The sequence below is a fragment of the Arcticibacter sp. genome (genome assembly GCF_045629565.1).
Lineage (GTDB): Bacteria > Bacteroidota > Bacteroidia > Sphingobacteriales > Sphingobacteriaceae > Arcticibacter.
The window spans coordinates 1-57,671 of the sequence record NZ_JAZQRL010000104.1; the positions used below are offsets into that span (position 1 = coordinate 1).

The following is a 57,671-nucleotide window of genomic DNA, read 5'->3' on the forward strand; positions in this document are numbered from 1 at the left end:
TTTTGAAAGCGATGGCTCATCCTGCCCGTATCGCTATTCTGCAAAGAATACTGATCTCTGATACGTGCATATGTGGCGATTTGGTGGATGAACTGGGACTAGCCCAGGCGACCATATCGCAGCATCTTAAGGAACTAAAGAACGCGGGAATTATTCAAGGCAACATTGAGGGGGTAAATGTATGTTACTGCATCAACCCGCAAACCTGGGCGCTTTTACAAGAGCGAATCGGCGGCTTTCTTAGTGCATACCAGGCGCCAAAGAGCTGCTGCTAAAATTTTTTTGCTTAAAGAGATCGCATCATTGCAATATTACAATAATAGAATGAGTGTGGCGTTTTGACGCGTCGGATAATAATAACAGGATATCATAAAGCACGTTACAATGAAAAAAATATTAGTACTATGTACCGGAAACAGCTGCCGGAGCCAGATTGCCGAAGGATACCTCAGGTATTTTGCAGGAGCAAAAGCGGAAGTTTATAGCGCGGGAATAGAAACCCATGGCGTAAATCCCAAAGCAATTGCTATCATGAAAGAAGACGGGATCGATATTGCCGGTCATACGTCCAATCATGTTAATGAATACCTGGGTGTCGATTTTGATTTTGTGATAACCGTTTGTGATAATGCCAAAGAGAGCTGCCCTTATTTCCCAACGAAGGCAATAAAACTCCATTACAATTTCCCGGACCCGGCGAAAGCATCGGGCACTGAAGATGAAGTCAGGCAGCAGTTCAGAACGGTAAGGGATATGATCAAAAAATATTCTGAGGAATTCATCAGGGAAAATATTTAGACCATGTCTGCGAACCATTGTGCACCTGCTGCCGAAAGGAAAAAATTAAGCTTTTTAGACCGCTACCTCACGCTCTGGATATAATCCATAGAAAAGATTCACAGAGATAACCGATTAACATCAAATATTATGAAGACCGAAGAACAACTTAAAGAATTAGTAAAGCAGAAATACAGTGAAATAGCGCTACAGAATAAGGAGACTAACGAATCGTCCTGTTGTGGTGCCTCGGCTTGCTCTACCGAAGTCTATAACATCATGAATGAGGATTACTCCAGCCTTGAGGGATATACTTCAGATGCAGATCTGGGTTTGGGTTGCGGCCTGCCGACGCAGTTTGCCAGGATTAAAAAGGGTGATGTGGTGATTGACCTGGGGAGCGGCGCGGGTAATGATGCGTTTATCGCTCGTTCGGAAGCAGGCGAAACGGGCAAGGTCATTGGGATTGATTTTACTCCGGCAATGATTGAAAAGGCCAGATTGAATGCAGAGAAGCTGGCGTACCATAATGTAGAATTCCGTCAGGGTGATATTGAAAACATGCCGGTTTCAGCGAATGTAGCGGATGTAATCGTTAGCAATTGTGTGCTGAACCTGGTGCCCGACAAAGCTGGTGTATTTGCAGACATCTACCGGGTGCTGAAGCCAGGCGGGCATTTTAGTATCTCCGACGTGGTACTGGTTGGTGATTTGCCTGAAGCCCTGCGCTCTGCCGCAGAAATGTATGCGGGTTGTGTATCGGGTGCTATACAGAAAGACGCCTATCTGGAGTTGATACACAATAGCGGCTTTAAGAACATCATGGTGCAGAAGGAAAAAGCGATCGTTATACCGGATGATATTTTGAAAGATTATCTCAACGAAAAACAAATTGCTGACTTTAGGTCGGGCGAGACAGGGATTTTCAGCGTTACCGTTTATGCGGAGAAACCTGCTGAAGCCTGCTGCCCTCCGGGATGTTGCAGCTAAGGTTTGACCTCTTAAGGGTCTCTGCGATGAGGTTCAGGCTCAATTGATTCTCATCTGTACCGTATCCAGGGAGTACTCCGTTCTCCTGCCGGATACGGCACTGTCATGCTGCGGTGCTGTAGTGCTTTCTTTAAAATACAAGGATATCGGTTAAACAATTCTTAATAATATGTATTCTTGTATATACATATATCTAACCTTCTACAGTACTATGAAAGATTTGAGCAGTCAGGTTTTGCCACCAATTGCTTTACGCGTTTTTGAGACATTACCAGCATACTGCGTGGTCCTTTCACCGCGACTTACCATACTCACGGTCAGTGACAACCTCGTGAAGCTGACCGGTAAGCCGAGAAACGAAATCAGGGGTCATCACTTCTTTGATTTCTTTCCCGGCTTACCTGCATCTGGTGAAAAAGACACCAGCATTTCTGCCTCTTTGCGCGAGGTTTTACGAACCAAACAGCCGCATCAGATACCGCTGACCCGCATCGACCTGCCTGATCCGTTAAACTTTGGTAACCTGAAGGAAACCTACTGGCAGGTTATACACCAGCCGGTGCTTGCGGAAACTGGTGACATTGCCTATATCATTCACGAAATACGGAATGAGTTTAGCGATGCCATAGCGGCCCGCAAGTTGCTTGAAGTAAATGAGTGGAATATGAGGCTGCTGAACGGCGACTTGCAGCAGGCTTATGAGGAGCTGCAGGCCAGCAATGAAGAGTTGATGTCGGGTAACGAGGAACTTTCTGCTATCAACGAAGAACTGCAGCAGATGCAGGACGAACTAGCCCGGCTCAACGAAAACCTGGAGAGCAGGATCAGGGAACGTACAGCAGAGCTGGCCATCAGCGAGCAAAAGATCAGAAGCCTGGTGGAAAGTGCTCCCTTCCCTATCGGGGTATATACCGGACCGGAAATGCGCATTGAACTGTTGAACCAGGCCATTATTGATACGTGGAACAGGGGCACCGATCTTATCGGTAAGACCTATGCCGAAGTACTGCCAGAGCTTGCAGACAAGGGCGTATACGAGCACCTGGACCGGGTATACAGAACCGGCACCGCCTACCATGCCGAGAATGAGCGGGTGGACCTGGTTGTTGATGGCACACTCCAGTCGTTCTACTTCAACTACGACTTTACACCCCTTTTTGACAGTGATGGTCATGTTTATGGCATCATGAATACGGCTGCTGACGTGACGGAGCTGGTCAATGCCAAACTACAGGCAGAGCAAAGCGGAAAAACGCTATACAACATTATGATGCGCTCGCCGGTTTCGAAGTGCATTCTGCTGGGCCCGGATCACACGGTGACCGTTGCTAACGACAGAATGATTGCGCTTTGGGGCAAACCACGTGAAGCAATGATGAACAAGCCTCTTTTTGAAGGGCTGCCTGATGCAAAAAACCAGGGACTGGAGCACTTGCTGAAGGAGGTATTTACTTTGGGCAAAACGATCGAGGCCAGGGAACGCGCCGTAACACTGCTCCGAGATAATAAACAGGAAACGCTGTACGTTGATTTCGTCTATCAGCCTTACAGGGATGCACAGGAGAACATTATCGGCGTTATGGCGACCGCAATTGATGTGACATCGCAGGTAACGGCCCGCGATAAGGTGCAGCATCTAAACGAAGAACTGGCCGCTACCAATGAGGAGCTACAGGCCGCGAATGAGGAACAGTCTGTCGCTAACGAGGAACTGGCCTCCCTGAACGATGCGTTGAAGATCAGCCAGGACGAGCTGGAGCTCGCCATTGACGCTGCTGGCCTGGGCACCTGGGATTTCAACCCTGTAACGGGGAAGTTTTCGGGGAATGACCTGATGAGATCATGGTTCGGCTTGCAGCCGGAAGAACAGATAGACCTGTCTGCTGCAACCAGTGTCATCGCTGAGACTGACCGGAAAAGGGTAATGGATGCGATTGCGCGGGCGCTGATTTATGAATCGGGCGGCTCTTATCAGATCGATTATACCATTATTAATCCTCTTACGAATGCTCCGCGCGAGGTGAGGGCCAGTGGCAAGGCACTGTTCGACGACGAGCGGCGGGCTACCCGGCTGAGTGGTGTACTGCAGGACGTTACCGAGCAGAAAAAAGACGAGCAGCGCAAGAACGACTTTATTGGCATCGTCAGCCATGAGCTGAAAACGCCGCTTACTTCTATCAAAGCGTTATTGCAGGTGGCGGCGATGAAACTGGCGAAAACTGATGATACCTTCCTCAAGGGAGCTATAGAAAAGTCGAATATCCAGGTAAAAAAGATGGAAACGATGATCAGCGGGTTCCTGAATGTTTCGCGCCTTGAGTCGGGAAAGATGCAGATTGAAAAGACGGGGTTCAACTTACAGGAACTCCTTACCGAGATCATCAAGGAAACGGAAATATCGCTGAGCACACACCAGATCCAATTTTTACCATGCGACCCGATTGAAGTCCAGGCCGACCATGACAAGATCAGCCTGGTTGTTTCCAACCTGTTGAGTAACGCGGTCAAATATTCACCGAAAGGGAAACGCATTGAAGTTGGCTGCGTAATAACCGGCCCAACCGTCCAGGTGAGTGTTAAGGACGAAGGCTTCGGCATTAAAGAAGAGCATAAGGAAAGCCTGTTTGAACGCTACTTCAGGGTTGAAACCAGCTATACCCGGCATATTTCAGGATTCGGCATCGGTCTTTATCTGTGTGCGGAGATCATTGCACGCCATCATGGCCGTATCTGGGTGGAAAGTACCGAAGGAGAAGGATCTACGTTTTTCTTCACCTTGCCTCTTTGAGATGATCAAATCCACTGTTTTGCAACTCATTAACTTTGCAGGGCGAAGGTTATTAAATACGGATAGATTAGGTTATTTTTGTAACGCAATGCCAACACCACCATGCCAGAAGAGAGTACCCGAAATAAGCTGCTGCTCGACGAAATAGCCGTATTAAAGAAGCAGATTGAGCTAACCGCTAGTTTACAGGAACAAAAAGACCGGCTGGAAGAAGCGTATCAACTTAGCCAGCAGCGTTTCAGGAAGATTTTTGAACAATCGCTTGTCGGCAACAAAATTATCGATGACCAACTCCATATCGTTAAAGTTAATGCTGCGTTTCTCCGGATAATCGGTTACTCGGAAAACGAGATGCTGGGAAGGCGGATCACGGACTTTTCGCACCCTGATTTTGTAGCGCATTGGAAAGCATTGCAGGACGAAATCTGGACGACAGACATGCCCTCTTTCCACTTTGAAGCCTGCCTCATCAGAAAGAATGGCGAGGAAGCCTGGGTTTCCATTGCAACTATCCTGATAGAAGACAATAACAGTAAGCTGGGCTATACGATTTTAGAAGATATTACGAAACAAAAACGGGAGCAACTCAAGTCTCTCGCCCTGGAGCAGGAACATCGCCAGCAGATCGCTGAAACCATTTTAAACACGCAGGAGGAGGAACGCAGACGTGTTGCTGAGCGATTGCACAACGGCCTGGGACAAGTACTTTTCGCAGCTAAACTGAGTTTAGGCCATGTCGCGGTTACGATGCCGGGTAACGACAAAACGCTGCTTTATACGAAAAAACTACTATCGGACTGTATACAGGAGTGCAGACGAATTTCACATGACTTGACGCCGGTCTTGCTTGAAGAGTTCGGCCTGAAGAAAACAGTGGAAGATGTTTGTGGCCAGTTGAGTGGAGATGTCTCTTTTGAATGCAAATTCAAGGGGTTTACCAACCGGGCCGAGCGATTTCTGGAAATTTCGGTATACCGTATCGTTCAGGAGTTAATGATGAATGTTGTTAAACATGCGAAAGCAAGTCAGGCCAGTGTACATATTTCGGAGGAACGAACGGGTATTCAAATTCGTGTGACCGATAACGGAAAGGGCTTTGACGAGTTAACTTTAAACGGAAAAGGATTCGGTTTACACACGATACGTTCTACAGTAAACTTATTGACAGGCACAATAAAAATCATCTCAGCAGCGGGCAAAGGAACGACGATTTATATCACGATACCGAAACGTTTTGATGGAAAAGTTGCATAGCGTCAGGACCAGCTGACATACTGTTGTCATTTGCCTGTTTCATCTTTGTATAAAACGGCCAACGTATTTATTGCGGCAGCGAATTAAATCAAACGGTATTGATATGATTTCAATCTTTAAAACAAGTGTTGCTTCAAGTGATGACTTGAACAAACTACGACCTTATCTGAACAGCTTAATGGAGGATCTAAGATGGACGATTGATTTATTTGATTCTGACAGGATTTTGCGGGTGAAATCAAGCGTCAATAAAAACGCTGAGATTATCGCTGTAGTGAATGAGTTAGGATTCGAATGTGAGAACCTGGAGACGTTTTATTCAGAGCCTTAGCTTTGAGCCAGGGAGGCCTCCGGGCTAAGGCTCTGAATAGTGGAGCATATAAACAGCTAGTCTTGTAAGAACTTTCCTGCTAATGCGGCCTCGTCTTTTTCGAGCATTTCCTGGTGAGTCCTGGCTCCGAAGTGCATGGCATCCATTTGCAGGATGGTGTTGAATGAGCCAAGTGCTTCTTTTTTCTCACCCAGGCCGAGGTGCCCCAACCCTTGCAGGTACAGGCAATGAATCCGGTTGCGTACGGCGAGATTGTCTTCAAAGACCAGGAGGTCAGGTAGCGACACGGCGAAATAGTCTATGCGGACTTCGTCTTCTTTGTGCTGCTTTCCATAACGGATCAGGTTGCTGAAGATTTGCTCGGCCCCTCGTTTATCGCCCAGCTTGTATCGCGCCAGCCCCTGGTAGAAGATCTTGTCGGGCTGTTGGTCGTTGTAGAATATGGCTGCACTGGGCTCCGACAGCCCGGCTGCTGCCTGCTGATACCAATCGGCCGCCTCAATCGTCTGTCCCAGGCTCTCGCAAGCTCGTCCGAGCCAATAATGGATATCGTTTTCACGGGCACCGAAAAGCTTCCCTTCTCCCAGATTTTCCGGATAGGCTTGTGCTGCCATCAGGCAGGTGATAGCGGATTCGGCGTTACCATTCCACATATGCTCTTTGGCCATTTCGGTCAGGCTGTAGAGATATTGCCCGGATACCTTTCCCTCACCTCCTTCCCAGGGATGAAACTTGCGGGATGAGATGAGTGCATGTGCCTTGTCATACTGGCCATGGAAATTATACAGGGCTGCGATCTCCAGGAACAGATCGTCTCGCTGCATGGCCACTCCGAGGTTTTCGTTCAGGAAGGCAAGGCGTTTTGCTGGTAAATGATTCAGGCGTTTGTATAGTTGATCCAATTCCATCAATACGCGGTGATCATTTTTGTTCAGCTTATGGGCCCGTTCCAGGCACTGTAAGGCGTTCTTGTGGTTATGGAGATGGTTGAACTGCGCGATACCAAGATTTCGCCACACCGTGGGAAAGCAGGGTTCTGAAGCTGCGGAGTGCTCCCAGGCTCTTATGGCTTCCTGGTATTGGCGTTTGTCATACCATAAATTGCCGAGGTAATAAGCGGCCTTCGCATCACGGGAATTTAAACGTAACGCCATTTGCAGCACCTGGATATCTTCGAGTTTGTTGGGGAAGCAATAAGCCGGGTCTGCCAGCGCGCCTTTCTCGAAGAATTGCTGTGCCAGGTCATGGCTGCCTGACAGCTCATGGTAATAGCCGAGGTAATACAACAGCATCGGAGAATGCTGCTCCTCAGGCCGCACATGCGATAAGAGCTGAACGGCTTCCGCATATGCTCCGCACCAGCCGAGGTCTGCGGCGTATTCGATCAGGGTATTTGCCGAACCGCGACTCCGTAACTGAAGTACTTTGAGGACTTCTGCTGCCTGGTCATCGTGGCCTAAAACGGACAGGCAGCCGGCTTTCTGAAAGAGCAGACCGATATTGAAGGGGTCTCTTTTCAAGCCTGTTTCGGCAACCGCAAGAGCATCGTTTAAACGGCCTGTGCTTTTTAGAGCAAGGGCCTTGAGGACGTAAGCTTTCCCGTTACGGGCATTCCGGTCCATGGCCCCGTTGATATGCCCGAGAGCGGAATGGTATTCTTTTCGGAGGAGTGCAATCTGCGCCAGGGAGAAAAAAGCTGCGTCCTGCCAGGCGCTGTTCCAGCTGGCCTTGTAGAAGGCTTCGTATGCCTCGTCCATGCGCCCCTGGTATTTGAGGCATAAACCCAGGTTATAGTACGCCTCTCCATCGTAAGGGTTTGGATTACGTTGGGTGATGGTTTCTATGGCTTTATGAAAATATCCTTCTGATTGCTTGAACTGCCCTCTGCGCAAATACCATGCTCCCAGGGCATTATTGTTCCGGATATCGCCGGCGTCGCGTCTCAGGGCTTCCATGTAGTAGGGAACGGGACTGAACGTGGCGTGGCGGTACTGCTCCAGATGCTGGCCTGTCAGGAAAAGTTGCTCACAGCTTTCTGTTTCCTGGGGTGTCTTGGCCGCTTTGGCTGCCTCGGGGACAGGGCTTTCCTCATCTGCTGCGGGGTCGTATTTTAATAGTTCTTGTTCATTTGAGTCGAGCAGGCGGATGAGAAGATCTTGCTCGTCGGCATCCACAGGGAGTTCAAAGGTATTTCCGTATGGCTGCTCGGGGCTGAGCGTGATATCCTGCCGGATGAATGCGGCTCCTCTGACCAGCACGATGGCCTGGATGGTCATTGCACTGGTGGCGAAGATCCGGATCGTCAGCTGCCGCTGATCCAGGTCCAGGCCCAGAAGGAGATCCTGGCTCGCGTTCCTGATAATCCCCAGCTCCCGGTAGGGTAAAAAGTACTGGGTAAAGGATTTTTCTTCGTAGGGCATCAGCCAGCTGAAGTCGGGTTGATTGTCGGTAAACACACCGGTCATGAGTTCGATATACGGCCCGTCTTCGTCAGTGAGATTGCGGTCCCAGGCCTTACCAAAGTCGCCGCAACCCCAGGTCCATTGCTTCTTTCCGGGAGATACATGGTGATCGGCAACGTGTAATACTCCGGATCGGGTATCATGCTCATAGCCGCCGACGAAGTTATACCGCGAGTTTACGGCCATATAGGAAGTCGGCACGGGGATATTCTTGTACCTCGATATGTCGGTGCCGGGTGCATAATCTACTTTGTAATAGGTGCCGGTGGCTATTGGGAAGGTGGAAACGTCGCGCTTCCCGTGGTCGAACACGGCATTTACATCAGGAGGGAATACCGACTGGTAATGATCGTTCACGGCGACTGCAGGGTTGGCCCACCACAAGAAGGTCTGCGGCAGGTCGGTCCGGTTGTATAATTTCGCTTTGATCTCCAGGTAGGCTTTATCAGGGTGCAAGGTAAACCCCGCCATGCCCTTGGTGCGGAACATCTTCTCCAATTCGTTTACCCATACGGTTTTACTGCCATCCGGATTTTCTTCTATACTAAAGTCTACAGGCTCAAACGTACTGGGGCGGTGGTGCTGTGGCCAGTTAAACTCGATACCTCCTGAGATCCAGGGTCCGCACAGGCCCACAAGTGCCGGCTTGATTACCTGGTTGTAGTAGATGAAGTGCCTTTCTTTGATTTTATCCCAGGCCATTTGCACCCTCCCTCCCAGCTCGGGGAGGATCATGATCTTGATATACTGGTTTTCAAGGTAGACAGCCTGATAGTCGCGGTTGATTTTGTCGTCGTATATCTTTTCGATAATGGGGTTCGGATATACGGCCCCGCTGCTTCCCTGATAGACTCTTTTTTCAAAAAACATCGGGTTCTTATCGGGTGTGCCCACTTCATATGTCGGGATAGTAACCGTTTGGGTCCATGCTTTTACAATCGGAAGATTCATAAGAATTAGTATTAATGTGCGACGAAATTATTCTCCAGTTCTTCAAGGGTCTGTCCCTTGGTTTCTTTGACCCTGAGTTTGATGAAAAGAAACCCGGCCAGGCAAATTACCGCGTACAGATAAAAGGGGCCGTATGTCCCCAATACCTCGGCCAGGATCGGGAAGGTGAAGACGAGTATGAAATACGCTCCCCAGAGGCATACTATGGCGACCGATGAGGCGAGGCCCCGGATATGGTTCGGAAATATCTCGCTGATGAGCACCCAGGTGACGGGAGCAAGGGATGTAGCGTACAGGGCGATGGCGATCAAGACAACGAGGCTGATCCATAGCGGCGCGGCCTGGCTTTGTAGCAGCGCTGCCAGAACCAGGTATGCGACGGCCAGGCCGAGTGAACCTGCCAGCATCAGCGGCCTTCTGCCCAGTTTGTCGACCTGCCACATGGCCAGCAGGGTGAACAGGGTGTTGACGATTCCGATGGCTACCGTTTCAGACAGCTGCCTGTCGAGGTCTGCACCTACGGATTCGAAGATAGTAGAGGTGAAATTAAAGACGACGTTAATGCCGCATAGCTGCTGAAATACAGCCAGGATAATGCCGATGGTGATAGCCGGGCGTACAGCTCTGGAAAATACGGCTGAGAAGGTTTGCGACTGCCTGCTGTTGTAACTTTGTTTGAAGTCGGACACTGCCTTTGCTGCATAATCGCGGTTGCCTATCTTTTGCAGAATGACTGCTGCCTGTTCTTCGCGCGCATGCGCCATCAGCCATCGGGGACTTTCTGGCAGGAACGCAACGCCGATCAGAAACAGCACGGAAGGTATCACGCCGAAGCCGAACATCAGGCGCCAGGCCTGATCCCCATAGCCTGCCAGCTTATAATTGACCAGGTTGGTAATGAGTATCCCGAAAACAATCGTCAGCTGGTTGATGGCCACGTTACGGCCTCTTACCGACGCGGGGGAAATCTCGGCTATGTACAGCGGACTCAGGATGGACGCCATGCCCACGCCTATTCCGGCGATGAATCGCATCAAGATGAAGACATTCATCCCGGAGGATAAAGCCATTCCCAGAGATGACAGGGCAAAGATGAGTGCCGCTACCGACAAGCCGGGTTTCCGGCCGTATTTCTCTGCCAGCTTCCCGGCGATGAGGCAGCCGACCATACATCCGAGTCCCAGCGAGCCGGCCAGGAAGCCCTCCCAGTAGGCATTGAGATTAAACTGATCCCGCAGGAAAGGGAGTGCGCCTGAAATCACTGCGAAATCAAAGCCGAAGAGATATCCTCCAAGTGCGGAGATGAACGAAATGCCAAGGATATAACGACTATTATAAGTTTCTTTCATATGATGCTTTGGACTGTATGGCTTTATTTTACTTTGTTCGTTTTGGAATCAGGTTTCAACTCATCCGGACTGTCCTTGGTGTAGGTATCAAACTGCTGCCTGGATGGTGTAAGGAACACATCTTCGATGACCTTGATATCGATTTCCTGAGCGGGATTAAACTTGTCTGACGCCATATATTGCTGCAGCGAATGGAATAACTGTTTAGCTGCAGGACGATCGTCTGCGTCTTTGCGTAAATCGGCGCTGCTCACTATGATTTTTCCTCTGCCTACCCGGGCTTCGTACACCAATCCCAATCGCCGGTTCAGAAACCAGGTATCGATCGGCTGAATCAGCGGCTTAAAGCCTGCAGGAAAATCTTCGAGGATCATCGTCTGCGAACCGTGCTGGATGTCCCACCATTGCAGATCGCTGTGATAGCTGGTGGGAAACTCCGCGAATGCGGCGCTCTTTTCCCGGATCAGCATTCCGGTTACGTGAGGAGGTCGCATCTTAAACCAGGAGGTGTTCCAGAAGACGGGCAGAAAATACATCTGCACTTCTTTGCCTTTCACCACCTTACCCGCGGCGTTCAGGAATACCTTTCCTCCGCGGTTTAGTACGTCTTTTGCTTTCTGATCCAACGCGGTGGTGTAATAGACCGCAGAGGATGGCTCGGGGTTCTTGATCGGATATACCCAGAAATTCCAGTCGTTAACGAAGGAGGTGTTGTCGACCGACACTTCGAGGTTCAGTTTGGAGGGCTGAATGACCTCCCCCAAGGGGAAGTCAATATTCCCGACCGGGATGCCGTTGCCGTTACCGTAGGATTTCGGACTAAAGCTCCCGCTTTTGAACACCTTGCCCGCAGCATCTCTTATCCTCCAGCGAATGACGCCGTTCTGGAGATCGGTCTTCTCGGAGCGGAAAAGGTCTATTTGTGCCTGAAAGTTCTCATTGTTATAGAAGACGAACCTGGGAAGTCGCGCCAAGGGCACTGTGGAATTACAGAAGCGTGAGAACTCTTCAGCGGAGATGTAGTCTTTACCTTCCCAGAAGGCGTCAATCACGCCGACCAGTGCGGTTCCTTGTCCGGGAAAGTCCTGCAGTCCCAATAGCTGAAACCCTCCGTAACCCGGTGTACGTAATGATTTCTCCATTTCGTACTTATACGAAAGAGCCTGCAATTTGCCCGAGGCCATGAAGAAGTCGCGCGCCTGGTCGCCCATGCCCTGATCCTGCAGGTCCTGCTGAAACATTTCCATGTTTTTGGCACGGTAAACGCCCTTGTATTTTTTGATCTCACCGAAGTTGGGGAAGACGCACCACTGACCCATCTCATGTGCGATAAAAGGGACTTTAAAGGGCGCGATGCCTTCACTAAAGTCGGAGATACTCTCTGGTCTTTTGTTCCAGGCAAGACCTCTTACTCCTCCCCGGACCTGAAATTCAGCGTGAGGAACGATGGGCCAGCTACCGCCGACAGACATGCCTGTATAAACCCTGCGCGTATCTTGTTTCTTCCAGAAGTCTACAAAGTCATTCAGGTACTTCACCTGATTACCAGCAGGCTCATTACCGGCAGAGTGCATGGTATAGGAGGCATAGTTTCCATAGAACCGGCTCATGCGGCCGGTCTCGTCGTACAGGTACTTATCTATAGGCTGACCAAGGCCGATCTTCGGTCCGTGGTTGGGCCAGCTTGGCGCTTCCGGCTGCAGGAAGATACCCACTCTGTCGGCAGCAATAAATGCGGCTTCTGGCGGGCACCAGGAGTGAAACCTGATATGGTTCAGGCCATATTGCTTAGCTGTCCTGAAGAGCTTTTCCCAGCCTTCAGCTTTCATTTCGGGGTAGCCGGTAAGGGGAAATTCGGCATTATGTAAGGTACCCCGCAGGAACACCGGTCTTCCGTTCAGAAGGAACTGCTTTCCGCTGATTTTGAAATCGCGCATACCGAACTGCACCTGCCTTTCTACAGTTAGCGCCTTTGTCCGGAGTGTTGCGTTGAGCTTATACAAGGCCGGCTCGAACTCGTCCCAGGTAAGCATACCCTCTCCGAAGGGAAGTTCCACATCGACTTCCGTACTGTCTGATTTTGCTGCTGTAAAACGGATAGTAAGCGGACTGGTCTGATGGTCCTTTGCCACGTTGAAGCTTTTTGCGCTCAGTCTGATCTCGCCGCTCACACTTGCGTTGGAGCCGTTGGCAATGACCATCTTTATTCTGGCCTTCTTATTGGCAACGTCCGGAAAGATGCGGATGTCCTTAAAATAGACTTGTGGCGCACTTTCTAAAAACAGGCTTCCTACGATCCCGTTCCAGTTTCCCTGGGTATGGTCACTGATACTGTGTGAATCAGGCCCGACGTTCACCTCCTTGATCCGGTTATCAACGCGGATGGTAATACGGTGCTTACCGGGTTTAAGCAGGGAACTGAGGTCATAGATATGCGGTGCGGCAAGGGAGTTCTGCGTTCCTGCTTCCTGGTTATTTACCCAGACCTGCGTTTCTGTATGTGCCCTTTCGAGGTTGAGAATAATGTGCTTATTCTTCCAGTTATCCGGAATGATCACCTCTTTCTGGTACCAGGCTGCGCCTACATAATGCTTTGCGGGAGTAAGCCAGAACGGGATATGGATATTCCCCGGCTGACGATATTTCTCGAGCCGCGGGTTGAAATAGAATGAGCTGTCGTAAATGCTGCCTGTCCACTTCGTTTCAAGCGTAATCGGATCGCCTTTCAGGTTTTCGGCCATTGAACCAGGTAGCCTGATCTCATCGATGAGGTTCCGGCTGAACCATTTCCCGGCGATGCCTTGGTCTTCCCGGTCGATCTCGAACTTCCATGTTCCTTGCAATGGGATAACATCCGCCTTAAGGCTACCCATCGCCACCAGGGCGATGAGTAGCATGCAGATGGTTCGCAGTTGTATGCTCATAAGTGATTTTCTTTCGTTATGACCAGTCAGGTCATTCGTTGTACTAATAATCAGGATTCTGAACCCAGTTATTCCTTGTGTTTAGCTCGTTTTGAGGGATGGGCAGCAGCAAGTCTTTCACGGATGGCAACTGTCCGTTTGTTTGTGAGTGATAATGCTGTGCAAAGCTGGACAGCGTGGTGACGGCTTCTGCCTGTCCCCATCTGACCAAATCAAAGAAACGTCGTCCTTCTCCGATGAACTCATATTTCCGTTCTTCTTTGATATTCGCCAGAGTAGGCGCTGCAGCCAGCGGGGCGAGTCCCGCACGTGCCCTCAGCTTATCCACATACTGCTTGGCCATGGCTGCTTTGCCATTTGCAATAAGTGCTTCGGCGTAGTACAGATAAACATCTGCCGGACGGATGATCGTAAAGTTGCGCGGAAAGTCATTCCAGGCCTTGATCCGTGTGTTAGTATTATCCTTTTCGAGGAACTTTGTCACGATATTTCGTGTTACCCAGCTACGTGTAGCCGGATTGGTACTGTTCCAATACCCGGTATCGATGCTAGCCATCAGGCGCTTGTCGCCACTCGCCTTCATGCGATTGACTAGCATGGTGTCTACCCGTACGTCCTGCCCCTGCAAACTGTAAGTGGCATAAGTCCATTCGGGGAAAGGCGAACCGGAGGACGGAGAACTGGTAATAAACCCGGGAAGGCTGGAGCCTACGTTTTGGCCTGAAGCAAACTGAATGGAGAAAATATCGTTTTTATTCTCATTGGCGAGGATAAAGAGCTTCGTATAATCAGGATTGAAGCGGGTATCCACGTCGGCGATAATACCGGCATACACCGTTTCCGCTTTGGTGTATCCTGATGCGTCATTCAGAGGATAGCCGGCCATCGTCATGTATACCTGACCTAAAAGCGCATTGGCAGCCACGCTACCGATCCTTCCGGCATCGGCTCCGGTGTAAAACTTATCCAGGTTCGCAGCAGCAAACTCCAGGTCGGAGATGATCTGCGCGTAGATGGCCTGGGGCTCTTCTCTGGGCAAGGTCACCGCATCCCGGTTCTCGATCGGCTCTGTAATGAGGGCGACAGGGCCGAATGACCTGAGCAATTCAAAATAAGCGAATGCTCTCAAAAAACGGGCTTCGGCTCTATAACGGGTGTACTCCCCTTCTTTGGTTCTGTACAGTAAACTGTTGGCATCTTTGATCAGGCTGTACAACCTTCCGAAGATACCTGAAACCGTTCCTGAGTTTGGAGAGATGAGGTATTTCCTGAGCTCGAGCTGATCGTTTTGCGCGGAAGTTCCGTCCACCAGGTATAGTAGGTCTGAACGGTTCTCGGAAGCGAGCCAATAGTAGTCGGTGGCAAAATCGGTATTGGTTCCGTTCCTGCCCAAACGGGCGTAAATACCGGTTATGGCTTGTTTGGCCTCTATCTCATTCTGGTAGAAGGCATTTGCTGTATTATTCTCGATAGGATCGATCGCTATAATGTCCTTATCGCAGCTTATTAGAAGAGCCGACATCATGGCCATTACAGTGACTATATGATTTCTTAGTGGTTTCATGTCCTGATAAATTGATGATTAAAATGTTGCGGTAAGACCTAATGATAATGTGCGTGCCTGCGGATAAGATCCCCAGTCGGAAGAGGCATTATCCTGGGAAGCACCCTCAGGAGAGAATCCCGGATAATAGTTATCCCACATATAAACATTGTCACAGGATACATAAACGCGGGCCCTGTTAATGAACTTGGCTTTCAGGGGCAGATTGTATCCCAGGTTGATGTTCTTGATCCTCAGGTAGCCTGCGTCATACATCCAGTTGGTATCGTATTCACTGGTAACAGCCGAGAAAAATGCGGGTACCTTACCGTTGCCCGGCTCCTCTTCTGACCAGTAGGCTTTGGTGAGCCATTGCTCCATGTACAGCCATCTGGTATCGTTCGTTGGCCTGTTCCAGCCTCTTGAGCCGATAGAAAGGAGATCTCCGCCTACTCTTCCCTGTAATAGGATAGACAGGTCAAAGTTCTTGTATGTAAAGTTGTTTGAGAATCCCCATTCAAAGTCAGGCTGATAATTTCCGGCAACGATATAGTCGGAGGCATTGATCCGGCCATCACCGTTTGCGTCACGATACTTGGTATCACCTGGTCTCTGACCCGACCAAACCGGCACTTTCGGAAGCCAGGTTCCACTGGCATCGCGGTCAAAGTCCGACTCTCTCAAGACGCCCACCGCATCGAGGAGGTAGTAGGAGTTGATCGCATGGCCTACCCGCTGGATGATTGTATTTCCCTGTCCGATGCGGATGTCAGCATCGCCTGAACCCAGCTTGGTAATCTTATTCCGGTTGATGGTCACATTCACGTTGCTGTTCCATTTGAAGGCACCAACGGTATTAAATGTTCTTAGTTCCAGTTCGAAGCCCTTATTCTCCACGTTACCAATGTTGTCCATCATATTGGAAAACCCTGTTGTGAGTGAGACAGGCGCACTGAGCAGCAGGTCGCTGGTCTTCTTATAATAATATGCCGCGGATAAGGTAAAGCGGTCGCGCAGGAAGCCCAGGTCAAGGCCAAGGTTGTAGCTGTCTGTTTTTTCCCATCTGAGCAGGGAGTTGGAAATATTTCCTACCACGTATCCATTGCTGATGGCCTGGTTATCGCCGAATACATAGTTAAGAGCAGCCATATTGGAAACAAAAGTTGAGTTTCCGATCCTGTCGTTTCCTGTTTGTCCCCAGCTGGCACTGAGCTTGGTAGTACTCAGCCAGTCCATCCGGTTCATGAAATCTTCCTGGTCAATTCGCCAGCCTGCAGAAACGGCCGGGAATAAACCCCAGCGGTTGTTCTCTCCGAACTTGGAGGACCCATCGCTACGTAACGATGCGGAGAAAAGATACTTGCTCTTGTAATTGTACTGAACGCGGCTAAAATAAGAAAGCAGGGCATTCTCCGAGGCGCCGACCGTATTGAAATTGGTAGTTGTCGCACGGTCCCTGTCGAAAACCCAGGTTTTGTCATTTGGAAATCCGGTCAGTCCCTGATCTGTATTTTCCTGTTTGTAAGTCTCCTGTGAGATTCCGAGCAAACCGTTGAAGTTATGGTCGCCGAAACTCTTGTCATAATTAAGCGTTGCCTGGGTCAGGAGTGAGTGACCTTGCAAGGTAGTATATCGGGAAGAAGACCTTTCACCCGGTACCGATGTATCCCAGGTTCCCTGGATCCATGTAGGGCTGTAGGAGCGCTCTCTGTTGCCCCTGTAGTTCCAGCCGACCAAAGCGTTTACGTTCAAACCATTTGCGATATCAATGGTGGCGTTGAACGAGCTGTTCATTCGCACGTCGCGGTTCAGCCGCTCATTATAGACTGCCTGAACATAAGGGCTCACGTTGTTCGCCCCGGCACCCCATTCGCCATAAAACTTGTATGGGTCTGCGCCGGCCATTCTGCCCGAACCCGCTAATGTCCATCCCGGAAAGCTCAGCGACCGGGAGACCGCGTTATCCTTACCGTCTACATTCGCTCCTTCCCTGAGGCCCAGAGAGGGTGCGAGTACCAGACCCACCCGGATAAATTTGTTGATTCTGGCGTCGAGGTTAGCCCGAAGCGAATACCTGTCAAATGAAGAAGCGTGAACGACCCCATCCTGCTGGAACACGCCTGCAGAAATAGCGTATGAAAGAGCGTCCGTTGCCGCGGAGGCATTCAGCTGAATATCCCTGCTGGGAGCGGAACGGAAGAGCTCATCCTGCCAGTCTATCGGCTCAAGCGCATCGGTTCCCCAGTAAGGATCGTAAATACCGTAGCTGGCGCGTATGGGCAAAAGTGATTGTCTGGTGCCGTAAACTGTTCCGGCGGGCGCCAGGCTTTGTGCGTAAGCGATACGCTGCTCCTGGGTGGCGTTAGGATTCTGGGTAGGATGATTGACCCGCCACTGCCTGTCGAGCCATTTCTGATTGAAAGCGATCCATTGATCTGAATCCAATACATCGACTTTCCTTTCAATGTTCGATACGGCGGTATAAGCCGTTGCGGAAATGACAGGTGTACCTGTCTTTCCTCGTTTGGTGGTTACCAGCACGACCCCGTTGGATCCCCTGGAGCCGTAGATGGCGGCAGAGGCGGCATCTTTTAAAACGTCGATAGACTCGATGTCTGCGGGGTTAATACCCGATAAGTTATCGAGCGGAACACCGTCGACCACATAAAGGGGGGTAGCATCTCCGGAAATCGACGAAGCACCACGAACGCGTATGGAGATATCGCTGCCGGGGGCACCTGAGGTATTCCTGACGGCCACCCCTGCCATTTGTCCCTGCAAGGCTTGTTCAATTCTGGCGATCGGGCGTTCTTCAATGTTCTCGGAAGTGATCTTGGCGACTGAACCGGTTAGATTACCCTTCGACTGGGTTCCGTAACCGATGACCACCACTTCGGTCAGTGCAGTGGAAGACTCTTTCAACACCACGTTCAGGCTGGCCCTTCCCCCTACCGGTACTTCGAGGGAAGTATAGCCTACGTACGTGAATACCAGGGTGCTGTTGGCATCTGGGACGGAGATGCTGAATCTTCCGTTCATGTCGGTGCTGGCACCACCGGGAGCTCCCTTGATCTTTACGCTTACTCCGGGCAGCGACTCGCCCTTCTCGTCTCTGACGGTACCGTTGACCACAACCTGCCGGGCAAGGACACCGGAATGCTGCTCAGCACGCTCATGATTGCTGCCTTTGTGTGCCGCTCCGTACATGTTGTTGTTCGAAAAGCCGTAAAGCGGACACATGGCCGGAATGGTCATGAGTATAATGAAAGACCTAAATGTTAGTTTTCTCTTCATGGGATTTTACGTTTATGAAAGGATGTAGTAATTGATTGGTTTCTGGTTTCAGTTAGTCTATCAAAAATAGTCAGACAGCGTATCATTTTGCATGGAATTTTCATTTCAAGAGATGGATTATTATACCATTTTGCAGGTACGGAAAAAGAAATCTACTTTTATATGGCTTACAGACGAAGACTGATCTTACATGAACATAGCACAGAAGAAAATTAAAGACGGCTTCGTGGGACAAAAGATGATTGTTTTGCCCCCTAACATCAGGCGTAACATTTTAAATAATGATCTGATCAGCCGTTTCCATGTAGTATCGAGCGGCTTCTTCCCCCATGCAGCCTATCATGACAGGGAAAGGAAAACTGGATGCAGTGAATACATTCTCCTTTACTGTACTGCCGGTACGGGAACCATTTCCATAGCCGACAGAACGATACAGCTGACACCCAATCATTTCGTGATTTTGCCAAAAGATACCCCTCACCATTATAAAAGCTCTCTGATAGATCCATGGACGATCTACTGGCTGCACTTTACCGGGGTGTATGCTGACTACTTGCACCAGAAGTATGCAGAACTTAAGCAGGAACCCGTTTTCCTGGCTTATGATACGAAAAGAATTGAAGACTTCGAGCGGATTTTCAGCATGATAGAGAACAGCTTCGAAGAGCGGAACCTGGAAATCGTCAATATTAAATACCTGAATTTCGTATCCAGTTTGCTGTATGCCCGCGAGATGGATCCTCTAACGCCGGGAGAGGATAAGATCAGCCGTTCTGTTCTGTTTATGAAAAAGAATCCGGGTGCCCTGTATTCGGTTCAGGAGCTGGCCGCTCAGCAAAATCTCTCGGTCACCCATTACTCCAGGCTTTTCAGGGCAAAGACGGGGAGCTCCCCTAACCAGTACTTCATGGAGATAAAGGTGCAATCAGCCTGTCAGTATCTGTATTTTACAGACAAAAGCATTAAAGAGATCTGTCGCGAACTCGGCTTTGGAGACCCCTTTTATTTCTCGAGGGCTTTTAAGAAATTGATGGGTGTTTCTCCAGTTCATTACAGGAATCAACATAAAATGGATTGAAGGGATGCTTTTTTTAAAGCCTTCTTTAACATCCTTTTTCTTAAACCGGTTGACCCTGTTAATGACCAGATAGTTCCGGTTCTGAAAGCCCGCCGGATATTCTGCTTCCATTTATTTAGGAGACGACTGATGTCTGAATCTTCTTCTTACGTTATAATAACGGAGCAGCAGCCTATCATACCATAACCCGAAAAACAACAAGATCACCGGGATGAAAAGCGCGGTTTGTCCGATGATCAGGAACGTGAAACCTCCTATTAATCCTCCTGAGAAAAAGCAGCTGATAATAGCTCCTTTTAAGAAAATGGCTTTATGTAGCTTTTTGCGTTCGGCCACTCCTTTATAAAATAACAACTGGGATAATTCGATACCCAAATCGGTAAATAACCCGGTCAGATGGGTTGTTCTTACTACTGACTTGGATACGGTCGTTACCAGGGCGTTTTGAAGCCCCATGGCAAAAAGCAGGGCGCATGAAAGAAATATCCGACTCATAGACCAATGAGTGAGTCCCAGCAGATCCGAACACGCTACCAGGAGAAGCACCCCTATTTCGACAGCGATAGGAAACATATAGGAAGTGTCGTGTTTAAATTTTAGTGCCAGTTCCATCAGGGTGCTCGAAACAAACGCGCCAAATAAAAAAAACAAGGTATAGACCAGATAAATGCAGGCCATCCTGTAATCTTTGAGGAAAAACTCTTCTGAGAAAAAAGCAAAATGACCTGTTACATTTGTGGTTAATACACCTAGTGAAAGTACGCCGGTGATGTTGACTATACCAGCTACACAGGAAAGAAGGGAAGCCAGTTTTAGATTGTGCAGATAGGTGCGACCTTTACCATTATGCCTGAACATATTGTATTGACTATTTGATCAATCCCACAAACCCTTTCCGAGGGGGATCTGGAACCTTACGCGTACTTGCTGTGCTGAAGTACTTGTCAAGTATAATATTTTATATTCTAATTTCTTAAGGGAAATGACAATAATCCTGCTAACGGGTCCATTACACGAGGCTTCCTAACACTTACACTTCTGTGGATACCGAAACCGGAACGCTGCCTAACGAAAGAGTTTACCTATAATCTGTCCAATTTCCGCAAAATCATCGTGGTTACTGATCGAGCGTCTTTCCGTTTTTTCCGCACTAAGCTCCGAGAAGGGATAGATCAGCAAGTAGTTGTGATCACGTAACTTCCGGTTAAGCAGATAAGGCAATCGGCTCATCTGATGATTGTAAGAAACCATACCTCTCTTAGCCATCAGTGCAATAAATCCATTATCGCTACCAAGTTCCGCTGCCATATCCGAAATATCATTCCAATTGTCTATGGGAGTAAAGGTTGCTTCAATGTTGGCCTTTTTCCGGATTCGTTTTAATATCGTGATAATGTGTTCGGTAGTCCTGAACTCCATGGAGGCACCAGAGCGTTTGGCAATATTCCAGATCCGCAGCAACGCATAGAAAAATCCAGGCTCCTGATCGGCATTCGCTGGAATAAGTACAAGATACTTCTTCACTGTAGCTATAGGTTGGGCAGCATGATATACCAGCGCATTGACGTGAACGTTGGTGAGGTAGCCGTTATAAAGGTTATCAATAAAGGAGCTTGAAAAACCCTTTTCATCCTGGAGGCCGATTACCATATCGGTGATTTTTTGCTCTTTAAGCACATTGGTGATACCTGCTATGACGTCATTATCATACCTGATCAGCGGCATTACTTTCGTGTCGGCCGCCGCGCCTGTATTCACCGCCTTAGATAATATTTTGTCGGCATTCTTAACAGAAGATTCATTTTTATTTTCGTTGATCACATTGAGGGCAAACAATCCGGCTTTATTTGACTCTGACTTCATGAGTAAGCTTAAGTTGATCATGCTTTCTACCGTTTCTTCGTGGTTCAGGGCCAGCAGAATATTCTCATCATCGGGATTGTTATCCGATACGGTTTGCTCATTTTCAGCCTGCGCGATCCTTTGCGCACTGGACATGGAAACGAATGACGAAATGGTGCAGGATACCAGAATCAGCAAAATACTTCCGTTCAGGACGTGTTCATTGAGTAACCGCACCGGTTCACCGGTAGTTGTTTCGGAAATGATGATGTTGTAACCTACCATCACGGATGCCAGTGTAGCTGCGGCAGATGCGGCACTCATACCGAAGATCAGTCGTCCTTCATCGTCGGTAAACCGAAACGTTTTTTGAGTAGCAATGGCAGCCAGGTATTTCCCGCCTATGGAGCAGATCAGCATCACCACCGCGACACTTATCGTTTCCCAACCGATGAAAAATACCTTGAAATCAATTAACATGCCTACGCTGATCAGGAAGAACGGTATAAAAATGGCGTTTCCTACAAACTCAATCCTGTTCATGAGGGACGAAGAATGAGGAATAAGCCGGTTAAGCGCCAGGCCGGCGAAAAAGGCCCCGATTATCGCTTCTACCCCGGCAAGTTCTGCAGCCAGGGCGGCTAGATAGATTACCACCAGCACGAATATGTATTGGGAGATTTTGTCTTCTACATTTTTAAAGAACCATCTGGCCATAATAGGGAACAACACCAGTACAAGCACGCTGAACACGAGCATAGAAACTGAAAGCTGCACCCAGAAACTGGTATCGACTGTACCTTGAGTCATCCCCACGACCACTGCCAGGACCAGTAAGGACAGCACATCCGTAACCATAGTACCTCCTACTGTTACGTTTACAGCGAGATTTTTGGCGATGCCCAGCTTGCTCACCAGGGGATAGGCAATCAGCGTATGAGAAGAAAATAAGCTCGCAAAGAGCACTGAGGTGAGTAGATTAAACTTCAGGATATAAAGGCCTGCAAGCAGTCCCAATATAAAAGGCATCGCAAAGGTATATGCGGAGAAACCCAGGCTTTTCCACTTATTTTTTTTGAAATCTCCCATGTCGATCTCTAGACCGGCCAAAAACATGATGTAAAGTAAACCGGTAGTTCCGGTCACGACGACGCTGCTGTCACGAGATAATAAGTTATAGCCGTTGGGCCCCACTATCGCTCCGGCAATGATTAAGCCAAGCAAATGAGGTACTTTGATTTTGTTCAATAATAAAGGGGCACCAAGTATGATGATGAGCTCCAATAGAAATTTCAGAATCGGATCTTCAATCGGCAGTGTCAGGTGCTGAATGCTGAGTAAAAACATGGCTTAGAGATTAGCGCTTCTCACGAGTTCAACTGAAAACCTGGCTGTGCAATTGTTATTGACAGAGATCGTCTGAGTTCCCTTAATCAAGTCCTTCCCTGAAGGAATGAGCACCACATTGATCTCCACTTTCCGGGTTGCTGCCGAGTCCGATTGGTAGTACATCCTGATTTCTGTACTATCTAGCTGCGCAGAATAGACCCGCAAAAATTTTCCTTTGTTTATGATATTGGTAAAGATATGGGTAGAATCGCTCGCGAATTCCCAGATATCCGATCGCTGATCGCCTACAACGTAGTCGCTGCAATTGGATTCCCTGCATACGGTTTTTCCGTTCCAGTTGCCGGAAATGCTTTCCGGCCATTGCTGTACAAAGACCGTATCGCTCTTTTTTGACATGAGGCTGTCCCTAAGTCGAAGTAATGACTGGTATTCGGCAGCCTTTGCGGCAAATTGCATTTCCCTCTTGATAATAGCCTGCTCCCGGCTTTCCAGCTGTTGCTCCCGTTCCTTATCACCGCATGCGGCGAAACAGGCTGTAATAAGCAATACCAAAAGACTGAGGTTAGTCCTGGCTTTTTTTCTAAAAGAGGTTCGGTACGTCAGCATACAGAGAAATACCTTCAAGCTCCGCAATAAGTTTTAAATTAATTTCCTGCTACATCCATATGACCGCTCTGCAGGCCGTTCCGAATCCTATCCCTTTCCTTTACAATTAGCGTATTCAGCTCTGAAAGGTTGGATTCGATCGGACTGAGATACTCTTGCTTACCATCGTCCGGAATGGCCTTCGGATCACATACTTCCCGGCAACCAGTTTTACTCAAGGAACCGGAATGCCCCCTACCACTTTTGGAAGTACCCAACAAGTTATTACAGCAGACTTTCCATTAAGACAGCGAAATCTTCCGTAAATAGCAATATCGAAAATCTGCCTGACTTCACCCTACTGGGCAGATAGCCAAAATATTTCTTAAAGGCTACGCTAAAGTGTGTGGCATATTTGTAATTCAATTTAGACGCAACCTCGGCAATGCTAATGTCCTCTTCCTCGAGCATCATCCTGGCCTGTTCCATCTTATGCCGGTTAAGGTAATTATATACTGTGCTGCCAAATGCAATTTTGAAATCACGTTTCAAATTGAATTCATTGGTGCCTACTAAATGGGCGAGTGACCTTAATGATAGCTGCCCACCGGCAGAGTTGATCAATATATCTCGCGCAGCGATCATTTTGTCCATTTCCTCCTTTTTCAGGCCGAACGCGCGGGACGTATTCTCAAGCTGCTCTAACTGTGAGATCTGTAAAGCCAGAAGCTCTATTACTTTTGATTCCAGCAGAAGCTGGTCAAAAGTCACATTATCAGATTTCTGGTCGAGCCGATGCAGAATAGCGCTGATCTCTGGCGTTACATGCATATTGGGATTGGCAAGCATGAGCGGTGCCTTACCATCTGATGCTGCATTGAATTTTTGCCAGGCGGGATGATTGTACAGATACCTGTTCAGGAATGCACTGCTTAAAGTAACACAGATGATTTCATCCTGGGCACAACTCATCATCATACGCCAATATCCTGGCGTGAAGCGGCAAAGGTTGTGCTGCTGATCACCGATATTAAGAAGTTTCTCTTTTGAACCCTTCTTCAAAAAGAAGCATTCTCCTTTTAATACAAAGATCATCTGGTAGAGATATTCAGCTGCCGTCTCTGATGGCGATATCTGCATTTCCAACTGTTCCCTCGCTACGATATTTCCTGAATAGCTGATCTCTATTGACTTATGAAAAGCGTATACGTTTTCCGGGGCTGACGTAAATTCTCCCTTTTGCGTTGATTCTTCTCCCGATTGCGTCATATGAGTCTTCTATATTTGCATGAAATTATTCTTATTAAGATCATTTCTAAAGAACACGAATATAGACATACTTATCATATGCACAAAAATCTACTGATCGTTCTTCTATTACTTTTCTATCATGCTGCAAACGGTCAAACAGGATCTGTTTCGGGTAGAGTAACCGATGATCAGGGAAATCCTGTTGACGGTGCCACCGTAACTTTGAAAGAATTAAGCAGATCGACGATCACTGATAACAGCGGGAGATATGAAATAAAGTATGTAAAGCCGGGAGATTACACGCTAATCCTCACTTCTATATTAATTGAAAAGAAAAGCATCAGCCTCCGAATCAGGGATTCTCACACGGTACTGAATGTGAAAGTGAAGGGTAAGGCAGAAAACATGCTGAATCAGGTATCGGTAGAGGTGAAATCGGATAAGAGAATAATCGAGACCTCAGGCTTTGCCGTAAATGTGGTGGAAACCAAGGAGGCGTCGCTACGGAACGTACAGACAAATGAACTGCTGGATCGTACTGTTGGTGTACGCATCCGCCAGAACGGTGGTTTAGGCTCAGCTGTGGAATATAATCTGAACGGTATGTCGGGCAGATCAGTCGGTATTTTTATCGACGGCATTGAGATCTCTACTTATGGTTCTTCGTTTAACCTGAACAACATTCCTCCTTCTATGATTGAGCGGATTGAAGTTTATAAAGGCGTGCTGCCCTCTCACCTTTCGGGTGATTACATGGGAGGCGCCATTAACGTAATATTGAAGAAGGATATCGCTCAAAATAATATTACTGCCTCGGTTTCTTACGGTTCGTTTAACACCTATCAGGCTGATGGTAGCGGCATGTACCGGAATCCGAAAAATGGTTTCACGGCGAAGGCCTCTGGCTTTTACACCTATACCGATAACAGTTATGAGACCTGGGGGAAGTTCTCCAAGTTTATTAGTCCGGATGGGCAGGTGGAACGCTACTACAGGGCGAAACGTTTCAATGATTCTTACAGATCTGCGGGCGGGCGCTTTGAGGCCGGGTTTACGAACGTAAAATGGGCGGATGCTATGCTGCTGGGATATAATGGTTCGGCGACAGAGAATGAAATTCCGCACGGTCAGGTTATGTCAAAACCTTACGTAGGAAGGACCAGTGAGTCTGAGGCACATGTATTCAACCTAACGTATAACAAACGGAATCTCCTTATCGACCGGCTGGACTTGAGTTTTAATGGCGTTTACAGCAACCGCAGCACGTATCTGCAGGATACAGTAGGATATGTATACAACTGGGACGGAAATTACCGTCTGGATTTTTACAATAGGCCGATGTACCGTGAAGGACGTGGCCAGCAGGGTCTTGATGTTATCACGGACATCAGGCGAAAAATTACCACGTTACGTTCAAACCTCAGTTACGAGATTTTTTCCGGGCACAAGCTTTCTGTTAACCATGTATATTATTCGGTTGACCGTGATGATGCAGATCTCCTGAGACCTCAGCAGAACGGCTCGGTAAAGACGGTGAGTGACCTTGCCAAGCATGTTACTGCTTTCAATTATGAAACGCAGGTACTGCAAAACAGACTAAAAACGAACGCCTTTGTAAAGTATTACCAACAGCATTTAGCCCGTATGACGCCCGTTATAACCGTGGTAGGGGGCAACAACGTCGTGAGTACGGAGCGCGCAGATGCGAGGGTCGATGCTACCGGCTATGGGCTCGCTGCATCTTTTACGGCCATCCCACGGCTTGTTTTAATTGGTTCTGCTGAACAGGCGGTGAGAATGCCCGGCGACACCGAGATCATGGGAGATCCTAATGAGAATATACTGTCCAACTTCTCCATCCGTCCGGAGGTGAGCAAGAATTATAATCTGGGGTTCAGGGCCGGAACTTTCGAGTTAAGGAAACACCGGGTATCCATTTCCGGAAACGTCTTCTCCAGGAATGTAAGGGACAGGATTGTACGTCAGGTTAATACTACCCTATCTGATCAGGAGGTGGAGACCTCTCCTTATATGAATTTAGGACTTGCCAAGTCGATCGGATTTGAGGGTGAATTTAGCTACTCTTACAACAACCGGTTACACACCATGTTCTCGCTCTCAAAATTCAATTCCGTATTCAAACAGGGCGATGCTTCGGCAACCGGTCAGCGACTGTCGCAGTATGAAAATAAGCAGCTCCCTAATGAGCCATTCTTTACCATGAACGGAAATGCACAATACAGGCTCGACAACCTGATACAGAAAAAATCCATTCTTCACCTCTTTTACAACTTCGGCTATGTTGCTCCCTTCAGAACAGTATGGCCGGAATCTGAATGGTTTACCACACCTACTCAATTTGCACATGATCTGGGCGTAAACTACAGGTTTCCCGACAGGAAGATCGTGCTTAGTCTGGATGCTAAAAATATCTTTAACGCAGAGATCTATGACAATTTTGGAGTTCAGAAGCCTGGAAGAGCATTCTACGTCAAGTTAAATTATACCATCAACAGCTTTTAAGTTTTAATACATATATCATAATAATCAACTCATGAAAACAGATCTATTCAAGACGATGGTGTTAGGCGCAGTGGTAACGGCCTTTTCATTATCAAGTTGCCAGAAAGACGATAGTAGCGGAGAAAAGATAGAGGATACTGACCGCTGGATCACCCTATCGGGAGCGATGGACGATCCATCCAATCCAACTGTTGCTGATGGTAATGCCGGAACGATGGTGTATAGCCTTTCTGTCGCCGACGCAAAAAATCCTGGTGTAACAGTAAACGTTTTTGACCAGGGTCTGCATGTTAAATCGCAGCGCACGGCCCGTCTGCAAGCTTCCGCTGATGGAAAGTTCCTGTACAACATCCAGTATGTTGGAGAAGACGGAGGAATTTTCAATAAGTTCAGCGTACATGGCGGAAAGGATTTCCGACAAGATCCTGTGGAAGTTGACACGGAGCCTTATGTCAGCGCATCTCCGCGTTGGCTGAAAGCTACTGAAGGTGTTGGCGTAGCGGTGAAAGCAGAAGCAAATCTGGTATACGAAGGCATAAGCCCTAATTTCGTTTTCAAGGAAAGAATAGCAGACGTGGATGTGATCACATTAGATCTGAACAATCCCAAGATTACCAAAATTACCGACTTCAGGTTACCCCTATCGGCCGAAGAAATAGCAGCCGGATACCATGTAAGCCGCATAGATGTTCCGGTGGTTAATAAAGCGGGCAGCAAAGTATTCATTGGCGTTCAGGTATCCAAAACGAACACATCTTCGTTCGAGATAGGTGAAGATGGGATTCCCGTATTTGCAGCAGACAATAAAAGTCCCAAAAGCTGGGCAAGAACCTTAGTGCTCGATTATCCGTCTCTTGCCAACCCTAAACTGCTTACTTCTACCCAAACCAGGGGCAATACTAACGGATATAGAAGTACCATGCAGTATATCGGTTCAGACGGTAACGTGTATCAGGCAACTTCGGGTGAAGGACACGGTAACGGAGGATCTAAGATCCTGAGATTAAGTGCGGCCACAAATGACTATGATAACAACTATGTTTTCAGTCTGGATCAGGCTTTAGGCCAAAGCGATACCTATATTGAAACATGGAAATATGCCAGTGATGGTGTCGGCTTTGTTGTTTACAGCAAATATACCGGAAAAGGCACCGAACGCGCAGGAGGCTATATCGCCCGCATCGACCTGAATGCTAAAACAGCAACCAAATATACTATACCTAATGAGGCTACTCTGGACTTCGGTCAGATCCAGGCTATAGCAACTCATGGCGATGATGTTTTCGTTGCTGTAACGCCTGTCGGACAGGATGGCAACCTCTATATATTTAACAGAAAAACCGGTGAAATGACCGTTGGGGCTAAGTTGGCTAACAAGCCTGGCAACCGTTATATAGGCGTTTATTAATAGCCTCATCAGAAAGATTAGTTCCAAACAGATGTCGGTCGCCGGCATCTGTTTTTTTTTACCCCTACTCAGGGAAATAGATCAGGACTTAAACAGACTCTCTACTAAACGCCTGGAACCAGATTGCAGTCAGTACGCATCTGCAAGATGGAGGGTCATCTCTCGCTGGTATCGATGTCTTCCAATGATGTATGATCAGCTCCGGGGGCGGCCTTTTTCACTACGGTAATTTCGCCATTCAGCTCCATCACTACTGCCTTAACATCCTCTATGCGCTCTATGCGAAACTTTCTGATCTCCGCATAGATCTCTTCGCGGGTAATAACCTCTTTCTTCATCGGTTCTTCAAGAAACTTCCCGTCATAAAACAACAGTGTCGGCGAAGAGTTTATGGCTTTTTCCATAATCGGCGACTCCCTTGCCAGCCATGCCAGGAGATACTGCAAAACAATGATCACAATTAACGCGACAGCGCCTTCAGCGATTGTCACCTTAGCCAAAATCATCGAAGACAAGGTCGAGCCCAGTGTTACCGTCACCACGAAATCGAAGGCGTTTAGCTTGGCGAGCGTTCTTTTCCCCGATATGCGGATAAAAAGGAAAAGAGCGAGGTACGATATGACAGCACAGAATAAAATATGCCATAAACTCTCCCAATCTTTAAACAGTAATTCTTCCATACAGACTTTTAATAATCTACAAAAAGTTCGCTGAAAAGTTTACAGTTTAATTCTTAGAGGTCTTCCCACCATTTTCCAGTGGGAGTTACTCCTGGTACCGTCTTCTGCCCCATCACCGGCGTCAGGATCCTGGTGTTTGTTTTTTCTGCAAGATCAGATACCATTTGGATCGACTCCTTCCAGGGATGCAATGCCAGATCAAATGTTGCCAGGTGAATAGGAAACAAATATTCGGCCTTCACATCTGACATGACTTTTATAACTTCATCAGGAAAGAGGTGTGTATTAGGCCAACCTTTATTCCAGGCATCAATCTCAACAAATGCCACATCAAAAGGACCATACATCGCTCCGATCTCCTTAAAATGCTTACTGTAGCCGGTATCACCGCTCCAGAAAATAGTTTTCTGTTTACCCCTGATCACGTAAGCGGCCCAAAGCGTCTTGTTTCTGTCCTTATTGCTTCTGCCTGAGTAATGAACGCCTGGTGCTGCTGTTATATCTATACTTTCGAACTGATAGGCCTCATGCCACGCCAGTTCGGCTATCTTATCTTCCGGAACTCCCCATCCCTTTAACCTGGCCCCTACTCCTAAGGGAACCACGAATTCCACATCCTTATCTGCGAAATATTTGATGGTGTTTGTTTCCAGATGATCATAATGGTCATGTGTGATCATGAGCACATCGATCTCCGGCAAATCTTCCTTTTTCACGGGCGATTTGCCAAACCGCTCCGTTATTCCGGGTAATGGACCGGCGTTTTCGAATACCGGATCAATCAGAAGGCGCTTGCCATCTAATTCGATCAGAGCGGTAGAATGCCCGAACCAATAAAATGCAAAATCTGCCGGAACCTCCGAAAAATCGGATCTGCTGAGTTGTATTTTAGGAAGCCCGGTTTGAGGAGCATTCGGTGACTTCTTAAAAAACCTCATAAATCCGGGGTCGCCACCTGTTGTCTTCTCTTTTGAATAAACTAGCTTTTCAGGACTCACGAACTCATCAAGGCCGGAATCGTAATAAGAGATCTTTGCATATTTCGCCCTGCTTTCCTCTTGAGAATATCTATCACCTATCTGGTCGTAAACGTACCATGCAGTGGCCACCAGTAAAACTAATACGATCAGGGAAACCATCCCCAACACCCTTTTCCATCTCCAATTCATCGTAATCTTGTATCATTTCAAGGTTATCTGCTTAACCGATAGCCGGGTAGCGCTGCAACCCGGTTCATAGATGCTGGTATTTGCCATTTTACCTTACTGATCTTTAAAACGCTGTCATCCGTTTTAAACAGGAAATAAATATAAAATAAAGCCATAGAAAGCATACGTAACATTTATGCTTGACAGGCTCCCCATGAAAATTGTTGGAAATAAACGCTAAAAGCACCTAACAGCCTGGAAAACGTTCTAAATGCTGGCAGAAACAAAACCATGCGCTTGCACTTCTCAATTCGCCGTTATTTTATTCAAATACTTTCGTTTATAATCAAACGGCGTCATCCCCGTGACCCGCTTGAAATGACGGTAGAAATTAGACACGTTGTTAAACCCGCAATCAGAACAAATCTGTTCAGTTGGCGCCTTATCTTCAACCAGCGCACGACAGGCATGGCTGATCCGTATCTCTATCAAGAAATGGTAGTAGGTCTTTCGCGTCATGAGCTTGAAATACCTGCAGAAAGAGGTAACGCTCAGATTACTTACCGAAGCGATCTCACTCAGTGTGAGATCTTTTCGATAATTAGCCAGGGTGTAGTTATAAATTTTGTTCAGCTTGATATTATCTGCTTCGCTCGACCGATAAAAGACTCCCGAGCCAGACGAGATGCTGACAAACTCTTCACTTTCTGCCATTGTATGTAAAATCGATAAAAAGGTAATGATCCTTTCAAGTCCCGAGACATCCAATATCTGGTGCATCAGCCTGGCAAGTTTTTCGCCTGTAGCCCCCGTGAAACTCAGACCGCTTCTAGCCTTTTCGAAGAGCTTGCTCAGCTGGTGGGCATCCGGAAGACCCAGAAACTGCGAACCCAGGCAGTCTGGCAAGAAGTGCATCACAATAACCTCTATCTCGAGATCGGGATTATTCTGATGGTACTCTTCCTTGCAGCGAAACGTATGAGGAAGATTCTCGCCCAGCAACACGATCTCTCCGGGAGAAAAATTTCGAATGGTATTACCGATAAAACTTAGCCCTTCTCCCTTAATGACATAATGAAGTTCGAGTTCAGGATGATAATGCCAGATACCAACAAAATGAGGCTTCTTGTCGTGACGAATGTTGTACGAGCTCTCTAACTGTAAGGAAACTTTGTGGAATAAGGGTTTCATAGGCTGTAAACATCCGGCAGCAGACTATTTACGTAGTTTTCGATATGAGTATAGCCATTTTCGGCGTTCTTTCCGGCGTCCGTCGGATCACCAGGGTTCAAGCCCTTCTTCTTTTCCCAGGCATCCGGTATCCCGTCTTTGTCAGAATCTTTCGGAAGCTTCCCGGTCTCCAGCTCCGGCCAGCCGCCCGCCTGCTCCACACGGTCTATCAGGCCGTTCTTCCCGGTTGTATATTTCCCTGTCCGTATCTGATCAATGATCCGCCTTTCCTGGCTGTCGCGGCCAGGATAGTACCCCGCATATTTGAGTACCAGATCATAGGCTTCCCGCGCTCCTTGAGTGGTAACCGCAGCTACTTCAAAGGGTTCTTTACGACGGTTCTTTTCCGCATTCGTCCCTTCTTCGAAGTCGACACCACCGGCCCAGTTATTTTCTGATATCTCAGGATACCCTTCCACGAAGTTTCCATCAACATGCCACATACCCGAAAATCCTTGCTTTTCAGCATTATCGATGCGGGCGATCCGCCTTTTTACGTCTTCCTGGGTTGCCGGACCGGGTTTAAAATAATTATTAACCAGGTTAATGGACAAAGGCTTACCGTCACAAGAACGGTGTTCCCAGTTCGAGATAACACAATTGCGAAAATCCAGCAGCACGGTGGGAGCCTGGTTATTGCCTGCAATACTCGGGTTCCTCGCAGCACCATTAGCGATGAGATTATGGTGAAATGAAGATTTATACCCTCCGATAGACGCAGAATAACCATGAGCCCCTTTCTCATGAATGGAACGATTTAAAGGCTCACTCATCATACACCATTGAAAGGTGATCATTCTGGCGCCATGCCAGGTGTTCATCCCCTCGTCTGTTGACCAGCTAAACACACAGTGGTCGACTATCACGTTTTCAGAATTGTCAATGTTAATGGCATCTATCTCACTTCCTATTAATCCTGACTCGGTACCTGGTCTTACCCTGATGCCGCGAATAATGATATCATGCGTATTAAGGACCTTTAGCGGGAATCGCTTTAAACAAATACCCCCGCCAGGTGCGGTTTGTCCTGCAATAGTCAGGTAAGGCGAGCTGATTTCAACTTTAGACTTCAGATCTATCGTTCCTGAAACTTCAAAAACCACGATCCTCGGCTTCTGATTCATAACTGCTTCCCTGAAGCTCCCCGGTCCGCTATCATTCAGATTGGTAACGCGCAGAACCGCTCCGCCTCTTCCACCTTTGGAATGTCTGCCCCATCCTTCTGCTCCCGGAAAGGCAGGCAATTGCGCCTTGACGTGGCATATCATGCCAGCCAGGGCAATCGTGAATAAAATGAACTTTCTCATGACTAATGTATATGCGTTACGCAGATAGCGGGGACGACCTCACTGGTCCGCCCCCGCTAAACTAAAAGCAATCAGAATAATTATTTTCTAGTACCCATTATTTCCGAATTCATCCGCATTATTAATTTGATTCAGGAAGTTAAACGGAATAGGACGATTATAGTGCTTGGCTGGCGTGAAATTCGCAGCAGCAGTTCGGTTATGAGCCGACAGTCGGGTTTCAAAAGCTTTGTTACGCTTCAATAGCGCCCACCGGTTAAACTCACCGCACAGCTCCCGTGCGTACTCATCGAAAACATCATTCATGGTAGCCGATGTCAGCATCATTCCTGTTGCTGCATTGAAATCCGAAGGATTTCTGCAGGCACGTTTACGCAACTCATTCAGATAACCAGCTGCCGCTGCTCCATTGCCATTAGCGTGTAGCGTAGCCTCAGCAGCGATCAGATAAATTTCCGCCATACGTATGATCATGATATTACCGAGCTTTTGCTGAAAATTTGAACCTAACCACGCACCATCAAAGTTGTGGTTAAACTTCATCATCGCCGGAAACAGGTTGGCAAGGCTCGACGGCGTGAACCCGTTATTCGAGGTTACCGCTTTGTAAGTGCTTCCTGAAGGGTCTGAAGAGTCAAACAAATCATCGATGTTCACCGTAACATACCTGCGGGCTTTCTTGTCTTCTGAGCTAAGCCTGTCTTTGCTCAGGTACGCGAAAAACCGGTCTTCGTCTGCTGCCAGTGGATAAGGGTGTACATTGGCATTGGCTACTGTCTGCAGGTCGGAGGTCTCACCGTTATAAGCACCTTTTTGCCATATCATCGGAATGTACTGCCAGGTCGCATTCTGAGACGCGTTACGTGCATTGACGTCGGCGTACGGATAGATCTTCTCTCCTATATGGATAGGATCAATACCGTATTTGGCACATATGGCTGCTGTAAGCGTAACTGTAGCCGCACTATAAGCCACGTTTGCAGGAGCCGGTACAGAGGTTCCCAAACTAGCCCTTGCCTGCTCGCCCGAATAATTCGCGAATGCAGTGGCAAATGTATTTTCCCAGCGTTTATCATATCTGGCGTCAAAGCAATCAATCAGATATTTTGTAGGCGCGAAAAACTGTTGATTTAAACGTCCGTAATAAGCGTTGGAAGTATTCGAGTTTACGCCTCTTTTGAAAATATCAGCGGTACTGAAAGCATCATCAAATTTGGGATAAAAGTGAAGGTAAAGGTTAGGTCTTGTGTTACCCGTAAACACATCATATGACGGGTTGTAAGGATCAACTCCATAAGCGGAGAACAATGCTTCAGCATTATTCCGGTTGTTGGCTGAAGCAAAAACCTGGGAAAAATCCGGATACATGGTAGCATTATACTGACCCTGGTTATTGATCAGATCATCTGCAACTTCTTTAGCGCGTTGCCAGTAAGTTTTTCCGTTCTCACTCAGGCCTTCTCCTCCACCCTGCGCATAAACACGGGCAAGAAGTCCGAGCGCAGCTTTCTTAGTCGCACGCTGCGCATTATTTTCAAAAGGCTGTACAGGCAGGTCCTGAGCGGCAGCTGTTAAATCAGTTACAATCTGCGTATAGATCTCAGGAACGGTGCTACGCTGGGGCGTCAGGCTTTTTTCCGGATCATCTGTCAATACCAATGGAACGTTACCGAATTGGGTCACCAGCACTGAATAGTAATAAGCTCTCAGGAACCGGGCTTCTGCTACCAGTACTTTGATATCATTGGCGTCTCCGTCTGTTAGCTGGCCCGCTAGTTCGATTGTTTTATTGCAATCATTGATAGAGCCATAAGCAAAATCCCATACATTCCTGACCACTCCGGAGCTGTTGGTGAATTCTTCGTAAGCCAGGATATCTTTAAACTGGTTGTGATTATTATACGGGAAGGTCCACAGATCGGTCCCCGCTTCTGAAACCAGTCCGTACGGCATCCCGATAAGGGAACCCCAGAGCCCGGTATAGCAGTTTGATTGATATGCTTTCCAACCGTTAAAATCCCTCAGTACATTCTCTTCTGATAAGGAGGTGGGATTGTACTCGTCCAGCTTGCATGATGGCACAGCTAGTGCAATCATCAAACCAACTCCACATTTATATAATACGCTTTTTATATTTTGAGTCTTCATGTGTATAATCTTTAAGGCCTGAATTAAAATGTAACGTTTAATCCGAATACAACCTGTTTGGTTAACGGATAATCCAGTTCACCATTCATCTCAGGGTCATAGTTCTTCAACAGAGGGCTTTTCGCAAGAACCAACGGGTTGGTGATCGTGCCATAAAAACGCACTCTCTGCATAGAAATTTTCTGTAAAATATTAGTCGGCAATGTATAACCAAGGGTAATATTCTTGATCTTGAAAAACGATCCGTCTACGTAGTTCAGACCTGAGAAACCTGTCATCGTTGAAGGAGAGGCCTGGTAATTCATTACAGGAAAATCATTCGATGGATTTTCAGGTGTCCAGTAGTTAAAATGGGTAGGGAATGTTCTGGAAGGACTCGCATTGGTGGCGAATGCATTCGGCTGATACCATCCCATCATATTATAAGAAATCGTTTGACCAAATCTGAAGTAAGTATAAATACCCAGATCAATACCCTTGAATTTGAATTGATTTTGCAAACCGAGCGACCAATCCGGATTGTTATGTCCTACTATCTGGTAGTCATTGGCGCTGTAGTTATATCTTGCATTCGCCGCAGTCAGCTCCGGATTATATTTCCGGGCCTCGGCAAGATCGTTATAGTAGTACATCTGCGTACCGTTTACGGCTTGCTTCGTATATACACCTGGTGCAACCCGTTCCATTCCCGGAACGTTTACTTTTATATCGCCCGGACGTTTACCAAACACTGCTGCATCTACCTCTTCGCCGATCTGCCATACGCCGTCCAGCTTATAATTACGGAAAGAATTTACGGCTTCGCCCAGTGTGAGGGAATAGTCTCCGTTTATAATATTGTTCGCTGTTCCGCCTGTTAATTTCAGAATTTTGTCACTATTGCGTGAGAAAGCTGCTGATGTGGTCCACTCGAAGTTTTTGCTCACGATATTACGGGTGTTCAGCGTAAGCTCAAGACCTTTATTTCTCGTTTCTGCAATATTAATATTGGTCTGATAGAATACGCCTGGTCTATAAGATCCATAAATGACGGGCGATGTAACGCTGTAAATTACGCCGTCGGTGTTGGTAACATAATAATCCAATGCCACGTCGATACGGTTCTTGAAGAAGGCAGCATCCAAACCAAAGTTCAGGTTTTTAGATTTCTCCCACCCCAGGTTGGGATTGGTGAGAAACTGTGACTTACGGAATATAGGCTGTGTTACGCCGCCCAACGACATATTGTTGCTTTCCATGATGGAAACAGAGCTATAAGGCGGAATTTTAGCTGTTCCTGCAATACCCCAGCTTGCGCGAAATTTCAAATTGTCCAGCCAGTCTTTTGTGCCGGCCATGAAATTTTCATCAGAGATTCTCCAGCCTGCTGATAATGCCGGAAAGGTATCCCATTGGTTGTCCGTATATAATACCGATGATCCGTCACGACGTATAGAAGCAGAAAAGAGATATTTACCCAGATAAGAGTAGTTAACACGCGCCATTAAGCCCAGGGTCTTCGACATCTCATACGCGGTAGTCGCTGTGGTATTCTGGTCACCGCTAAACTTGTACCATTTGAAGTTGTTGGACGCTACGTTATTCTGGACCATTCCGGTATTCGTTTTCTGATTGTCGATCCAGGAGGTCACACCGGTAAACGTAAAGTCATGATCTTTGGCTACCTTGAAATTGTAGGTCAGAATATTTTCCCATTGTAGCTCTTGTACCCGGTTTTGCGTAATCTGCGCTTTCGCGATACCTGCGTTGACATAGGTATAGTTCACAGAACCGACACCATCAAAACGGTAGGTATTCAGATAGTTCATATGCACACCGGCCCGGGTCAAAAAGGTAAGCCCCTTCACCGGTCTTAGCTCAATATAAGGATTTAAGAAAATCTTCGAATTGTTATCCACGTTTCCATATACGCCTGGCTGATAGTCCAGAAGAAGGTTATAGACGTTGTTTCCCAGATCAGGATTCAGCGTTCCATCCTCTCTGTAAGGTCTTACCAACGGGTCGGTAACCAGGGCATTCTCCAATTTGTCCTGAGCTTTATCTCTGTCTACGTACGAAGCCTGCAGGTTACCTCCGATAGAGATCCAATCCTTTATTTTATGGTCGATACGCATACTGGTCGAATACAGCTTATACTGGTCTCCGTTGTACTGGCCTTTCTCGTCGGAATGATTGAAGGAAAGATATCCTTTAGTCCGGTCAGTTCCTCCTGATACACCCAGACTATAGTTCTGCGTACCGGCATTATCCCGCAGGAATTCATCTGCCCAATCTACAAAACGGCCTTGCTTGAAGGTCTCGTACCTCGCGGTGCCGAAGATTGCTTCATCATCTGCAGGCGATTGCCACAGGGCTCCTGTAGTGGTCCACTGATTAGCAGTTGCGTCATATACGTATTTATAAGCATCACGCTTAGCCTGTAAGTAATCGTCTCCTTTGCGAACTTCCGGAGTCACAGAGAAGCCATTATAGCCGTAATACGAGTTGAAGTCAACGCTTATTTTACCGGCTTTTCCGCCTTTTGTTGTTATAATAATAACACCATTGGCACCTGCTGAACCATAAACGGCGGTCGAAGAGGCATCTTTCAACACTTCTATGGATTCAATATCGTATGGATTTAAGGTTTCATAGTCACCCGGAAGACCGTTGATAATGAACAATGGATTGCCGCTGGCTGTAAATGAGCGGGTACCACGGAGTTGCAGGTTAAGAGGCGCCCCTGGCTGTCCCGATGGCCGGGTAATATCCAGACCGGCTACTCTTCCCTGTAGCGATTCCATCGGGTTCGGGCCTGGACGCGCTGTAATTTCCTCCGCTTTTACGGACGAAACCGACCCGGTAAGATCACGTCTCTTCACAGTACCGTACCCTACTACCACTACTTCGTTCAATGTTCGGTCAGTCGGCTCCAGTGTAATATTCAGGGTAGTCGCCTCATTGGCGATTTTAACTTCCTTATCGCCAAATCCTATGAAGCTGACGACGAGTATATCCCCTTTTTGGGCGTTGATGGTAAAAGAACCGTTCGCACCCGTAATGACTGTTGCCGAGGCGCCTTTTATTCTGACAGTTGCTCCCGGGAGCGGTTCGTTTTGCTCATCGCGCACTACCCCTTTGATCGGAACGGCAGCAACCGCCCGTATTTCGCTTTTGTCTGATTCTACTACTAGGTTTTTAGCTACTATTGGTAAAGGCCCGGCTACTAAAAAGACGGATAACACCTTGGTTATCAGTCGTAGGCTCATGGGCCGCATATTGCGGGTTCTTGTAAATGTTGAATCCATAAATTTTGCTTATTACTGGTTAATAAAAAGATTTGCCTTAATCGATTATTGAAGCTTTTGAAATCATTCAGTCGGCTAGACGCGGATTGTTTGATAGCACTCATACGAACCCTCCGCAAGGATAACATACTCGCTTCCGCAGATTGATTTAAAGCAATAAGAAAGAAGGATGGGTAAAGACTGTTTCATATTATATGTTGTTGGTTTCTTAGTTAATTAGCTAGCTGGGCCCGGGGCTCATACTATGTTTAAATGGTTATCAGAGGAATGAAAACGTTTTCATTTTCACCCGAACAATTTCTCAATCGCTCCCTTTCTACAAAAACAAATCGGTTCTATTTGGATTAGATAACTAAGATACTAACTAATTTTTCAGATTATCACCACGAATATTTCCTACTTCTTACCAATTTTCTATGAGAAGTTATCATAAACGAACGTTTTTTCATGTAAGCGAACTTTCTCCGAAGCGGACTTCGGAAAGCGTCATGCAAAAAGCAAAAAAATCTTCGGCGCAGTAAGTCGGAAATGTAAGCGGTTGCCAGGTAATGCCGGAGCTGACCGATCTGGAACTTGCCGCTAAGAAAGCGGCTCGGGCCGCGGCGCACTTCCCGAAGGTTTGAACCGATCATCCGGCAACGGAATAAACTCCTTATCGTCGTTTGGAGGAAGGATGATCCTCCCCTGCTTCCAGTCTTCTTTTGCCTGTTCGATACGTTCCTTTCTGGAAGAAACAAAATTCCACCATATAAACCGTTCACCTAGTGGCTCTCCACCAAGAAGCATCAGTGTAGTATCCTCTTTGGCCAGGATCAAGGGATCAACCCCCTTACTGAACACCAGCATTTTTCCGGATGTATACGTCACTCCGGATATTTCAATGCTTCCCTTCACGATGTAGAACCCTCTTTCTGCATGCTCCAGAGGAAGTCCGAAAGCAGCCCCTTTTTGCAGTACTACGTGGAGATAAAACAACGGAGAATGGGTTTTGACATCGTTTTTCAGCCCATAGGCATTCCCTGCTATAAGTCGCATCCAAATACCCTTGTCAGTGTATACCGGAAGTTCCTGGGGAGTATAGTTATTAAACGATGGCGCCGCTTCTTCGTCGCGTTCAGGCAAAGCAACCCAAGTCTGGATCATTTCAAGCCCCCCAGCAAGTGAAGAAGGATCTTCGAACCTTTCTGAATGTGATATGCCGCTCCCGGCCGTCATCCAGTTAACTTCTCCCGGCCGAATAATCTGTTCTACACCTAAGCTGTCCCTGTGCGTCACCTGCCCACCGAATAAATAACTGACGGTTGAAAGGCCTATATGAGGGTGCGGAAGCACGTCGAGCGTTGAAGGTTGCTGCGGTATCGCTGAAATCGGTCCCGCGTGATCCATAAAAATAAACGGACCTATCATTCTTTTCAGACGAAACGGAAGAATACGTTTCACTTTTACGGCGGGACTAAGGATTGCACTTCTGGATTCTATTACGATATCTAGCATAAGATTGCTTTTTGTCTGTGGCGGCTATATAACGTTTGAGCATGCCCCGCCGTTGTAACGAATCTAAAGAAAAAGTATCGCATCTATGCAGGCCATCATACGATGGGTGAATAAAGTTTATGAAAGCATAGGGTTTGGCTTAAAAAGTCTTTTATATGAAGGTGAATATCGTCAGTCAAAAGTCAGTCATAAGTCCGACTTTTGACTGTTATAGTCGGACTTATCACGGGACGAACGCGCGTTATTGTGGGCTTCATAGAAACCTATTCTCCTATCATACCTCTGTCTTATACTTAATTTACCTTACAAAAATCGGACAGTCAAACGGATCTGTATTACAACGATTAAAGGTTGCACGGATATATCTTTACACTAGAAATAAATCATATAGATTACTTTGACTTGATTTGGTTGTCTGAAAATTGCGGTAGAGGCAAAACAGCCATGTAAAGATTTTACCCGGGAGGTGCTGGAGGCATGCATCGTCCCATTCGGACATTCTACATGGATCAGCACCCGCTTCGAAAAACAGGCCATTTTACCAGACAGACTTAAGCGATTTCATATCAATCACAAAACGATATTTCACATCCCCTTTTAGCAATCGTTCATAAGCCTCGTTGATCTGGTTGATATCAATCATCTCAATGTCGGAAGTGATATGATGTTTTCCGCAAAAATCAAGCATTTCCTGAGTTTCGGCGATTCCGCCGATCATGGAACCTGCGAAGCTCCTGCGGGCGGGAATCAGACTGAACGCAGATACAGGTAAGGGAAGTTCGGGAGCACCTACCAGGGCGAGCGAACCATCTACTCTTAGCAAAGCAAGGTAGGCGTTGATATCATGCTGCGCTGATACTGCGTCGAGAACGAAATGCAGTTTGCCGTGGTAGGCTGCCATCTGTCCGGCATCTTTGGATAGTACGACTTCGTCGGCACCGAGACGTTTCGCTTCCATGAACTTGGATTCGGACGTAGTAAAAGCCACCACATGAGCACCCATCGCTTTAGCAATTTTAATACCCATGTGACCCAGACCACCAATGCCAACAATCCCCACCTTCATCCCAGGGCCAACTTTCCAGTGCCTCAAAGGCGAATAGGTAGTTATGCCGGCACATAATAATGGTGCGGTCGCGGCTAAGTCGAGATTTTCTGGTATTCGAAGCACGAAGCTTTCATCAACCACGATACGCTCTGAGTAGCCACCGTAAGTTTGCGTACCGAGGTGCTTATCAGGAGAGTTGTATGTTTGGGTTGCGCCTGGCTCGCAGTATTGCTCCAGGCCTTCTTTGCAATACTGGCACTCCCGGCAGGAGTCTACCAAGCAGCCTACACCAACCAGATCACCCACTTTGAACTTGCTGACATGATTACCCAGACTGACTACCTTACCTACAATTTCGTGCCCGGGAACACATGGATACACGGTTGAGTGCCATTCATTCCGCACTGTATGCAGATCGGAATGACATACTCCGCAATACGAAATTTCAATTTCAACATCATGAGGTGTGGTTGTCCTGCGATTGATGGTCAGTTGGTTCAGAGGCGCTTCGGCTGATTCCGTGCCGTACGCTTTTACTTCTGGCTTGTTCATAAGATTGGTGTTGTGGATTATAAACACAATACCCAAATGAACCCTATTGTTTTACCATAGTTTACGATTTGCCCTGGTCAAGCTCCCCCAAGTCTGAGACCAGCTTCGTCAGCACCTGTTTCAGCCTTTTTATATGCCGGTCGATCTCAATCGCCCGTCCCTGGTTTGCTTCTGCCAATTGAAGATTCCCGGCGTGCTCGTCATGTGTACGCATCAGCAGCAGCAGGTTGCGCCTTTCTTCGAGCATGCGAATAGACACCCATAATGATTCTTCGATACCCTCCACCTGTTCTTCAGCAAGCAGGCGCTCGGTATACACATGGCCGGTATGACACCGGTAACGATGCATGGGGTCATCCCTGACCGCCCATAGCCCACCGCCGCAATCCGGGCATATAAAGTCACTGCGATCGGCAATCTTTTTGAGTTCGTTCAAATCGGACATCATACCTGCTGTTAAATCTGCTTCAATTTTGAGTTCGACCGGAAGGGCCTGCTCCGGAGGAAGAGGCTGGCTCATCAGCACCTCAATTATCGCCGGAATTCTGGTGAGGCTGGCCTTATAATCGACCTCTATATTATTCAGGACACTCTGTGGCATATCTCCAAACGCTGCGTCTGATGGATCCTGCACGATACAAATGCCTCCCGCTTTTTTGATGGCCGCCATTCCGGAAGTGCCGTCATCCAATAAACCAGTTAAAATTATGCCGATGGTGCGGTGACTATATTGTACCGCTGCGGAACGGAACAACACATCAATGGATGGACGATATTTATTTTCATGCGGTCCTTGCGTGAGGTGGACATGCCCGTTCCTGATTAGCATATGCTGTTCCGGAGGTGCCAGGTAGAGGTGCCCCCTGCTGATTCTCGCACCGTCATACGCAACCTGACAATTTAGCGAAGTCTGCTTCTGAAATCCCTTAACAATCACGTCTGCGTTAGATTTTTTGGACAGGTGCAGCACAATAAGGACAGCAGCGTCCAAATCATCAGGCAATCCGGCGATAAGTGACGAAAGGGCAACTATACCGCCTGCGGATGCGCCCATAACAATGACATTTCTGAAATCTTCCATATACTCACTGACACTAATCGGCGGAGATGCCGAGATGTTTTAAATACACGTATAAAACACTACAAAATAAGTATAAGCACTGGAACATGGTGGATCAGCCAGGTATAATCAACCAAGCCGCAAATTTGGCAACAACAATGAAATTTGGCTGGATGTGCTACGGTTTCGCTGCACAAAACACCACACTTCGGGGAACAAATACACTGTTATTTTTATAAACATTCACGAATTAGGCACAAAACGCAACTTATGTGGTTTTTTGGCACGCGCTTTGTTCATAGAATAGTAGGTTTATAATTGGTTAGTTTGAGCACCTGCCCATCAGGTGCTTATTTTTTTTCCGAAACCTGCTTACCTAAGAGTTCTTCCAGTTTCGAGTGAAGCGCTTCTCCAGTCAGATTCTTAGCTAGAATAGTTCCGTCAGGACTTAATAATAAATTAGATGGGATAGCCCGCACACCATATAATTTTGCCGCCTCACTGTTCCAGAACTTTAGGTCTGATACTTGCGTCCAGGTTAACCGATCATCTTTGATCGCTTTGAGCCAGTTTTCTTTCTTTCGATCGAGGGATACCCCAAATACGTCGAAACCCTGGTCTTTATATTTCTGCCAGGCTTTCACCAGATTCGGATTTTCACGACGGCATGGGCCACACCAGGATGCCCAGAAGTCTACAAGAAGATACTTACCCCTATGATCAGAGAGCTTCACTGGTTGGCCATGTTGATCATTCAAAGTAAAGTCAGGTGCTTTTTTGCCGGGCTCTACGGTGCGTAATACGCCGCTTAGCTTTCTCAATTCTCTGGCATATTGAGTCTGTTGAAGCGATCGATCGAGAAGGCCCAGGTTCCGATCGATTTCATCAGGAGACAAACGATACGAAAAATGGCGGTAAAGGACATAGGCCGATACAATGGATCGGGGATTCGCGTTGATAAAACTGTCTATTTTCAGACTTTCGTCATCCAACTTCTTGTACTCATTAAACAAGTCTTGTGCCTTTGACCCGGTAACCGTGGACTTGCCGTAATACGAATCGGGTTTAAGATCCACTGAAATTCGTTCTGAATCAATGAATACATATAAAGGGTTCTGATTTTTATCGAGCGTTAATCCGTACAGTTCGGGCAGTTCTATTTTTGTATCTATCTGAAACCGGCCATTTTCCATTCTTGCAGAGTCGACGGTAAAGAACACCTTATCATCAAAACGCTGTAAATAAACATAACCAGAGCCTGTATCAGCCGCTTTCCCGGTGATGCTGACAGTGCTGACCTTTCCCTGGGCCAAACTGGCTCCGCCTTGCAGAAGCAGAGCCAGTAGGAATATCTTAAAAACCTTGCGCATTTTCATTGCTATATCAATCATTTAAGCGAGGGTTGTTGTTTACTTCGAGTTCTGGAATGGTAAACAAATAATAAGGACTATTTTCAACAAACGGAGTTTTATCGGGCAGTACCAGAACGGAGTGCCCGATACCAGGCACCTGCACGGTGTTGCCCTCTGCATTGGTAATCGTTACGTAAACCGGAGCGGGGTTTGCACCACCTGTGGTAAATGCCTTACGTGTTACTTTCCCCTGCGTTCGCAATATATCAGAAAGGGCAAAACCCTCTCCCCATAGTTCCTTCCGCCGCTCTATCAGGATAGCAGCTATAACTTCAGCCGGACCCTTACCAGCAGCATCCAGGAGCGTAGCGTTGCGGATAGTCCTCAATTCATTTAAACGTTGCGCAGCTTCAGAAAGAAAACCTCCTCTGGCTTTCGCCTCTGCTTCTATGAGAAGCATTTCAGACGATCTCATCAAAACAATATCGGCAGTTTGGTTTTGCCTGAACCTGAACTTCTGGTATCTTAAAGATCCTTCACGACCTTTGAGCCCATCCCATAAAAAGAGTTGGCTACGGATGTCATTTGCGTCGAACAAGTCTTTAAAATAAGGATCGGCCATGAAACTGTAATAGTAAGAAGAGGCCGAACTCACGTCAAGGAAATGGAAATTATAACTGGCATTGCTCTGATCAGTTGTTTGACCATGTCCCCAGATCCATTCACGGTTAGCCAGACTGTTGAATCCCTCTGCATAGTCAGCAGCGCTCATTAGCGGATACGCTTTGCGTGCTTCTGCAGCGCTTAGGGCTGCTTCTGTCCAGTTTCCGGTATTTAAATACGCTCTGGCAAGGAGACCATTGACCACATCTGCATTGATCTTATATTTGGCTGATGCCGGACGGTTGTATGTAGACAATAACCTCTTCGCATCATTAAGATCGGTTAATATCAGGTTGTAAACTTCCTTCAAGCTGGCTTTAGGGTTCCCCTCCGAAGTGGGTTTTGCAGACTCCGTGTACACCGGGACCGCCTTCGCCTCAGGGTCCTTCAAATACGTGAACTGATAAAAGGTAGCGAGGGTAAGATAACTGTTGGCCCGCAGTGCCAGGGCTTGCCCCTTAATCTGGTCCTTCTTTTCCTGGGAACCGACTGAAGCGTCAATTTTGGTGATGATATTATTGCAGTTATCAATCACTTTATAGAGAAGGGTCCAGAACGCAGAAACCCGGGTATCGGTATTAATCTGCATCTGGGTGAATGAATATGCCGCAGGAAACCCGTATTTCGAAGGGTTAATCACCGCATCGCTTCCCATCGCATCGCTTGTGCGCAGGATAGCCCCGTATCCCGGATTCGCATAGGTGAAATAGGTATCATTCATATAGCTCCAGGTACCGTTTAGAACTGTCTCAATATTTTCCACGGTAGTGAAGAGCTTATCTTCAGAAACTGAAGATGTAGGCGATGTGGATAATTCCTTTTCACAGCCGGTGATAAGGAAAAAAGGTATAGAGAAAAGGGCGATGTATTGTTTAAATATCCTTGTCATCTTGTAAGTCCTAATATGTTAAAATGTTAACTGTATGCCGGCGGATACAGACTTGATTGCCGGGTATCTGAAATAAGTAGTGCCGTCTATGACCTGCTCAGGGTCCATACCCTGGTGTCCGTAAAAAGTAAGCAGATTCTCACCTATCAGAGACACACTCAGATCGCTAATATTCAGACGGCCCAACAGAGACTTCGGCAGATGGTAGCGTAATGAAACGTTCTTGAGCCTGGCATACGAAGCATCATATAAGAACCGCGTAGAAAGCGAGTTCCAGTTGTTTGCCGTCGTAGATAGTGCCGGCACATCGGTATTCTTGTTTTCTGGTGTCCAACGGTTCAGCATTTCTTTACCCCATGCTCTGCCCGGAGAGTTACCGTTATGCAGAACCAGCACATAATCACGGTCAAGTACATATCCTCCCACGCTATAAGCAAGTAATGCGGAAAGCTCGAAATCAAACAGTCGGAAGGTATTGGTGATTCCACCGAAGAAGTCAGGAAGTGCGCTCTTACCCATATAGCTGGTCGCCTGGCCATATTGTGTAGTGATAACCTTACGGTTATCTGCCTCGGTACGGTACCACTGCGGACTCCCCGTCTCCGGGTTTACGCCCGCCCATTCCTTCAGGTAGAAGTCGTAGATAGACCCTCCCACGGTCAGGCGTTTGTTGCCATTATCGACGTATTGCTGGGGAAGGGCCGTGATCTTATTTTTATAGTGTGTAAGGTTTAGATCAAGTCCCCATCTGAAGTTTTTCGACAAAACAGGCACCGTGTTCAATTGTATCTCAAAGCCATTATTTTGGAGAGATCCGATATTGGCATCTATAGAACTGTAGCCGATAGAAGGCGCTTTCGGCTGCTTAAACAGCAAGTCTTTGGACCTTCTGCTGAAGAACTCGAATGTTGCCCCAAGACGATTGTTCAGAACCGAGATGTCCAAACCAACATTCAGGTTCAGGTTGGTTTCCCACTTGAGGTCGGGGGTAGCCAAACGGGAGGTCACTACTCCGTTTTCACCCAGGTTGTTGGATACGGCATAGAGGCCTTCGTATGCATAGTAAATACCTAGATTGTCATTCCCCTGACCTCCGTAACTCGCTCGCAGGGTCAGGAGATCAAGCCATGACTGGTTTTTAAGAAATGTTTCTTCGGAAGCTTTCCAGGAAGCACCCAGCGACCAGAATGTGCCCCAGCGTGCTGATGGCGAAAAGCGCGATGATCCGTCTGTTCTCAATGACCCTGAGAAAAAATACCGGCTTTTGTAATCGTATTCAGCACGGCCCAGGAAACTCAACAGCGCGTATTGATCAGAATATCCATTGAAGGAATTAAGCTGAGAGGCTGCGTCAGGCTCATAAAAATCGGGGAAGGCGAACCTTGAACGCGATCCGGAGATCTGTTTTCTGTTGAAGCTGTAAAATTCCTGCCCGCCCAAGAGATTCAGATGGTGATCGTCATTGAACCGCTTGTCATAAGTCAGAATATTATTGATCGTATAGGACAAGGTTCTGTAGTTACTTCGTGTAACAGATCCCTGGGTAGCCGCTCCTTCACCAACGGTCGGATTGATATAGTAATGGTCGTTCTGATTGGTTAAATCGGCGCTGTAGGTAGTCCTCAACTTCAGCTCAGGAAGGAACGTTGCTTCAAGGAAGGCCCTTCCTGAGAAATTATCCTTTGAGATTTCTGATTTGTCCAGGCCTACCGTACCTACCAGGTTGGTACGCGGACTAGCTGCTGAAGGCCGGTATTCACCATAATCCAGAACCTTTTTATTGGTTATCGGGTCAAGCTGATACGATCCATCCGCATTTCTCTTGTATACCGGATAGAAGTTAGCAACTATACGGCTGAAGTTAATAACGTTGGATGTCTGCGTATCTTCGGATTGCGGATAGTCTTGTTTGGAGTTTGCCGCACTGATATTCAGCCCGGCGGTCAACCATTTCTTAGCCTGCGTACTTACATTTACACGAGCATTATATCTCTTGAATCCTGAACCGATAGCCATTCCTTCGTCATTGAGATACCCACCGGAAATATAGTACTGCGATTTATCATTACCGCCACTGAAGTTAATATCGGCTTGCGTTCTTTTTCCTGTTCGGGTTAGCTCGTCCACCCAACTGTCATTCCATAACGGAGTGGCTCCAGACACCACTTTCCCATCGGGGCCTACAGGTTCAGGGAAAGCTGAACCATATGGATTAATACTCAGTGAGGGGACAAGGGTACGGCTCGCTGTCTGAGCAGCGTTGGCGGCAGAAACACCGTTAGCAAGTTGATTATTCCGGATGGCTTCCCAGGTCAGTTCAAAGTATTCGTTTGTACTTAAGTGCTCATAGTCCTTCACCGCGCGGGAGGAAAAACCCTGGGAGACATTTGCGCCTACCCTGGTTTCGCCGCTCCTCTTTCCCTGCTTGGTGGTAATGATAATTACGCCATTGGCACCCCTTGAGCCGTATAAGGCACTGGAGGCCGCATCCTTCAGAATACTGATCGAAGCGATGTCGTTCGGATTGATGGAAGCGAGGTCGCCGCTGAAAGGATTACCGTCGACAACATAGAGAGGAGCGCTCGATGCATTAACAGAACCTATTCCCCTGATCCTGATCGTCGCATCGGTTCCGGGCTGTCCGGACTGAGCCGTTGACTGTATTCCCGGAGCTACGCCTTGCAAGGCGCGGGCTATATTCGACACGGGCCTTTTTTCGAGTTCATCACCTTTAATGGAAGAAACCGAGCCTGTGAAATTGGACCGGTTTGCGGTCCCGTATGCTACAACGACCACCTCGTTCAGGGTATTGTTCGCCTGCTTCAGCTCGATAACCGCAGATACCTGACTGGCAGAAATCTCCCTGGTCTCGAAACCGATGAAGGTAAAACGAAGAATATCGTCATTTGAGCTTACCTGAATGGCGTACCGGCCATCTGCATCGGTTAGGGTTCCGTTTGCGGAACCTTTAACAGCGACGCTTACCCCGGGCAGGGGCTCCGATGTCCCGGCTTCGATGACGCGTCCCGTTATACGCCCCTGCTGGGCAGAAGCGCCATTAAAAGTTGTTACTATTAAACCGGTAAGGAGAAGTGCCGCAAGCAGCCTGCTCCTGAGCAAATAAAAAAGTTTCAATTCAGTAATATTAAAATGTAAGAAATCTATGTGTATATGGTATCAATGAAGGGATTCTACCGCTTCGGATCTGGCGGTCATTGCTGGAAAACAACACGATAGTGCTGTCTGGTGGATGATGTGGGATTGCATAGCTTGAATGACGTTTTTGTCTGATGGTGTTGCTGCCGTGTTGTCGAGATAAATTTCCATAAAGTCTAATTTTTGTACTTACACAGCTGATTGAGGAAAAAGCAGATTGGTGATTATTACGTTGGTATAAAAATCAATCTTCTTATCTATTCTGCTTGATAGCAGACAGGAATTAGCACCTTACACAAAATGGTTTCTGCAGGTTGCTAAGATTTCATAGGGCCTTTCCCTCCATCTTTCTGGATAAGCAATGTAAAGAACAGTGACTGCTGCAAATATATTGATTAATCTATAGAAATGATAGAGTTTGCATTTTATGAGAGAATTGTGACGCAGATCCCTTTTTTGTCGGGCACTGAGTTCTATTTTCGCACGAAATTGTATGAAGCAGATGAAAGAAGAAAGAGAAGTAATTCTAAAAGATCTATATGCGAACCCTGCACCTTTGGGATTGTTTGCATTCGGCATGACCACTGTGCTGTTGAATATTCATAATGCGGGTTTTTTTGCTCTTGACTCGATGATTCTGGCAATGGGAATCTTTTACGGGGGCGTAGCACAGGTGATCGCCGGGGTCATTGAAGCAAAAAAAAATAATACATTCGGATTTACAGCTTTTACTTCATACGGCTTTTTTTGGCTGACTTTTGTTGGTCTGCTGGTTTTACCTAAGCTGGGCCTGGCCGCTCCTGTATCGGTGAACGGATTGGTTGCCTATCTGTCCATGTGGGGCCTCTTTACTTTTCTTCTGTTTCTGGCAACGCTCAAACAAAGCAGAGCCCTACAGATGGTCTTTGGTTCTTTGACGCTCTTATTTATCTTGCTGGCGGTTGGTGATTATACCGGCAATGCGGGTATTAAGACTTTTGCCGGCTATGAGGGTATCGTTTGCGGATGTATAGCCATTTACACGGCTGCCGCACAGGTTTTGAATGAGGTGTGGGGAAAGGTAGTACTTCCGGTTTAATGAAATAAGATCCGTCAGATAAGTCCCTTCTGACGGATCTTATTTGCGAACCTAACAGACCCCGGAGGCGGGTTCGAACCGCCACTCACCATTTCCTCTTAAGAGCCTTAAGTTCTCTTTTTGTCAGCGATATGACCGAACCATGCCGTGGCTTGAAATCCATTTTTACTTCGTTGTCGATAACCCGAAAATTTTGAAGGTCTTCACTGCGGGAGAACTGGAAGCTATGTGCTTTGAAGAGATCGTACATCATGATATAGCTGTTTGAGTGATTCAGTTTAAATATCGCAGAGCCCTCTACCTCTTCTTTAGTCGGTTGCAGATAGCGATCATTTTCCTGCCATTTTCCTGAGGTGAGGGAGGTTGTGGTTGCCACCTTTATGCCCGAACCGTCAGCGCCCCCGGTTTTGCGGAACAGGAAATAGACGCCGTCCTTTTTGATGATATCGCCATCAATGTTGAACGCCGGCGACCTGGGGATAAACAAGGGTACCGGCTCACTAATCAGGTCGGTGAAATCCTGGTTAGCGTAGGCATAATAGATTATATCGTGCTGCTCACCGTGTTTCATTGACCAATACACCATGTATTTACCGGCTTCATTATCATAGATTGTTTGTGGAGCCCACACGCGTTTCAGATCCTCCTGCCCCTCATACTTTTGCTGAATGTTGATCACATTGGACGTCCAGTTTATCAAATCACGGGATTTCATCAGGATGAGCGCCCGGTTGGATTCCCATCCTTTGGATGAGGCCATATCCGTGACGACCATATAGAACGTCTTTCCATCTTCGCTCCTCAGCATATGCGGATCGCGGACTCCCCCACTTGAGCTGATCGTTTTTGAATCAATAACCGGCTTATTATTGTTCAGGGCAGAATAATTGAAGCCGTCATTGCTGACAGCAAAGTGTATTTGTTCCTGCTCAATTCTATTCCCGGTAAAATATGCGAACAGATATGCAGTGCTCTGTGCCTTGAGATCAGAGGCAGGCAGCAGGACGAATAAACCGCAGAGGATCATCAGCGAACGCCTCATCTTATATGTGTATTTCACTTATTTGCGAATCTTAAAACGGTAAAGGAATAGGGTTGCAACTCGAGCGTGTTATTTTTCGAAGCGACAAAATCAGTAATCACAGGTTTCACAGCGGTATCGGCCGGATTTCCGGATAGTACGGTTTTGGATATTTTCGTACCGTGGAACTTTATCCCTGCGAGGTCGAGCTCGGCATGAACAGGTACCGGAAGGATATTCACCATTTTGATGATAAGATCGTTTGACTGACTATCTCTTACTACCGAATAGGCAATCCGCTTCCGAATGTTTTCTGACTGATCCGAGAGTGTAACGGCTGCCGGAATATAGCGATCGCCGGCATGCTGTCCGTAAAGCTGCTGCACATAGTATCCGATTGTCGGCTTAATTTCTGTGTTGGTAAAATAGACCAGATCGGGGTTCCACTGGGTGTGTCCTTCTTTGGCCAGCAGAGGAGCGTAGGAGGTCATATGTACGATATCTCCGTTTCGTTCGAGTGACGTGAGATAGGCGGCCTCTGCCAGAGCTGTTTCTAAGTTCGTTCTGTTCTTTCCGGGCAGGCTGGCAGCATATTCGCCTAAGTAAACCTTGGATTTAGACCGGTCGTATTTATCATAAAAATTCTGGTTGTTGATAAACCAGCCGGGTGACTGGTAATAATGTTCGTCGATCACCGGAATATCAAGCTCTGAAGCGATTTTCCAACCTTCAACATAATCTGTTCCTTCAAAGAACGGACCGGCTGTGCCAATTATAGTGATTTCGGGATGGGCTTTGCGAAGCGCATGATAGATCATTTCAAAACGCTCCCTGAACACTTCTGTTATCAGATCTTCGTTACCTATGCCGATATATTTCAGGTTGAAAGGCTTCGGATGTCCGGCTTCTGCACGTTTTCTTCCCCAGGTGGTGTTTACTCCTCCGTTGGCATATTCGACCAGATCAAGGATATCCTGAACGTATTCTCCCATTTCGCTCATTGGAATACCACCCTGCTGGCCACCACCACCGTGAGAGGAATTTTGGCATGGCACTCCGGCCGCCAGCACCGGCACGGGTTCGGCCCCTACATCTTCGCAAAACTGGAAATATTCAAAATAACCGAGCCCCATGCTCTGATGATAATTCCAGAGGTTACGATCAGGTACGCGTGTTTCCAGTGGCCCTATCGAATTCTTCCACTTGTAAATATTGTCAATACCATCTCCGTGTGCTACACAACCACCGGGAAAGCGAATAAAACGCGGATGGATATCAGCGATGACCTTTGCAAGATCTGGACGAAGGCCGTTTTTACGTCCCTTGAAGGTCTTCTGCGGAAAGAGGGAAACCATATCTAATGCATAACTTCCAGCTTGTAAAGGTTGTAATTCCAGACGCACGTCAGACGCGTCACCTGATGCCCTAAGCGTCGTCTTCAGAAGCTTCCATTGAGAAGAAGAAAGGGTTACCGTAGCTTTGGCCAGCACCCCCTGTCTTTCACTCACCAACCTGACTTCCAGCTTTCCTCCTGCTTTTTCAAGCTGCCTGGCGAACATGGAAAAATGATAGGCTTCGCCTTTTTTAACGGCAATACCGTCAAAGCCGGTATTGATCAGTGCAGCGCCAGGCCGTTCCGCGGTGAATACGGCATAATGGGGATTATTAGCATGCAGGGAATGTACCGAATCTACTGTGAACCTTGCCTCCCCCCCTGCGACGCTCCATGCGTAAGTACTGGTCCATTCATTATCCCTGTATTTTTTATCTGCCGGATGGTATTCAAAGCCGCGGTTCTGAATCAGTTCAGCGTATAGACCGCCATCCGCCGCGTAATTGATATCTTCAAAAAAAACGCCCATAAGCATATCACTGATAGGCTTAGCCGCCTGAGGCTGTAGAACGAACTTTGCGTCTATGGCTTTTAGGCCCGCAAAACGCTGCGGGTCCTGACTGGTTGTTTCGGCATTTAAAGCCGCATTATATTGTTGCAACTGGTAGCTTTTCAGCAGGCCATCGACAACTCTCCAGGAAACGCGATGAATCTGACCTTCATGTTTTTCTCCTGCGAACGTGACGATGACACTTTGGTTTTTATATGGGGAGGATGGAACTTCTTCAGCAGCGGTGTACGTTTTGAAATCCCAGGTTGTTGTTTGAAAATATTTGTTCTGAGAATCGGTATAGACGATGAGATAGGTTTGGGAATCCTTGTCGTAAGAAATGACCGGCTTCAGGACGTTCTTTCCTTTTTCGAGATAAGGATAGCTTTGCGGCCCCCAGCTGATCAGATCGTTGGATCCTGCATGGGCGAATTGCAGCGTACGGTCGTTGAGACTCCATACGGCCTGCCATCTGCCGTCTTTCCCTTCGATTAAATATGGCGTATACATCTTCTTCTCACTTCCCCATGCGCCGTAATCACTCTTCAGGTAGGGGTGGCCGTTACCTATAGAAGTCCAGTTTTGCTTATCCTGACTCCAGGCAAAGCGCAATCCGTTGGTGCCGTAAGAAAACAAGTAAACCGAGTCGGGCTGGTCAAAAGCCATGGTACTAATGGAAAAGTCGCAGGCTAGAAGGAAAAAGAGAACGAATCTCAGCGGTCTGAATTTTTTGGTCATGGGAAATTGGTATAACTAAAAATAGCATTTAAAATCAATTGTTGAAGTAACAGTTATCGATGGCCGTTATGAATAAGTAAAAAAGGGCTAGACAGGATTTTTTCTGGTTCTATTTTTGATGTGGTATGTTGAAACATCTATGTATCATGAAAAGAATTATTCTGATCTGCCTGTTCATGGCCGGCGCAACGCTGCGTGTTAGCGCTCAGCATATTCAAAAAGTGGAAATCAGCAGCAGGGACGTCCCTCAGGCTGTTCTGAGTAAGTTCAATAGCACCTTCCCCAAAGCCAGCGATGTCGAATGGAAGAAAAAAGGCAACGAGTATTACGTTTCTTTCGACATGAGCAGAGTAGATCATCATGCTACTTTTAGCAGTAGCGGTGTGCTTCTGGAAAGGGGCCGGGAGATCCGCGTATCTCAGTTACCTTCAGCAATCAGGGCGGTAGTAAAAAGAGACCATCCAAAGCATAAAATCGACGAGGTTCATACAATGGTCAAGGGCGGGGTAACCAATTACAAGGTCAGCCTGGACGGCGTTCCTGACCGCAAAGTAATTTACTCTGCCGCAGGCAAAGTGTTGAAGGACGAGGTCGACGACTAATCGCTAAATCACATCTACCAAATAAACATTTATGGAAAACAGTCAGAAATACGCGCTAATAACAGGCGCTACCAGCGGCATAGGATATGAGCTGGCGAAATTATTTGCAAAGGATAAGTTCAACCTGGTTATCGTGGCCCGCGATACAAGTGCACTTGAGCGTGTCGCCACCGAATTACAGACCGGGGGCATACAGGTGCATACCATCGCAAAAGACCTTTTTTTAAGACAGAGCGCCCGCGAGATCTATGATGAAGTTCGGTCGAAAGGTATTCATATTGACGTTCTGGTCAACGATGCGGGACAAGGTTACTATGGGAAATTTGAGGATACCGACCTGGAGAAGGAAATCGATATCATCGAACTGAACATCATCTCCTGCATCACGCTCACCAAGTTGTTTTTAAAAGACATGCTGGCAAAGAATGAAGGCAAAATTTTAAACGTAGGTTCGATAGCAGGAGAAGCACCCGGACCCTATCAGTCTGTTTATCACGGGACAAAAGCTTTCGTTAATTCTTGGTCGGCAGCGATACGAAACGAACTGAAAGACTCAAACATATCCGTTACTGCTTTGCTACCGGGTGCTACGGACACCGATTTCTTCAATAAAGCGGAAATGCAGGATTCGAAGATTCTGGATTCAAAACTCTCGAAACCGGAAGATGTTGCCCAGGACGGCTATGAGGCTTTGATGTCTGGCGATGATAAAATCATCTCCGGAATGAAGAACAAAATACAGGTTGCGATGGCTAACGTATTACCGGATAGCATGGCCTCCGAAACGATGGGCAAACAACAGGAGCCCAAAGATAACGGCTAAAACGCTTCGTTTACCAGTTCCATATTCACCATAGCACCGGCAATGGCGCCGGTGTTAACGGCACTTGCAATTGAACGCATTGGAGATGAATTGTCGCCACAGGCGTACACTCCCGGAACGGATGTTTTCTGCATGGGGTCCACACGGATATGTCCGTTCTCCGTCATCTCGCAACCAAGCATTTGTGGGATATCGGAATGTTGTTGGAATGGGATGGCTGCATATAACGCGCTTAATTGCACTTGTTGGCCATCATCCAGAACCAGACTGCTCAGCTGCCCATTTCTATGTATAATCTCGACTATCCCACTTTCTATGAGGGACACCTTTGACTTTTCCAACCTCTGCCATTGTTGGGAATCGAGAGAAGCCCTGCCATTGGTGAATACAGTTAAGTCTTTGGTGAGGTTATGAACCAATCCCGCCAGATGTACTGCTTTATCGCCGTTTGCGAGAATACCGGTTTTTTTGCCGCGGAATTCGTAGCCGTGACAGTATGGACAGTGTATTACCGAGATTCCCCAGGCCTCCGAGAAACCTTGAATATCGGGCATATGATCTTTAATACCGGCAGCGATGATGAGCTTTTTTGCGTCAAAGTTAAGTCCCGACTCCGTTTCTATATGAAACCCTTCCTCCCGTTTGCTCCCGGCTGTGACTATTCCGTTTAAGAATTCAACGGTCTCATACTGCTCCACCTGTTGCCTTGCCACCTTAGCGATCTCCCCGGGAGTCTTTCCATCCTGCGTCAAAAAATTATGAGAGTGGGGGGTCTGCCTGTTGCAAGGTAACCCGCTGTCTACAACCAATACCCGTCTTAATGAACGGCCCAGTGCCATTGCAGCGGAGAGCCCCGCATAACTACCACCAATGATGATTGCCTCATATAACCTCTCTTTTTTCATAAGCTAATGTTCGATAACGATAATCAAATAGTCCCTTTGACGTCAAAGTTAAGATCTATTCTATCTATTGCAACATTGTGGCAGAAAATATTTTTGTATTTCCCGTAGGGGTTTAAATTCTTTTCGTTGTCACACTTCAAAAATCACAGAAATGATAAGACAGTATACCTCCTTCTTTAAAACCGCAATTGCTGGTCTGCTATTCATTCAGGCAGCAAGAAGCGAAGCTCAATTGCCTAAAACCGATAAAATACATATTGGCATAGTTTATCCGCTGAGTACAAACGGAACAAATGCTCCTGCAGATACCAATCATTTTTCGTTGCACTTGATAGCGGGAGTTTCCGCTGCGGAAGAAGGACTCGCCTTTGCAGGGCTTTCCAACTTTGTCAGGCACAGATTAACCGGCTTAGCGCTTTCCGGATTTTCCAATCATATAGGCGGCAGAGCAAACGGCTTACTTCTCGCCGGGTTTTTAAATACTTATGGTGATTCGAAGGGATTACAGCTTGCGGGGTTCAGCAATGTGGCAAGGGGCAGCGCAGAAAGCGCGCAGTTTGCAGGCTTCTTCAACCTGGCAAGAGAGATAAAAGGCGCGCAGTTTGCCGGGTTCGCCAATGTTTCGAAAGGAGTACAAGGCACCCAGGTCTCCGGGTTCACGAATGTGGCGAAGGAGATTCAGGGTTCTCAGGTTTCTGGTTTCGCGAATGTTGCAGAAAATGTCTCGGGCTCGCAAATAGGTGGTTTTGCAAACGTCGCGAGAAAAGTAAAAGGCGTACAGCTGGCCGCTTTTATTAACGTTGCCGACAGCAGCGACCATCCGATAGGTATTATCAACATCATCAGAAATGGAGAGAAAAGCATTGGATTAAGTATAGATGAAACCCAAACAACGCTCCTCTCCTTTCGGTCAGGAGGCAAAAAGCTTTATGGAATCATAGGTGCGGGATATCATTTCAAAGACATCGATGACGAGATGTACGCGTTCGAAGCGGGATTCGGTGTGCATTTCTCGCTAAGTAGTTCATGGCGTATCAACACAGAGATTGCCAGCCTGTATATGGACAATTTCCGTTCAGGGGAGTATTTTAAGTCGGGTCTAAGAATGATGCCAGCATGGCGGCTTGGCAAGAACATCGAAATTTTTGGTGGTCCAACCCTTCAATTTATCAGCACCAATACGCTTTGGGGTGAAACCCTTGTGGACCATTACCTCTGGAAACGGGAGAGCAGTTCGAGCAGAGACTACTTTCAGGGCATATATATAGGCTACACCGGCGGATTGCATTTTATTTTTTAACGAATAATAATAATCACATAAAACCAACATCCATGAAAACTTTACTATTTATCGGCTTTTTTGCAGCTGCTCTTAGTTCGTGCACGAAAGAGCGGTTAACGGCCAATGGGAATAAGATTACCGATATACGGACACCAGGTACATTTGACGGCGTATCCAGCAGCGGATCAAACACGGTGTACATTACCCGCGGTCAGGAATTCCATGTAGAGTTAAGAGGATCTTCCAATCTTTTAAGCAGCTTTGAAACAAAGGTGAGGGGAAACACACTTGAGCTGGGGTATAAAAATGCAAGCGTGAGTGATGACGACATAGAAGTCTATATTACCATGCCGGAAGTACAATTCCTGGCGCTAACCGGAAGTGGGGAAATGAGTGTGCGAGGAGATTTCCCCGCCCAGGAAAAGTTCAGTCTCCGTATCAGCGGTTCGGGAGATATCGATTTCCAAGGCACGCTGGAAGTAAAAAATGCTGACATCGATCTTTCAGGGTCTGGGAGGGCTGAGCTAGAGAACCTGCGTACAGAGAACGCTGATGTCGACATTTCGGGTAGTGGTAATGTGAAACTTACCGTGTCGGACCATTTAAGGGCGCGTATTAGTGGCAG

39 protein-coding genes and 1 riboswitch (1 of these 40 running past the window's edge) are annotated in these 57,671 nt (G+C 47.3%); of the genes, 14 read left to right on the forward strand and 25 right to left on the reverse strand.

Features of this window, described 5'->3' with window-relative positions; all coding sequences use genetic code 11:
- Positions 1 to 2 precede the first annotated feature (2 nt).
- The 6 genes from ACKI5J_RS13815 to ACKI5J_RS13840 all read left to right on the forward strand — a co-directional run bounded on the left by ACKI5J_RS13815 (position 3) and on the right by ACKI5J_RS13840 (position 6,140).
- The gene (locus tag ACKI5J_RS13815) at positions 3 to 275 is read left to right on the forward strand and encodes an ArsR/SmtB family transcription factor (RefSeq protein ID WP_407430071.1); all 273 of its coding nucleotides are present in this window, start codon (positions 3 to 5) and stop codon (positions 273 to 275) included.
- Between the two features lie 109 nt (positions 276 to 384).
- Positions 385 to 798, forward strand: coding sequence for an arsenate reductase ArsC (locus ACKI5J_RS13820; protein WP_407430072.1), 414 nt, complete (start codon positions 385 to 387; stop codon positions 796 to 798).
- Positions 799 to 927: 129 nt separating this feature from the next.
- Positions 928 to 1,767, forward strand: a complete 840-nt coding sequence (locus tag ACKI5J_RS13825; protein WP_407430073.1) for an arsenite methyltransferase — start codon at positions 928 to 930, stop codon at positions 1,765 to 1,767.
- Between the two features lie 211 nt (positions 1,768 to 1,978).
- Positions 1,979 to 4,555, forward strand: a complete 2,577-nt coding sequence (locus ACKI5J_RS13830; protein WP_407430074.1) for a PAS domain-containing protein — start codon at positions 1,979 to 1,981, stop codon at positions 4,553 to 4,555.
- 102 nt (positions 4,556 to 4,657) lie between these two features.
- Positions 4,658 to 5,809, forward strand: a complete 1,152-nt coding sequence (locus ACKI5J_RS13835; RefSeq protein ID WP_407430075.1) for a PAS domain S-box protein — start codon at positions 4,658 to 4,660, stop codon at positions 5,807 to 5,809.
- Between the two features lie 103 nt (positions 5,810 to 5,912).
- The gene (locus ACKI5J_RS13840; protein ID WP_407430076.1) at positions 5,913 to 6,140 is read left to right on the forward strand and encodes a hypothetical protein; all 228 of its coding nucleotides are present in this window, start codon (positions 5,913 to 5,915) and stop codon (positions 6,138 to 6,140) included.
- Positions 6,141 to 6,196: 56 nt separating this feature from the next.
- Here the strand turns inward: ACKI5J_RS13840 and ACKI5J_RS13845 are convergent, their stop codons facing one another.
- From ACKI5J_RS13845 to ACKI5J_RS13865, 5 genes are read right to left on the reverse strand one after another with little or no spacing between them, the layout of a single operon-like run.
- Positions 6,197 to 9,553, reverse strand: coding sequence for a DUF5107 domain-containing protein (locus tag ACKI5J_RS13845; RefSeq protein WP_407430077.1), 3,357 nt, complete (start codon positions 9,551 to 9,553; stop codon positions 6,197 to 6,199).
- 11 nt (positions 9,554 to 9,564) lie between these two features.
- Complete coding sequence (locus tag ACKI5J_RS13850) at positions 9,565 to 10,902, reverse strand: sugar porter family MFS transporter (RefSeq protein ID WP_407430078.1); 1,338 nt, start codon at positions 10,900 to 10,902, stop codon at positions 9,565 to 9,567.
- 23 nt (positions 10,903 to 10,925) lie between these two features.
- Positions 10,926 to 13,826, reverse strand: a complete 2,901-nt coding sequence (locus ACKI5J_RS13855) for a sugar-binding domain-containing protein (RefSeq protein ID WP_407430079.1) — start codon at positions 13,824 to 13,826, stop codon at positions 10,926 to 10,928.
- 43 nt (positions 13,827 to 13,869) lie between these two features.
- Positions 13,870 to 15,390, reverse strand: coding sequence for a RagB/SusD family nutrient uptake outer membrane protein (locus ACKI5J_RS13860; RefSeq protein WP_407430080.1), 1,521 nt, complete (start codon positions 15,388 to 15,390; stop codon positions 13,870 to 13,872).
- An 18-nt stretch (positions 15,391 to 15,408) separates the two neighbouring features.
- Positions 15,409 to 18,663 (reverse strand): SusC/RagA family TonB-linked outer membrane protein, encoded by a 3,255-nt coding sequence (locus ACKI5J_RS13865; RefSeq protein ID WP_407430081.1) that lies wholly within the window; start codon positions 18,661 to 18,663, stop codon positions 15,409 to 15,411.
- A gap of 190 nt (positions 18,664 to 18,853) precedes the next feature.
- Between ACKI5J_RS13865 and ACKI5J_RS13870 the strand changes: the two genes are divergently transcribed.
- Positions 18,854 to 19,741: a helix-turn-helix domain-containing protein gene (locus tag ACKI5J_RS13870; RefSeq protein ID WP_407430082.1), complete on the forward strand. Its 888-nt coding sequence runs from the start codon at positions 18,854 to 18,856 to the stop codon at positions 19,739 to 19,741.
- Positions 19,742 to 19,852: 111 nt separating this feature from the next.
- On the opposite strand, the gene ACKI5J_RS13875 is transcribed toward ACKI5J_RS13870, so the two are convergent.
- The 5 genes from ACKI5J_RS13875 to ACKI5J_RS13895 form a co-directional block, all read right to left on the reverse strand.
- Positions 19,853 to 20,599, reverse strand: coding sequence for a YoaK family protein (locus ACKI5J_RS13875; RefSeq protein WP_407430083.1), 747 nt, complete (start codon positions 20,597 to 20,599; stop codon positions 19,853 to 19,855).
- A 207-nt stretch (positions 20,600 to 20,806) separates the two neighbouring features.
- Entirely contained in the window at positions 20,807 to 22,930 is a 2,124-nt protein-coding gene (locus tag ACKI5J_RS13880; protein ID WP_407430084.1) for a cation:proton antiporter, read from the reverse strand.
- A gap of 3 nt (positions 22,931 to 22,933) precedes the next feature.
- On the reverse strand, positions 22,934 to 23,539 hold the full coding sequence (locus ACKI5J_RS13885) for a hypothetical protein (protein ID WP_407430085.1): 606 nt from the start codon (positions 23,537 to 23,539) through the stop codon (positions 22,934 to 22,936).
- 38 nt (positions 23,540 to 23,577) lie between these two features.
- Positions 23,578 to 23,757, reverse strand: a complete 180-nt coding sequence (locus ACKI5J_RS13890; RefSeq protein ID WP_407430086.1) for a hypothetical protein — start codon at positions 23,755 to 23,757, stop codon at positions 23,578 to 23,580.
- 46 nt (positions 23,758 to 23,803) lie between these two features.
- Positions 23,804 to 24,787 (reverse strand): helix-turn-helix domain-containing protein, encoded by a 984-nt coding sequence (locus ACKI5J_RS13895; protein ID WP_407430087.1) that lies wholly within the window; start codon positions 24,785 to 24,787, stop codon positions 23,804 to 23,806.
- A 78-nt stretch (positions 24,788 to 24,865) separates the two neighbouring features.
- On the opposite strand from ACKI5J_RS13895, the gene ACKI5J_RS13900 reads away from it, so the two are divergent.
- Complete coding sequence (locus ACKI5J_RS13900) at positions 24,866 to 27,292, forward strand: TonB-dependent receptor (RefSeq protein WP_407430088.1); 2,427 nt, start codon at positions 24,866 to 24,868, stop codon at positions 27,290 to 27,292.
- Positions 27,293 to 27,323: 31 nt separating this feature from the next.
- On the forward strand, positions 27,324 to 28,700 hold the full coding sequence (locus ACKI5J_RS13905) for a hypothetical protein (RefSeq protein ID WP_407430089.1): 1,377 nt from the start codon (positions 27,324 to 27,326) through the stop codon (positions 28,698 to 28,700).
- A gap of 155 nt (positions 28,701 to 28,855) precedes the next feature.
- Here the strand turns inward: ACKI5J_RS13905 and ACKI5J_RS13910 are convergent, their stop codons facing one another.
- From ACKI5J_RS13910 to ACKI5J_RS13965, 12 genes are all read right to left on the reverse strand, one after another.
- Positions 28,856 to 29,380: a DUF421 domain-containing protein gene (locus tag ACKI5J_RS13910; protein ID WP_407430090.1), complete on the reverse strand. Its 525-nt coding sequence runs from the start codon at positions 29,378 to 29,380 to the stop codon at positions 28,856 to 28,858.
- A 53-nt stretch (positions 29,381 to 29,433) separates the two neighbouring features.
- Positions 29,434 to 30,549, reverse strand: coding sequence for an MBL fold metallo-hydrolase (locus ACKI5J_RS13915; RefSeq protein ID WP_407430091.1), 1,116 nt, complete (start codon positions 30,547 to 30,549; stop codon positions 29,434 to 29,436).
- A gap of 285 nt (positions 30,550 to 30,834) precedes the next feature.
- Positions 30,835 to 31,719 carry an AraC family transcriptional regulator gene (locus tag ACKI5J_RS13920; RefSeq protein ID WP_407430092.1) on the reverse strand — a complete coding sequence of 295 codons (885 nt, stop codon included), beginning with the start codon at positions 31,717 to 31,719 and terminating at the stop codon, positions 30,835 to 30,837.
- A complete protein-coding gene (locus ACKI5J_RS13925; protein ID WP_407430093.1) occupies positions 31,716 to 33,065 on the reverse strand; it encodes a polysaccharide lyase family 1 protein in 1,350 nt (449 codons plus the stop codon). Before ACKI5J_RS13925 ends, ACKI5J_RS13920 begins: the two co-directional genes overlap by 4 nt.
- Before the next feature lie 87 nt (positions 33,066 to 33,152).
- Complete coding sequence (locus ACKI5J_RS13930; RefSeq protein ID WP_407430094.1) at positions 33,153 to 35,213, reverse strand: RagB/SusD family nutrient uptake outer membrane protein; 2,061 nt, start codon at positions 35,211 to 35,213, stop codon at positions 33,153 to 33,155.
- A 23-nt stretch (positions 35,214 to 35,236) separates the two neighbouring features.
- Positions 35,237 to 38,500 carry a SusC/RagA family TonB-linked outer membrane protein gene (locus tag ACKI5J_RS13935; RefSeq protein WP_407430095.1) on the reverse strand — a complete coding sequence of 1,088 codons (3,264 nt, stop codon included), beginning with the start codon at positions 38,498 to 38,500 and terminating at the stop codon, positions 35,237 to 35,239.
- 579 nt (positions 38,501 to 39,079) lie between these two features.
- A complete protein-coding gene (locus ACKI5J_RS13940; RefSeq protein ID WP_407430096.1) occupies positions 39,080 to 39,994 on the reverse strand; it encodes a pirin family protein in 915 nt (304 codons plus the stop codon).
- 538 nt (positions 39,995 to 40,532) lie between these two features.
- Entirely contained in the window at positions 40,533 to 41,594 is a 1,062-nt protein-coding gene (locus ACKI5J_RS13945; protein ID WP_407430097.1) for an NAD(P)-dependent alcohol dehydrogenase, read from the reverse strand.
- Between the two features lie 61 nt (positions 41,595 to 41,655).
- Positions 41,656 to 42,675 (reverse strand): chemotaxis protein CheB, encoded by a 1,020-nt coding sequence (locus tag ACKI5J_RS13950; protein WP_407430098.1) that lies wholly within the window; start codon positions 42,673 to 42,675, stop codon positions 41,656 to 41,658.
- Between the two features lie 329 nt (positions 42,676 to 43,004).
- The gene (locus tag ACKI5J_RS13955) at positions 43,005 to 44,045 is read right to left on the reverse strand and encodes a redoxin domain-containing protein (RefSeq protein WP_407430099.1); all 1,041 of its coding nucleotides are present in this window, start codon (positions 44,043 to 44,045) and stop codon (positions 43,005 to 43,007) included.
- Entirely contained in the window at positions 44,038 to 45,558 is a 1,521-nt protein-coding gene (locus ACKI5J_RS13960; protein WP_407430100.1) for a RagB/SusD family nutrient uptake outer membrane protein, read from the reverse strand. The genes ACKI5J_RS13955 and ACKI5J_RS13960 overlap by 8 nt, the downstream gene beginning before the upstream one ends.
- An 18-nt stretch (positions 45,559 to 45,576) precedes the next feature.
- The gene (locus ACKI5J_RS13965; RefSeq protein ID WP_407430101.1) at positions 45,577 to 48,693 is read right to left on the reverse strand and encodes a SusC/RagA family TonB-linked outer membrane protein; all 3,117 of its coding nucleotides are present in this window, start codon (positions 48,691 to 48,693) and stop codon (positions 45,577 to 45,579) included.
- 271 nt (positions 48,694 to 48,964) lie between these two features.
- A riboswitch (SAM riboswitch) is annotated at positions 48,965 to 49,075 on the reverse strand.
- A gap of 141 nt (positions 49,076 to 49,216) precedes the next feature.
- On the opposite strand from ACKI5J_RS13965, the gene ACKI5J_RS13970 reads away from it, so the two are divergent.
- Positions 49,217 to 49,792, forward strand: coding sequence for an acetate uptake transporter (locus ACKI5J_RS13970; protein ID WP_407430102.1), 576 nt, complete (start codon positions 49,217 to 49,219; stop codon positions 49,790 to 49,792).
- Between the two features lie 85 nt (positions 49,793 to 49,877).
- On the opposite strand, the gene ACKI5J_RS13975 is transcribed toward ACKI5J_RS13970, so the two are convergent.
- A complete protein-coding gene (locus ACKI5J_RS13975; protein ID WP_407430103.1) occupies positions 49,878 to 50,834 on the reverse strand; it encodes a glycoside hydrolase family 43 protein in 957 nt (318 codons plus the stop codon).
- 14 nt (positions 50,835 to 50,848) lie between these two features.
- Complete coding sequence (locus ACKI5J_RS13980; protein ID WP_407430104.1) at positions 50,849 to 53,434, reverse strand: alpha-L-arabinofuranosidase C-terminal domain-containing protein; 2,586 nt, start codon at positions 53,432 to 53,434, stop codon at positions 50,849 to 50,851.
- A 146-nt stretch (positions 53,435 to 53,580) separates the two neighbouring features.
- Here ACKI5J_RS13980 and ACKI5J_RS13985 point away from each other — a divergent pair, with 146 nt between their 5' ends.
- Positions 53,581 to 54,036: a PepSY-like domain-containing protein gene (locus tag ACKI5J_RS13985; RefSeq protein WP_407430105.1), complete on the forward strand. Its 456-nt coding sequence runs from the start codon at positions 53,581 to 53,583 to the stop codon at positions 54,034 to 54,036.
- Positions 54,037 to 54,067: 31 nt separating this feature from the next.
- A complete protein-coding gene (locus ACKI5J_RS13990) occupies positions 54,068 to 54,859 on the forward strand; it encodes an SDR family NAD(P)-dependent oxidoreductase (protein ID WP_407430106.1) in 792 nt (263 codons plus the stop codon).
- Here the strand turns inward: ACKI5J_RS13990 and ACKI5J_RS13995 are convergent.
- The gene (locus ACKI5J_RS13995) at positions 54,856 to 55,764 is read right to left on the reverse strand and encodes an NAD(P)/FAD-dependent oxidoreductase (RefSeq protein WP_407430107.1); all 909 of its coding nucleotides are present in this window, start codon (positions 55,762 to 55,764) and stop codon (positions 54,856 to 54,858) included. The two genes, ACKI5J_RS13990 and ACKI5J_RS13995, sit on opposite strands and share 4 nt — an antisense overlap.
- 151 nt (positions 55,765 to 55,915) lie before the next feature.
- Here ACKI5J_RS13995 and ACKI5J_RS14000 point away from each other — a divergent pair, with 151 nt between their 5' ends.
- Together ACKI5J_RS14000 and ACKI5J_RS14005 are read left to right on the forward strand one after the other, a co-directional pair.
- Positions 55,916 to 57,064: a hypothetical protein gene (locus tag ACKI5J_RS14000; RefSeq protein WP_407430108.1), complete on the forward strand. Its 1,149-nt coding sequence runs from the start codon at positions 55,916 to 55,918 to the stop codon at positions 57,062 to 57,064.
- A 32-nt stretch (positions 57,065 to 57,096) separates the two neighbouring features.
- On the forward strand, positions 57,097 to 57,671 hold the 5' portion of the coding sequence (locus ACKI5J_RS14005; protein ID WP_407430109.1) for a head GIN domain-containing protein. The gene runs 76 nt beyond the window's last position; only the first 575 of its 651 coding nucleotides appear in the window; it begins with the start codon at positions 57,097 to 57,099; its stop codon lies off the right edge, out of view.

Excerpts from the sequence above, each read along its gene's own strand:
- ACKI5J_RS13820 (WP_407430072.1), top strand. The coding sequence starts at position 385 with ATGAAAAAAATATTAGTACTATGTACCGGAAACAGCTGCCGGAGCCAG.
- ACKI5J_RS13825 (WP_407430073.1), top strand. The coding sequence starts at position 928 with ATGAAGACCGAAGAACAACTTAAAGAATTAGTAAAGCAGAAATACAGT.
- ACKI5J_RS13830 (WP_407430074.1), top strand. The coding sequence starts at position 1,979 with ATGAAAGATTTGAGCAGTCAGGTTTTGCCACCAATTGCTTTACGCGTT.
- ACKI5J_RS13835 (WP_407430075.1), top strand. The coding sequence starts at position 4,658 with ATGCCAGAAGAGAGTACCCGAAATAAGCTGCTGCTCGACGAAATAGCC.
- ACKI5J_RS13840 (WP_407430076.1), top strand. The coding sequence starts at position 5,913 with ATGATTTCAATCTTTAAAACAAGTGTTGCTTCAAGTGATGACTTGAAC.
- ACKI5J_RS13845 (WP_407430077.1), bottom strand. The coding sequence starts at position 9,553 with ATGAATCTTCCGATTGTAAAAGCATGGACCCAAACGGTTACTATCCCG.
- ACKI5J_RS13850 (WP_407430078.1), bottom strand. The coding sequence starts at position 10,902 with ATGAAAGAAACTTATAATAGTCGTTATATCCTTGGCATTTCGTTCATC.
- ACKI5J_RS13855 (WP_407430079.1), bottom strand. The coding sequence starts at position 13,826 with ATGAGCATACAACTGCGAACCATCTGCATGCTACTCATCGCCCTGGTG.
- ACKI5J_RS13860 (WP_407430080.1), bottom strand. The coding sequence starts at position 15,390 with ATGAAACCACTAAGAAATCATATAGTCACTGTAATGGCCATGATGTCG.
- ACKI5J_RS13865 (WP_407430081.1), bottom strand. The coding sequence starts at position 18,663 with ATGAAGAGAAAACTAACATTTAGGTCTTTCATTATACTCATGACCATT.
- ACKI5J_RS13870 (WP_407430082.1), top strand. The coding sequence starts at position 18,854 with ATGAACATAGCACAGAAGAAAATTAAAGACGGCTTCGTGGGACAAAAG.
- ACKI5J_RS13875 (WP_407430083.1), bottom strand. The coding sequence starts at position 20,599 with ATGTTCAGGCATAATGGTAAAGGTCGCACCTATCTGCACAATCTAAAA.
- ACKI5J_RS13880 (WP_407430084.1), bottom strand. The coding sequence starts at position 22,930 with ATGTTTTTACTCAGCATTCAGCACCTGACACTGCCGATTGAAGATCCG.
- ACKI5J_RS13885 (WP_407430085.1), bottom strand. The coding sequence starts at position 23,539 with ATGCTGACGTACCGAACCTCTTTTAGAAAAAAAGCCAGGACTAACCTC.
- ACKI5J_RS13895 (WP_407430087.1), bottom strand. The coding sequence starts at position 24,787 with ATGACGCAATCGGGAGAAGAATCAACGCAAAAGGGAGAATTTACGTCA.
- ACKI5J_RS13900 (WP_407430088.1), top strand. The coding sequence starts at position 24,866 with ATGCACAAAAATCTACTGATCGTTCTTCTATTACTTTTCTATCATGCT.
- ACKI5J_RS13905 (WP_407430089.1), top strand. The coding sequence starts at position 27,324 with ATGAAAACAGATCTATTCAAGACGATGGTGTTAGGCGCAGTGGTAACG.
- ACKI5J_RS13910 (WP_407430090.1), bottom strand. The coding sequence starts at position 29,380 with ATGGAAGAATTACTGTTTAAAGATTGGGAGAGTTTATGGCATATTTTA.
- ACKI5J_RS13915 (WP_407430091.1), bottom strand. The coding sequence starts at position 30,549 with ATGAATTGGAGATGGAAAAGGGTGTTGGGGATGGTTTCCCTGATCGTA.
- ACKI5J_RS13920 (WP_407430092.1), bottom strand. The coding sequence starts at position 31,719 with ATGAAACCCTTATTCCACAAAGTTTCCTTACAGTTAGAGAGCTCGTAC.
- ACKI5J_RS13925 (WP_407430093.1), bottom strand. The coding sequence starts at position 33,065 with ATGAGAAAGTTCATTTTATTCACGATTGCCCTGGCTGGCATGATATGC.
- ACKI5J_RS13930 (WP_407430094.1), bottom strand. The coding sequence starts at position 35,213 with ATGAAGACTCAAAATATAAAAAGCGTATTATATAAATGTGGAGTTGGT.
- ACKI5J_RS13935 (WP_407430095.1), bottom strand. The coding sequence starts at position 38,500 with ATGGATTCAACATTTACAAGAACCCGCAATATGCGGCCCATGAGCCTA.
- ACKI5J_RS13940 (WP_407430096.1), bottom strand. The coding sequence starts at position 39,994 with ATGCTAGATATCGTAATAGAATCCAGAAGTGCAATCCTTAGTCCCGCC.
- ACKI5J_RS13945 (WP_407430097.1), bottom strand. The coding sequence starts at position 41,594 with ATGAACAAGCCAGAAGTAAAAGCGTACGGCACGGAATCAGCCGAAGCG.
- ACKI5J_RS13950 (WP_407430098.1), bottom strand. The coding sequence starts at position 42,675 with ATGGAAGATTTCAGAAATGTCATTGTTATGGGCGCATCCGCAGGCGGT.
- ACKI5J_RS13955 (WP_407430099.1), bottom strand. The coding sequence starts at position 44,045 with ATGATTGATATAGCAATGAAAATGCGCAAGGTTTTTAAGATATTCCTA.
- ACKI5J_RS13960 (WP_407430100.1), bottom strand. The coding sequence starts at position 45,558 with ATGACAAGGATATTTAAACAATACATCGCCCTTTTCTCTATACCTTTT.
- ACKI5J_RS13970 (WP_407430102.1), top strand. The coding sequence starts at position 49,217 with ATGAAAGAAGAAAGAGAAGTAATTCTAAAAGATCTATATGCGAACCCT.
- ACKI5J_RS13975 (WP_407430103.1), bottom strand. The coding sequence starts at position 50,834 with ATGAGGCGTTCGCTGATGATCCTCTGCGGTTTATTCGTCCTGCTGCCT.
- ACKI5J_RS13980 (WP_407430104.1), bottom strand. The coding sequence starts at position 53,434 with ATGACCAAAAAATTCAGACCGCTGAGATTCGTTCTCTTTTTCCTTCTA.
- ACKI5J_RS13985 (WP_407430105.1), top strand. The coding sequence starts at position 53,581 with ATGAAAAGAATTATTCTGATCTGCCTGTTCATGGCCGGCGCAACGCTG.
- ACKI5J_RS13990 (WP_407430106.1), top strand. The coding sequence starts at position 54,068 with ATGGAAAACAGTCAGAAATACGCGCTAATAACAGGCGCTACCAGCGGC.
- ACKI5J_RS13995 (WP_407430107.1), bottom strand. The coding sequence starts at position 55,764 with ATGAAAAAAGAGAGGTTATATGAGGCAATCATCATTGGTGGTAGTTAT.
- ACKI5J_RS14000 (WP_407430108.1), top strand. The coding sequence starts at position 55,916 with ATGATAAGACAGTATACCTCCTTCTTTAAAACCGCAATTGCTGGTCTG.